At 67.2% G+C, this 56,497-nt stretch carries 48 protein-coding genes and 1 pseudogene (1 of these 49 cut by a window edge); 25 read left to right on the forward strand and 24 right to left on the reverse strand.

The genetic code is table 11. From position 1 onward, the window contains the following. The 8 genes and pseudogenes from glyA to HMPREF2914_RS12340 form a co-directional block, all read left to right on the forward strand. A pseudogene (gene glyA, locus HMPREF2914_RS12305) lies at nucleotides 1-317 on the forward strand (serine hydroxymethyltransferase); the annotation flags it as partial. A gap of 85 nt (nucleotides 318-402) precedes the next feature. Beyond that, a complete protein-coding gene (locus HMPREF2914_RS12310) occupies nucleotides 403-1,653 on the forward strand; it encodes a sarcosine oxidase subunit beta (protein WP_003096779.1) in 1,251 nt (416 codons plus the stop codon). 93 nt (nucleotides 1,654-1,746) lie between these two features. After that, nucleotides 1,747-2,067, forward strand: a complete 321-nt coding sequence (locus tag HMPREF2914_RS12315; protein WP_003096781.1) for a sarcosine oxidase subunit delta — start codon at nucleotides 1,747-1,749, stop codon at nucleotides 2,065-2,067. Further along, nucleotides 2,064-5,081 carry a sarcosine oxidase subunit alpha gene (locus tag HMPREF2914_RS12320; protein ID WP_023092778.1) on the forward strand — a complete coding sequence of 1,006 codons (3,018 nt, stop codon included), beginning with the start codon at nucleotides 2,064-2,066 and terminating at the stop codon, nucleotides 5,079-5,081. Before HMPREF2914_RS12315 ends, HMPREF2914_RS12320 begins: the two co-directional genes overlap by 4 nt. A gap of 93 nt (nucleotides 5,082-5,174) precedes the next feature. Continuing rightward, nucleotides 5,175-5,810, forward strand: a complete 636-nt coding sequence (soxG, locus tag HMPREF2914_RS12325; RefSeq protein ID WP_003096784.1) for a sarcosine oxidase subunit gamma — start codon at nucleotides 5,175-5,177, stop codon at nucleotides 5,808-5,810. Between the two features lie 49 nt (nucleotides 5,811-5,859). Further along, complete coding sequence (gene purU, locus HMPREF2914_RS12330) at nucleotides 5,860-6,717, forward strand: formyltetrahydrofolate deformylase (RefSeq protein WP_023092779.1); 858 nt, start codon at nucleotides 5,860-5,862, stop codon at nucleotides 6,715-6,717. Between the two features lie 206 nt (nucleotides 6,718-6,923). Continuing rightward, a complete protein-coding gene (fdhA, locus tag HMPREF2914_RS12335; RefSeq protein ID WP_003096788.1) occupies nucleotides 6,924-8,123 on the forward strand; it encodes a formaldehyde dehydrogenase, glutathione-independent in 1,200 nt (399 codons plus the stop codon). An 83-nt stretch (nucleotides 8,124-8,206) separates the two neighbouring features. Further along, nucleotides 8,207-9,163, forward strand: a complete 957-nt coding sequence (locus tag HMPREF2914_RS12340) for a D-hexose-6-phosphate mutarotase (RefSeq protein WP_003142078.1) — start codon at nucleotides 8,207-8,209, stop codon at nucleotides 9,161-9,163. Nucleotides 9,164-9,227: 64 nt separating this feature from the next. Here the strand turns inward: HMPREF2914_RS12340 and HMPREF2914_RS12345 are convergent, their stop codons facing one another. From HMPREF2914_RS12345 to purE, 4 genes are all read right to left on the reverse strand, one after another. Next, nucleotides 9,228-9,776 (reverse strand): DUF3299 domain-containing protein, encoded by a 549-nt coding sequence (locus HMPREF2914_RS12345; protein ID WP_003142080.1) that lies wholly within the window; start codon nucleotides 9,774-9,776, stop codon nucleotides 9,228-9,230. Between the two features lie 61 nt (nucleotides 9,777-9,837). Next, nucleotides 9,838-10,083 carry a GlsB/YeaQ/YmgE family stress response membrane protein gene (locus tag HMPREF2914_RS12350; protein WP_003096795.1) on the reverse strand — a complete coding sequence of 82 codons (246 nt, stop codon included), beginning with the start codon at nucleotides 10,081-10,083 and terminating at the stop codon, nucleotides 9,838-9,840. A 114-nt stretch (nucleotides 10,084-10,197) separates the two neighbouring features. Then, on the reverse strand, nucleotides 10,198-11,280 hold the full coding sequence (locus tag HMPREF2914_RS12355) for a 5-(carboxyamino)imidazole ribonucleotide synthase (RefSeq protein WP_003142082.1): 1,083 nt from the start codon (nucleotides 11,278-11,280) through the stop codon (nucleotides 10,198-10,200). Nucleotides 11,281-11,310: 30 nt separating this feature from the next. Continuing rightward, entirely contained in the window at nucleotides 11,311-11,802 is a 492-nt protein-coding gene (purE, locus tag HMPREF2914_RS12360) for a 5-(carboxyamino)imidazole ribonucleotide mutase (protein WP_003106314.1), read from the reverse strand. Nucleotides 11,803-12,149: 347 nt separating this feature from the next. Between purE and adhP the strand changes: the two genes are divergently transcribed. After that, nucleotides 12,150-13,178 (forward strand): alcohol dehydrogenase AdhP, encoded by a 1,029-nt coding sequence (gene adhP / locus HMPREF2914_RS12365; RefSeq protein ID WP_003111449.1) that lies wholly within the window; start codon nucleotides 12,150-12,152, stop codon nucleotides 13,176-13,178. Between the two features lie 36 nt (nucleotides 13,179-13,214). Here the strand turns inward: adhP and HMPREF2914_RS12370 are convergent, their stop codons facing one another. Further along, nucleotides 13,215-14,123, reverse strand: a complete 909-nt coding sequence (locus HMPREF2914_RS12370) for a LysR substrate-binding domain-containing protein (protein WP_003122350.1) — start codon at nucleotides 14,121-14,123, stop codon at nucleotides 13,215-13,217. Nucleotides 14,124-14,298: 175 nt separating this feature from the next. Here HMPREF2914_RS12370 and aspA point away from each other — a divergent pair, with 175 nt between their 5' ends. After that, the gene (aspA, locus tag HMPREF2914_RS12375) at nucleotides 14,299-15,723 is read left to right on the forward strand and encodes an aspartate ammonia-lyase (protein ID WP_003096822.1); all 1,425 of its coding nucleotides are present in this window, start codon (nucleotides 14,299-14,301) and stop codon (nucleotides 15,721-15,723) included. 364 nt (nucleotides 15,724-16,087) lie between these two features. On the opposite strand, the gene HMPREF2914_RS12380 is transcribed toward aspA, so the two are convergent. Continuing rightward, nucleotides 16,088-17,302 (reverse strand): YeeE/YedE family protein, encoded by a 1,215-nt coding sequence (locus HMPREF2914_RS12380; protein ID WP_023980366.1) that lies wholly within the window; start codon nucleotides 17,300-17,302, stop codon nucleotides 16,088-16,090. Nucleotides 17,303-17,338: 36 nt separating this feature from the next. Then, a complete protein-coding gene (locus HMPREF2914_RS12385; protein WP_023092781.1) occupies nucleotides 17,339-18,814 on the reverse strand; it encodes a MocR-like pyridoxine biosynthesis transcription factor PdxR in 1,476 nt (491 codons plus the stop codon). A 127-nt stretch (nucleotides 18,815-18,941) separates the two neighbouring features. Between HMPREF2914_RS12385 and HMPREF2914_RS12390 the strand changes: the two genes are divergently transcribed. After that, nucleotides 18,942-19,391, forward strand: a complete 450-nt coding sequence (locus HMPREF2914_RS12390; protein ID WP_003142089.1) for a GNAT family N-acetyltransferase — start codon at nucleotides 18,942-18,944, stop codon at nucleotides 19,389-19,391. 8 nt (nucleotides 19,392-19,399) lie between these two features. Next, nucleotides 19,400-20,074, forward strand: coding sequence for a GNAT family N-acetyltransferase (locus HMPREF2914_RS12395; protein ID WP_023092782.1), 675 nt, complete (start codon nucleotides 19,400-19,402; stop codon nucleotides 20,072-20,074). A gap of 24 nt (nucleotides 20,075-20,098) precedes the next feature. On the opposite strand, the gene mtr is transcribed toward HMPREF2914_RS12395, so the two are convergent. From mtr to HMPREF2914_RS12410, 3 genes are all read right to left on the reverse strand, one after another. Then, complete coding sequence (mtr, locus tag HMPREF2914_RS12400; protein WP_003146817.1) at nucleotides 20,099-21,352, reverse strand: tryptophan permease; 1,254 nt, start codon at nucleotides 21,350-21,352, stop codon at nucleotides 20,099-20,101. A 180-nt stretch (nucleotides 21,353-21,532) separates the two neighbouring features. After that, entirely contained in the window at nucleotides 21,533-23,356 is a 1,824-nt protein-coding gene (oadA, locus tag HMPREF2914_RS12405; protein WP_003105555.1) for a sodium-extruding oxaloacetate decarboxylase subunit alpha, read from the reverse strand. Nucleotides 23,357-23,371: 15 nt separating this feature from the next. After that, complete coding sequence (locus HMPREF2914_RS12410; RefSeq protein WP_003096848.1) at nucleotides 23,372-24,787, reverse strand: acetyl-CoA carboxylase biotin carboxylase subunit; 1,416 nt, start codon at nucleotides 24,785-24,787, stop codon at nucleotides 23,372-23,374. 213 nt (nucleotides 24,788-25,000) lie between these two features. Between HMPREF2914_RS12410 and pycR the strand changes: the two genes are divergently transcribed. Beyond that, nucleotides 25,001-25,936: a LysR family transcriptional regulator PycR gene (gene pycR / locus HMPREF2914_RS12415; protein ID WP_003121355.1), complete on the forward strand. Its 936-nt coding sequence runs from the start codon at nucleotides 25,001-25,003 to the stop codon at nucleotides 25,934-25,936. Here pycR and HMPREF2914_RS12420 read toward each other — a convergent pair. After that, nucleotides 25,890-26,105, reverse strand: a complete 216-nt coding sequence (locus tag HMPREF2914_RS12420; RefSeq protein ID WP_003105559.1) for a PA3496 family putative envelope integrity protein — start codon at nucleotides 26,103-26,105, stop codon at nucleotides 25,890-25,892. The two genes, pycR and HMPREF2914_RS12420, sit on opposite strands and share 47 nt — an antisense overlap. 106 nt (nucleotides 26,106-26,211) lie before the next feature. Beyond that, the gene (gene hexR, locus HMPREF2914_RS12425; RefSeq protein WP_003096857.1) at nucleotides 26,212-27,093 is read right to left on the reverse strand and encodes a transcriptional regulator HexR; all 882 of its coding nucleotides are present in this window, start codon (nucleotides 27,091-27,093) and stop codon (nucleotides 26,212-26,214) included. A gap of 85 nt (nucleotides 27,094-27,178) precedes the next feature. Between hexR and zwf the strand changes: the two genes are divergently transcribed. Beyond that, nucleotides 27,179-28,645 carry a glucose-6-phosphate dehydrogenase gene (zwf, locus tag HMPREF2914_RS12430; RefSeq protein WP_003096859.1) on the forward strand — a complete coding sequence of 489 codons (1,467 nt, stop codon included), beginning with the start codon at nucleotides 27,179-27,181 and terminating at the stop codon, nucleotides 28,643-28,645. 80 nt (nucleotides 28,646-28,725) lie between these two features. Then, complete coding sequence (gene yegQ, locus HMPREF2914_RS12435; RefSeq protein ID WP_003142098.1) at nucleotides 28,726-30,120, forward strand: prephenate-dependent tRNA uridine(34) hydroxylase TrhP; 1,395 nt, start codon at nucleotides 28,726-28,728, stop codon at nucleotides 30,118-30,120. Here the strand turns inward: yegQ and HMPREF2914_RS12440 are convergent. From HMPREF2914_RS12440 to HMPREF2914_RS12450, 3 genes are read right to left on the reverse strand one after another with little or no spacing between them, the layout of a single operon-like run. Beyond that, on the reverse strand, nucleotides 30,114-30,839 hold the full coding sequence (locus tag HMPREF2914_RS12440; protein WP_023092783.1) for a DUF3142 domain-containing protein: 726 nt from the start codon (nucleotides 30,837-30,839) through the stop codon (nucleotides 30,114-30,116). The two genes, yegQ and HMPREF2914_RS12440, sit on opposite strands and share 7 nt — an antisense overlap. Then, nucleotides 30,836-33,034, reverse strand: a complete 2,199-nt coding sequence (locus HMPREF2914_RS12445; protein ID WP_023092784.1) for a PA5441 family protein — start codon at nucleotides 33,032-33,034, stop codon at nucleotides 30,836-30,838. Before HMPREF2914_RS12445 ends, HMPREF2914_RS12440 begins: the two co-directional genes overlap by 4 nt. 58 nt (nucleotides 33,035-33,092) lie before the next feature. Beyond that, nucleotides 33,093-35,948 carry a putative bifunctional diguanylate cyclase/phosphodiesterase gene (locus HMPREF2914_RS12450; protein WP_023092785.1) on the reverse strand — a complete coding sequence of 952 codons (2,856 nt, stop codon included), beginning with the start codon at nucleotides 35,946-35,948 and terminating at the stop codon, nucleotides 33,093-33,095. 176 nt (nucleotides 35,949-36,124) lie between these two features. Between HMPREF2914_RS12450 and uvrD the strand changes: the two genes are divergently transcribed. The 4 genes from uvrD (at nucleotide 36,125) to HMPREF2914_RS12470 (ending at nucleotide 40,949) form a co-directional block, all read left to right on the forward strand. After that, entirely contained in the window at nucleotides 36,125-38,311 is a 2,187-nt protein-coding gene (gene uvrD, locus HMPREF2914_RS12455; RefSeq protein WP_003096872.1) for a DNA helicase II, read from the forward strand. Nucleotides 38,312-38,348: 37 nt separating this feature from the next. Then, nucleotides 38,349-38,777: an EamA family transporter gene (locus HMPREF2914_RS12460; protein WP_023092786.1), complete on the forward strand. Its 429-nt coding sequence runs from the start codon at nucleotides 38,349-38,351 to the stop codon at nucleotides 38,775-38,777. 97 nt (nucleotides 38,778-38,874) lie between these two features. Continuing rightward, on the forward strand, nucleotides 38,875-40,368 hold the full coding sequence (locus tag HMPREF2914_RS12465) for an acetyl-CoA hydrolase/transferase family protein (RefSeq protein ID WP_003096875.1): 1,494 nt from the start codon (nucleotides 38,875-38,877) through the stop codon (nucleotides 40,366-40,368). A 377-nt stretch (nucleotides 40,369-40,745) separates the two neighbouring features. Continuing rightward, nucleotides 40,746-40,949, forward strand: a complete 204-nt coding sequence (locus HMPREF2914_RS12470) for a DUF1127 domain-containing protein (protein WP_003096877.1) — start codon at nucleotides 40,746-40,748, stop codon at nucleotides 40,947-40,949. A gap of 55 nt (nucleotides 40,950-41,004) precedes the next feature. On the opposite strand, the gene wbpZ is transcribed toward HMPREF2914_RS12470, so the two are convergent. The 9 genes from wbpZ to HMPREF2914_RS32360 form a co-directional block, all read right to left on the reverse strand. Next, complete coding sequence (gene wbpZ / locus HMPREF2914_RS12475) at nucleotides 41,005-42,150, reverse strand: D-rhamnosyltransferase WbpZ (RefSeq protein WP_003458263.1); 1,146 nt, start codon at nucleotides 42,148-42,150, stop codon at nucleotides 41,005-41,007. Further along, nucleotides 42,151-43,278, reverse strand: a complete 1,128-nt coding sequence (locus HMPREF2914_RS12480) for a glycosyltransferase family 4 protein (RefSeq protein WP_023092787.1) — start codon at nucleotides 43,276-43,278, stop codon at nucleotides 42,151-42,153. Beyond that, nucleotides 43,262-44,644, reverse strand: coding sequence for a glycosyltransferase family 4 protein (locus tag HMPREF2914_RS12485; protein ID WP_003110353.1), 1,383 nt, complete (start codon nucleotides 44,642-44,644; stop codon nucleotides 43,262-43,264). The genes HMPREF2914_RS12480 and HMPREF2914_RS12485 overlap by 17 nt, the downstream gene beginning before the upstream one ends. Then, nucleotides 44,641-45,906 (reverse strand): ABC transporter ATP-binding protein, encoded by a 1,266-nt coding sequence (locus HMPREF2914_RS12490; RefSeq protein ID WP_023092788.1) that lies wholly within the window; start codon nucleotides 45,904-45,906, stop codon nucleotides 44,641-44,643. The genes HMPREF2914_RS12485 and HMPREF2914_RS12490 overlap by 4 nt, the downstream gene beginning before the upstream one ends. Then, the gene (locus HMPREF2914_RS12495) at nucleotides 45,906-46,703 is read right to left on the reverse strand and encodes an ABC transporter permease (protein ID WP_003096887.1); all 798 of its coding nucleotides are present in this window, start codon (nucleotides 46,701-46,703) and stop codon (nucleotides 45,906-45,908) included. Before HMPREF2914_RS12495 ends, HMPREF2914_RS12490 begins: the two co-directional genes overlap by 1 nt. Beyond that, nucleotides 46,703-48,142, reverse strand: coding sequence for a mannose-1-phosphate guanylyltransferase/mannose-6-phosphate isomerase (locus HMPREF2914_RS12500; protein ID WP_003096889.1), 1,440 nt, complete (start codon nucleotides 48,140-48,142; stop codon nucleotides 46,703-46,705). The genes HMPREF2914_RS12495 and HMPREF2914_RS12500 overlap by 1 nt, the downstream gene beginning before the upstream one ends. Before the next feature lie 3 nt (nucleotides 48,143-48,145). Continuing rightward, nucleotides 48,146-49,117: a GDP-mannose 4,6-dehydratase gene (gene gmd, locus HMPREF2914_RS12505; protein WP_003096890.1), complete on the reverse strand. Its 972-nt coding sequence runs from the start codon at nucleotides 49,115-49,117 to the stop codon at nucleotides 48,146-48,148. Next, nucleotides 49,114-50,028: a GDP-6-deoxy-D-mannose reductase gene (gene rmd / locus HMPREF2914_RS12510; protein WP_003096892.1), complete on the reverse strand. Its 915-nt coding sequence runs from the start codon at nucleotides 50,026-50,028 to the stop codon at nucleotides 49,114-49,116. The genes gmd and rmd overlap by 4 nt, the downstream gene beginning before the upstream one ends. Before the next feature lie 159 nt (nucleotides 50,029-50,187). Next, on the reverse strand, nucleotides 50,188-50,424 hold the full coding sequence (locus HMPREF2914_RS32360; protein WP_003096896.1) for a hypothetical protein: 237 nt from the start codon (nucleotides 50,422-50,424) through the stop codon (nucleotides 50,188-50,190). An 11-nt stretch (nucleotides 50,425-50,435) separates the two neighbouring features. Between HMPREF2914_RS32360 and HMPREF2914_RS12515 the strand changes: the two genes are divergently transcribed. The 6 genes from HMPREF2914_RS12515 to HMPREF2914_RS12540 all read left to right on the forward strand — a co-directional run. Continuing rightward, the gene (locus HMPREF2914_RS12515; RefSeq protein WP_023092789.1) at nucleotides 50,436-52,064 is read left to right on the forward strand and encodes a glycosyltransferase; all 1,629 of its coding nucleotides are present in this window, start codon (nucleotides 50,436-50,438) and stop codon (nucleotides 52,062-52,064) included. After that, complete coding sequence (locus HMPREF2914_RS12520) at nucleotides 52,058-53,359, forward strand: glycosyltransferase (RefSeq protein ID WP_023092790.1); 1,302 nt, start codon at nucleotides 52,058-52,060, stop codon at nucleotides 53,357-53,359. Before HMPREF2914_RS12515 ends, HMPREF2914_RS12520 begins: the two co-directional genes overlap by 7 nt. Next, entirely contained in the window at nucleotides 53,356-54,219 is an 864-nt protein-coding gene (locus HMPREF2914_RS12525; RefSeq protein WP_009316023.1) for a class I SAM-dependent methyltransferase, read from the forward strand. Before HMPREF2914_RS12520 ends, HMPREF2914_RS12525 begins: the two co-directional genes overlap by 4 nt. After that, nucleotides 54,216-55,358 (forward strand): acyltransferase family protein, encoded by a 1,143-nt coding sequence (locus HMPREF2914_RS12530; protein ID WP_004351842.1) that lies wholly within the window; start codon nucleotides 54,216-54,218, stop codon nucleotides 55,356-55,358. Before HMPREF2914_RS12525 ends, HMPREF2914_RS12530 begins: the two co-directional genes overlap by 4 nt. Further along, nucleotides 55,352-56,188 carry a class I SAM-dependent methyltransferase gene (locus HMPREF2914_RS12535; RefSeq protein WP_023092791.1) on the forward strand — a complete coding sequence of 279 codons (837 nt, stop codon included), beginning with the start codon at nucleotides 55,352-55,354 and terminating at the stop codon, nucleotides 56,186-56,188. The genes HMPREF2914_RS12530 and HMPREF2914_RS12535 overlap by 7 nt, the downstream gene beginning before the upstream one ends. Before the next feature lie 162 nt (nucleotides 56,189-56,350). Further along, nucleotides 56,351-56,497, forward strand: the 5' portion of a protein-coding gene (locus tag HMPREF2914_RS12540; RefSeq protein WP_003096905.1) for a DUF1127 domain-containing protein. Its footprint extends 66 nt past the window's final position; 147 of the gene's 213 nt are visible here — the first part of the coding sequence; it begins with the start codon at nucleotides 56,351-56,353; its stop codon lies beyond the right edge, outside the window.

A 56,497-nucleotide genomic window follows, 5' to 3' on the forward strand; every position in this document is an offset into this window, starting at 1 on the left:
GCACCGACAACCACCTGATGCTGATCAGCCTGGTTCGCCAGGGCCTGACCGGCAAGGAAGCCGACGCCGCCCTCGGCCGGGTCGGCATCACGGTGAACAAGAACGCCGTGCCGAACGATCCGCAGAGCCCGTTCGTCACCTCCGGCATCCGCATCGGCACCCCGGCCATCACCACCCGCGGGCTGCAGGAAGCGCAAAGCCGCGAGCTGGCCGGCTGGATCTGCGACATCCTCGACCACCTCGGCGATGCCGACGTGGAAGCCAAGGTCGCCACCCAGGTCGCCGGTCTCTGCGCGGACTTCCCGGTCTATCGCTGAGCCCCCCGAAGACGGTCGGGGAGCCCGACGCGCCCCGGCCCAACCCTCTCCGCGGGAGAGGGAGCAACAGTTCAGGAGCATCCACATGCAACGCTACTCCGGCTTCGGCCTGTTAAAGCATTCACTGAGCCATCACGAGAACTGGCAACGCATGTGGCGCACGCCCACGCCGAAGCCGGTCTACGACGTGGTCATCGTCGGCGGCGGCGGGCACGGCCTGGCCACCGCCTACTACCTGGCCAAGGAACACGGCATCAGCAACGTGGCGGTGGTCGAGAAAGGTTGGCTGGGCGGCGGCAACACCGCGCGCAACACCACCATCGTGCGCTCCAACTACCTGTGGGACGAGTCCGCGCTGCTCTACGAACACGCGATGAAGCTGTGGGAGGGCCTGTCCCAGGACCTCAACTACAACGTGATGTTCTCCCAGCGCGGGGTCTACAACCTCTGCCACACCCTCCAGGACATGCGCGACGGCGAGCGCCGGGTCAGCGCCAACCGCCTCAACGGCGTCGACGGCGAACTGTTGAACGCGCAGCAGGTGGCGGAGGAGATTCCCTACCTGGACTGCAGCAAGAACACCCGCTACCCGATCATGGGCGCGACCATCCAGCGTCGCGGCGGCGTCGCCCGCCATGATGCGGTGGCCTGGGGCTTCGCCCGCGCCGCCGATGCCCTCGGCGTGGACCTGATCCAGCAGACCGAAGTCACCGGCTTCCGCAAGCAGGACGGCGCGGTGATCGGCGTCGAGACCAACCGCGGCTTCATCGGCGCGCGCCGTGTCGGCGTGGTCACCGCCGGCAACTCCGGGCACATGGCCAGGCTCGCCGGCTTCCGCCTGCCGCTGGAGTCGCACCCGTTGCAGGCGCTGGTCTCCGAGCCGCTGAAGCCGATCATCGACAGCGTGATCATGTCCAACGCCGTGCATGGCTACATCAGCCAGTCGGACAAAGGCGACCTGGTCATCGGCGCCGGCATCGACGGCTACAACGGCTACGGCCAGCGCGGTTCTTACCCGGTGATCGAGCACACCCTGCAAGCCATCGTCGAGATGTTCCCGGTGCTCTCGCGGGTACGCATGAACCGCCAGTGGGGCGGCATCGTCGACACCACCCCGGACGCCTGCCCGATCATCGGCAAGACTCCGGTGCAGAACCTGTTCTTCAACTGCGGCTGGGGCACCGGCGGCTTCAAGGCCACTCCCGGCTCCGGAAACGTCTTCGCCGCCACTCTGGCCAAGGGCGAACCGCATCCGCTGGCCGCGCCCTTCTCCATCGAACGCTTCCACAGCGGTGCGCTGATCGACGAGCACGGCGCGGCGGCAGTGGCGCACTGACAAAAGCCGCCCGAAGGGCGAAATCCGCTGCCCCTCGCCCTTCAGGGAGAGGGTGCCGGTCAACCGGCAAGAACAGTTTCCGGAGGCTACAAAATGCTGAATATCTTCTGCCCCCACTGCGGCGAACTGCGTTCCGAAGAGGAATTCCACGCCAAGGGTCAGGCCCACATCCCGCGCCCGCTCGACCCGAACGCCTGCAGCGACGAGGAATGGGGCGACTACATGTTCTTCCGCGACAACCCGCGCGGCCTCCATCACGAGCTGTGGGTGCACGCCGCCGGCTGCCGCAAGTACTTCAACGTCACCCGCCATACGGTGACCTACGAGATCCTCGAGACCTACCTGATCGGCGAGCAGCCCAGCGTCGTCGCCGACGGTGAGAAGAAACCCGCCGTACAAGGGGAACCGGCATGAGCCAGATCAATCGCCTGTCCAGCGGCGGCCGCATCGACCGCAACCGCCCGCTGACCTTCAGCTTCAACGGCCAGCACTACCAGGGCTATGCCGGCGACACCCTGGCCGCCGCGCTGCTGGCCAACGGCGTCGACATCGTCGGCCGCAGCTTCAAGTACTCGCGGGCACGCGGCATCGTCGCCGCCGGCGCCGAGGAGCCCAACGCGATCCTGCAGATCGGCTCCCGCGAAGCCACCCAGATCCCCAACGTACGCGCCACCCAGCAGGCCCTCTACGGCGGCCTGGTGGCCACCAGTACCAACGGCTGGCCGAACGTGCAGAACGACCTGATGGGAATCTTCGGCAAGGTCGGCGGCAAGCTGATGCCGCCCGGTTTCTACTACAAGACCTTCATGTACCCGCAGTCGATGTGGATGACCTACGAGAAGTACATCCGCAAGGCCGCCGGCCTGGGCCGCGCGCCGACCGAGGTCGATCCGGACAGCTACGACTGGATGAACCACCACTGCGACGTGCTGGTGGTCGGCGCCGGCCCGGCCGGCCTGGCCGCCGCCCTCGCCGCCGCTCGCAGCGGCGCGCGGGTGATTCTCGCCGACGAGCAGGAAGAGTTCGGCGGCAGCCTGCTGGACACCCGCGAGACCCTCGACGGCAAGCCCGCCGCCGAGTGGGTCGCGGACGCCGTGGCCGAGCTGCAAGGCCTGCCGGAAGTCATCCTGCTACCGCGCTCCACGGTCAACGGCTACCACGACCACAACTTCCTCACCATCCACGAGCGGCGCACCGACCACCTCGGCGAGGTCGCCCCGCTCGGCCAGGTCCGCCAGCGCGTGCACCGCGTGCGCGCCAAGCGCGTGGTACTGGCCGCCGGCGCCCATGAGCGGCCGCTGGTCTACGGCAACAACGACCTGCCCGGCAACATGCTCGCCGGCGCGGTTTCCACCTATGTACGGCGCTACGGCGTGGCACCGGGCAAGAAACTGGTGCTGGCCACCAACAACGACTACGCCTACCGCGTCGCCCTCGACTGGCAGGAAGCCGGCCTGCAAGTGGTGGCCATCGCCGACGCCAGGGCCAATCCGCGCGGCGAGTGGGTCGAGGAAGCACGCCAACGCGGTATGCGGGTGATCACCGGCAGTTCGGTGATCGAGGCTCGCGGCGGCAAGCGGGTCAGCGGCGCCAAGGTCGCCCGGATCGACCTGCAGGCCATGCGCGCCAGCGGCGGCGAATGGCTGGACTGCGACCTGATCGCCAGCTCCGGCGGCTACAGCCCGGTCGTGCACCTGGCCTCGCACCTGGGCGGCAAGCCGGAATGGCGCGAGGAAATCCTCGCCTTCGTCCCCGGCGAAGGCCTGCAGAAACGCATCTGCGCCGGCGCCGTGAACGGCGTGTTCGGGCTCGCCGAGGTGCTCGCCGACGGCTACCAGGCCGGGAGCCGCGCCGCCCTCGACGCCGGCTACAAGACCGCCGCCGGCAGCCTGCCGAAGGTCCAGCCGCGCCGCGAGGAAGCACCCGTCGCGCTGTTCCAGGTGCCCCACGAGAAGCCCACGGCACGCGCACCGAAGCAGTTCGTCGATCCGCAGAACGACGTCACCGCCGCCGCCATCGAACTGGCCTGCCGCGAGGGCTTCGAGTCCATCGAGCACGTCAAGCGCTACACCGCGCTGGGCTTCGGCACCGACCAGGGCAAGCTGGGCAACATCAACGGCCTGGCGATCGCCGCGCGGGCCCAGGGCAAGAGCATCGCCGACACCGGCACCACCATGTTCCGCCCGAACTACACCCCGGTGACCTTCGGCGCCGTCGCCGGCCGCCACTGCGGGCACCTGTTCGAACCGGTGCGTTTCACCGCCCTGCACGCCTGGCACGTGAAGAACGGCGCCGAGTTCGAGGACGTCGGCCAGTGGAAGCGGCCGTGGTACTTCCCGCGCCGCGGCGAGGACATGCACGCCGCAGTGGCCCGCGAATGCCGCGCGGTGCGCGAGGCGGTCGGCCTGCTCGACGCCTCGACCCTGGGCAAGATCGACATCCAGGGCCCGGACGCGCGGGAGTTCCTCAACCGGGTCTACACCAACGCCTGGACCAAGCTCGACGTCGGCAAGGCGCGCTACGGCCTGATGTGCAAGGAAGACGGGATGGTCTTCGACGACGGCGTGACCGCCTGCCTGGCCGACAACCACTTCGTCATGACCACCACCACCGGCGGCGCCGCCCGCGTACTGGAGTGGCTGGAGCTGTACCACCAGACCGAATGGCCGGAGCTGAAGGTGTACTTCACCTCGGTCACCGACCACTACGCGACCCTCACCCTGTCCGGCCCGAACAGCCGCAAGCTGCTCGCCGAAGTCACCGACATCGACCTGGGCAAGGATGCCTTCCCCTTCATGACCTGGAAGGAAGGCAAGGTCGCCGGGGTGCCGGCGCGGGTGTTCCGCATCTCCTTCACCGGCGAGCTGAGCTACGAGGTGAACGTCCAGGCCGACTACGCCATGGGCGTGCTCGAAGCGCTCGCCGAGCACGGTGCGAAGTACGGCCTGACGCCCTACGGCACCGAGACCATGCACGTCCTGCGCGCCGAGAAGGGCTTCATCATCGTCGGCCAGGACACCGATGCCTCGGTCACCCCGGACGATCTCAACATGGGCTGGGCGGTGGGCCGCAGCAAGCCGTTCTCCTGGATCGGCTGGCGCGGCATGAACCGCGCCGACTGCCTGCGCGAGGATCGCAAGCAACTGGTCGGACTCAGGCCGAGCAACCCGCAGGAGGTACTGCCCGAAGGCGCGCAACTGGTGTTCGACACCCAGCAGGCGATCCCGATGAAGATGGTCGGCCACGTCACCTCCAGCTACATGAGCGCCAGCCTCGGCCACGGCTTCGCCCTGGCGGTGGTGAAAGGCGGCCTCAAGCGCATGGGCCAGAAGGTCTACGCGCCGCTGGCGGACGGCCGCTTCATCGAGGCGGAGATCTGTTCCTCGGTGTTCTACGACCCGAAAGGGGAACGGCAGAACGTGGATTGACCGGAGAGGGGCTCGCCCCTCTCCCCGGCCCTCTCCCCGAAGGGAGAAGGCAGACAGGCTACCAGGGCGCGCGGCGCCCCAAGGTGAAAACGAATGAGCAAGGCAAACGTCTACCAGCAACGCCCCGAACCCGGCGTCCACGCCGAATCGCCGCTGCACCATGCCGAGCTGCACAAGCTCGCCGGCAAGACCGCCGCGAAGGCCGGTATCGTCCTGCGCGAGAAGAAGCTGCTCGGCCACCTGGTGCTGCGCGGCGATGCCGCCGACCCGGCCTTCGCCGCCGCCGTGCACCAGGCCCTCGGCCTGGAACTGCCGGTGGCCCTGACCCTGGTCGCCAGCGGCGAGACCTCGCTGCAATGGCTGGCCCCGGACGAATGGTTGCTGATCGTCCCCGGCGGCGAGGAATATGCCGTCGAACAGCGCCTGCGCCAGGCCCTGGGCGAGGAGCTGCACTACGCGGTGGTCAACGTCAGCGGCGGGCAGACGCTGCTCGAACTGAGCGGAGCGAACGTCCGCGAACTGCTGATGAAATCCACCAGCTACGACGTGCATCCGAGCAACTTCCCGGTGGGCAAGGCGGTCGGCAGCATCTTCGCCAAGTCGCAATGCGTGATCCGCCATACCGGCGAGGACACCTGGGAGCTGGTCGTGCGCCGCAGCTTCGCCGACTACTTCTGGCTCTGGTTGCAGGACGCCAGCGCCGAATACGGCCTGCAGGTAGCGGCATGAGCAGCCTTACCCGCTCCCCGGGAGGGGATACCGGACCCGGAGCCTCGCGATGAGCCGTACCCCCGACACCTGGATCCTCACCGCCGACAGTCCCAGCCTGCTGGGCACCGTCGACGTGGTGACGCGCTACCTCTTCGAGCAGCGCTGCTACGTCACCGAGCACCACTCGTTCGACGACCGCCTGGCGCAACGCTTCTTCATCCGCGTGGAGTTCCGCGCCGGCGACGGCTTCGACGAAGCCTCCTTCCGCGCCGGACTGGCCGAACGGGTGGCACCGTTCGGCATGCGTACCGAGCTGACCGCGCCGGGCTACCGCAGCCAGGTGGCGATCATGGTTTCCAAGGCCGACCACTGCCTGAACGACCTGCTCTACCGCCAGCGCATCGGCCAGTTGCCGATGGACGTGGTGGCGGTGATTTCCAATCACCCGGACCTGGAGCCGCTGGCGCGCTGGCACGGCATTCCCTACCACCACTTCCCGCTCGACCCGAACGACAAGTCGGCCCAGGAAGCCAGGGTCTGGCAGGTGCTCGAAGAGAGTAGCGCCGAGCTGGTGATCCTCGCTCGCTACATGCAGGTGCTGTCGCCGGAACTGTGCCGGCGCCTGGACGGCTGGGCGATCAACATCCATCACTCCCTGCTGCCCGGCTTCAAGGGCGCCAAGCCGTACCACCAGGCCTACCAGAAGGGCGTGAAGCTGGTCGGCGCCACCGCCCACTACATCAACAACGACCTCGACGAAGGGCCGATCATCGCCCAGGGCGTCGAGACGGTCGACCACGCCCACTACCCCGAGGACCTGATCGCCAAGGGCCGCGACATCGAGTGCCTGACCCTGGCGCGGGCGGTGGGCTACCACATCGAGCGGAGGGTATTCCTCAACGCCAATCGGACCGTGGTGCTGTAAGCGCGCCCTCTCTCCCCAACCCTCGCTGAAGGAAGAGCGCCAGGGAGAGGGGCGCTTCCCACGGCCTCGCGTCCCGAGCAACACCGACAGCCCGCCGGCTGCCAGCATTCTCCGGCCCTGTCGCGCAACAGACGACTTTCCAGTGCAAAGCCGCGCGGCCGTGGACGCCGCGCATTTGTACCCACAACGACAAAGAGGAAACGCGTATGTCTGGCAATCGTGGTGTGGTCTATCTCGGCCCGGGCAAGGTCGAGGTGCAGAACATTCCCTATCCGAAGATGCAGGACCCGCAGGGCCGGCAGATCGACCACGGGGTGATCCTGCGGGTGGTCTCCACCAACATCTGCGGCTCCGACCAGCACATGGTGCGCGGCCGCACCACCGCGCCGGAAGGCCTGGTGCTGGGCCACGAGATCACCGGCGAGGTGGTGGAGATCGGGCGTGGCGTGGAAACCATGAAGATCGGCGACCTGGTCTCGGTACCGTTCAACGTCGCCTGCGGCCATTGCCGTACCTGCAAGGAACAGCACACCGGCGTCTGCCTGACGGTCAATCCGGCGCGGGCCGGCGGCGCCTACGGCTACGTCGACATGGGCGGCTGGGTCGGCGGCCAGGCCGAATATGTGCTGGTGCCCTACGCCGACTTCAACCTGCTGAAACTGCCCAACCGCGAAGCGGCGATGGAGAAGATCCGCGACCTGACCTGCCTTTCGGACATCCTCCCCACCGGCTACCACGGCGCGGTCACCGCCGGCGTCGGCCCGGGCAGCACGGTCTACATCGCCGGTGCCGGTCCGGTCGGCCTGGCCGCGGCGGCCTCGGCACGCCTGCTCGGCGCGGCGGTGGTGATCGTCGGCGACGTCAACCCGACCCGCCTGGCCCACGCCAAGAAACAGGGCTTCGAGATCGCCGACCTGTCCAAGGACACCCCGCTGCACGAACAGATCGCCGCTCTGTTGGGCGAGCCGGAGGTCGACTGCGCGGTCGACGCGGTCGGTTTCGAGGCGCGCGGCCACGGCCATTCGGGCTCGCAGCAGGAAGCCCCGGCCACCGTGCTCAACTCGCTGATGGGCATCACCCGGGTCGCCGGCAAGATCGGCATCCCCGGCCTGTACGTCACCGAAGACCCGGGCGCGGTGGACGCGGCCGCCAAGCACGGCGCCCTGAGCATCCGCTTCGGCCTGGGCTGGGCCAAGTCGCACAGCTTCCATACCGGCCAGACCCCGGTGATGAAGTACAACCGCCAGCTGATGCAGGCGATCATGTGGGACCGGATCAAGATCGCCGACATCGTCGGGGTGGAAGTCATCACCCTCGACGATGCGCCGAAAGGCTACGGCGAGTTCGACGCCGGGGTGCCGAAGAAATTCGTCATCGACCCGCACAACCTGTTCCGCGCGGCCTGAACCACCGGCAACAACCGACGCGGCCTACGGGCCGCGTCTTCGTTGGCGCTATCCGGGGGAACTGCCGGCGATAAAATGGATCGGTGATACTGCTGCCATCCATTCGCCTCCCGGAGACCGCCATGAGCACCGATAGCCCGATCAACCGCGTCGAACAGGTACAGGTCGACGACCTGGCCTGCTGGCGCATCCACACCGCCCATGGCGAGGCGCTGATCGCCCAGCAGGGCGCGCAACTGCTCAGCTACCAGCCCCACGAACAGCCGCCGCTGGTCTGGCTCAGCGACGAGGCCGGCTACCGGCGCGGGCAGTCGGTACGCGGCGGGGTGCCGGTGTGCTGGCCGTGGTTCGGTCCGCTGGAGCGCAACCCGCAGGAAGTCCGCGGCCAGGTGGAAGATGGCCTGAAGGCGCCCGCCCACGGGCTGGTCCGGGCGGTCGACTGGGAAATCGACGACATCGCCGAGGAGGACGGCGACCTCTGCGTCAGCTTCCGCCTCGACGCCCCCGATGGCCTCCCCGGCTGGCCGCACCCGGCGGCGCTGCGCATGCTGTTCCGCTTCGGCGAGCGCCTGACCTTGCGACTCACCAGCGAGAACCTCGGCAGCAAGCCGCTGGTGCTCAGCCAGGCACTGCACACCTACTTCGCGGTCAGCGACAGCCGCGAGATCGCCATCGAGGGCCTGGAAGGCGCGCGCTACATCGAGACCCTGGAGAACTGGGAAGAACGCACTCAGCACGGCGCGGTACGGGTCAAAGGCGAACTGGACCGCATCTACCTCGGTCTCGAACGCGACCTGCTGATCAAGGACCCGCGCTGGGAACGCAGCATCCACCTGCACGCCCTCGACTCGCGCTCGGCGGTGGTCTGGAACCCCTGGGTGGACAAGTCCCGGCGTCTCTCGCAGTTCGCCGACGACGCCTGGCAGCAGATGCTCTGCATCGAGACCGGGCGGGTCTGGGACGACCTCATGGTGGTCGCCCCCGGGCGCAGCGAAAGCTTTGGCGTGCAGATCTGGAGCGAGCCGCTGAAACGACCCTGAGCGGGTCGGCGAGCGGACGGAGCGGCTCGCGTCGTCCGCCATGGGCCGTTGCGCAGGTGCGGCCCTACAGGTCCGCTTCCTCCACTACCTTCACCTGCGCCTTGTCGATGGCGTAGGCGGCATCGGCCAGGTCATTGCTCACCTGCTCGATCTTCAGCGTGCCGCTGACCCACAGCGGGGTGTAGATATCGGCCAGCTTCAGCCCCTGTGGATAACGCACCAGGACGATCTGGTTCGGCGGCGGCGGCGGCACGTGGATGCAGGCGCCCGGATAGGGCACCAGGAAGAATTCGGTGACGCGGCCCTTGGCGTCGTTCTCCAGCGGCACCGGGTAGCCGCCGAGGCGGATCGCCTTGCCATCCAGGCTGGCGACGGTCTTGGCCGAATACATCACCGCCGGCATCTTTCGGTCCGACTGCTTCAGGCCACCCTTGCTGGTGAAGGTGCCGGCGGCCTCCGGGGTGTCGTGAATGATGTCGGGCATTTCTTCCAGCGCCTTGCGGTCGGCCGGCGGCATCAGTTCCAGCCAGTCGGTCTCGGGCAGTTCGGCGTGGGCCAGGGGTGAGGACAACAGGGCGAGCAGCAACAGGCGGGCGAACGGGAAGCGGCGCATGATGGCGGGAATACCGGCGAAGTGAGGAAACGCCGGCCCCCGCGGGGGCCGGCCAGAGCCATCAATTCTTCTTGATCAGGCCGTAAATGACCAGCAGTACGACGGCGCCGACCACCGCGCCGATGAAACCGGCCGCCTGGCCGGCCTGGTAGAAGCCGATCGCCTGGCCGCCGTAGGTGGCCAGCAGCGAACCGCCGATGCCGAGCAGGATGGTCATGATCCAGCCCATGCTGTCGTCACCTGGCTTCAGAAAGCGTGCAACGAGACCAACGATCAGTCCGACGATGATGGTTCCGATTAATCCCATGACAGTCCCTCCTTACGGGTGTATGCGCATGTATTGCGCCTGCCATGGGACAGTGTAGAAAAGCCTTGGGTTCAGTGCCGCCCGCCAAGCCAAGGATGGGCGGACGGCAATCGCTCACGCCTCGATCAGCGCCTCGACCTCGGCGATGCGCGCCTGCAGCGTCGCCCGGTCGGCACAGCGCAGGGTGGCGTGGCCGACCTTGCGGCCGTTCTTGAAGGCCTTGCCGTAGTGATGCAGGTGGCAATCGGCGACGGCGACCACCTGATCCACCGGGGGCACCGCGCCAATGAAATTGAGCATCGCGCTCTCGCCGACCTTGGCGGTCGAGCCCAGCGGCAGGCCGGCGACGGCGCGCAGGTGGTTCTCGAACTGGCTGCACTCGGCGCCTTCGATGGTCCAGTGCCCGGAGTTGTGCACGCGCGGGGCGATCTCGTTGGCCTTCAGGCCGCCGTCCACCTCGAAGAACTCGAAGGCCAGCACGCCGACGTAGTCGAGCCGTGCCAGCACGCGGCCGACGTAGTCCTCGGCCAGCGCCTGCAACGGATGCCCGCTGCTGGCCACGGAGAGCTTGAGGATGCCGCTGTCGTGGGTGTTGTGCACCAGCGGGTAGAAACGCGTCTCGCCATCGCGGGCGCGCACCGCCACCAGCGAGACTTCCCCGGTGAACGGCACGAAGCCCTCGAGGATGCACGGCACGCTGCCCAGTTCGGCGAACGCGCCCTGCACGTCGGCCGGCTGGCGCAGGACCTTCTGGCCCTTGCCGTCGTAGCCCAGGGTGCGGGTCTTGAGCACCGCCGGCAGGCCGATGGCGGCCGCGGCGGCATCGAGGTCGGCCTGGGACTGGACGTCGGCGAAGTCCGGGGTGGGAATGCCGAGGTCCTTGAACATCGACTTCTCGAACCAGCGGTCGCGGGCGATGCGCAGCGACTCGGCGTTCGGGTAGACCGGCACGAACTGGGAGAGGAAGGCCACGGTTTCCGCCGGCACGCTCTCGAACTCGAAGGTCACCAGGTCGACCTCGTCGGCCAGTTGCCGCAGGTGCTCCTGGTCGCCGTAGTCGGCGCGGATGTGCTCGCCCAGGGAGGCCGCGCAGGCGTCCGGCGCCGGGTCGAGGAAAGCGAAGTTCATGCCCAGCGGGGTTCCCGCCAGGGCCAGCATGCGGCCCAGCTGGCCGCCACCGATGACACCGATTTTCATGGTTCGAGCCTTACCTTCTCAGAGCCTGTCTCACGCATCGCGCGGGTCGGGATTGTCCAGCACGGTTTCGGTCTGGTTGGCGCGGAACTGCTTCAGCGCCTCGTGGTACTGCGGGTGCTTGGCGCCGAGGATACTCGCCGAGAGCAGCGCCGCGTTGACCGCGCCGGCCTTGCCGATGGCCAGGGTGGCGACCGGTACGCCGGCGGGCATCTGCACGATGGAGAGCAGCGAGTCGACACCCGACAGCATCGACGACTGTACCGGCACGCCGAGTACCGGCAGGTGGGTCTTGGCCGCGCACATGCCCGGCAGGTGGGCGGCGCCGCCAGCGCCGGCGATGATCACTTCGAGGCCGCGGCCTTCGGCTTCCTCGGCGTACTGGAAGAGCAGGTCCGGGGTGCGGTGGGCGGAAACCACCTTCACTTCGTAGGGGATGCCCAGCTTGTCCAGCATGTCCGCGGTGTGACTGAGGGTGCTCCAGTCCGATTTGGAACCCATGATCACGCCAACCAGTGCGCTCATCGTCGTGCCTCTCTCAAATGCGCCGTCCGGCGCGTCAGAAACCAACAAGCCACGCTTCGTCGAGGGGCGTGGCTTGTACTGGGCCGAGCCGGCGGGCAGTGCCGGTTCGAAGGCGGCGCAGTATACCGCAAAGGCAGGCCGGGCGCGCGCCGGGGGCTACCGTCCGTCCCGTTTTTTCGCGCCATGGCGGGAAACTTGCCGCAACTCAATGCGCGCCTGCCACGAGCGGCCAGACTGGTTGTCGCGGCGCGCTCCGAGGGAGCGGCGGCCGCGCCGGTTCCGCAGCCTGTCGCGGTGCCCGTCAAAGGCACCGCGACAGGCGCTCAGCCCCGTCCAAGGAGATGACCATGACCCTGCCACAGACCATGAAAGCCGCGGTCGTGCACGCCTACGGCGCGCCGCTGCGGATCGAGGAAGTCAAGGTTCCGCTGCCCGGCCCCGGGCAGGTACTGGTGAAGATCGAAGCCTCCGGCGTCTGCCACACCGACCTGCACGCCGCCGAGGGCGACTGGCCGGTGAAGCCGCCGTTGCCGTTCATTCCCGGTCACGAAGGCGTCGGCTACGTCGCCGCGGTGGGCAGCGGAGTGACCCGGGTGAAGGAAGGCGACCGGGTCGGCATCCCCTGGCTGTACACCGCCTGCGGCTGCTGCGAGCACTGCCTGACCGGCTGGGAGACCCTCTGCGAGAGCCAGCAGAACACCGGCTACTCGGTGAACGGCGGCTATGCCGAATACGTATTGGCCGACCCGAACTACGTCGGAATTCTGCCGAAAAACGTCGAATTCGCTGAAATCGCGCCGATCCTCTGCGCCGGCGTCACCGTCTACAAGGGGCTCAAGCAGACCAACGCGCGCCCCGGCCAGTGGGTGGCGATCTCCGGCATCGGCGGCCTCGGCCACGTCGCCGTGCAGTACGCCAGGGCCATGGGCCTGCACGTCGCCGCCATCGACATCGACGACGCCAAGCTGGAACTGGCGCGCAAGCTCGGTGCCAGCCTGACGGTCAACGCCCGGCAGGAAGACCCGGTGGAGGCGATCCAGCGCGACATCGGCGGCGCCCACGGGGTGCTGGTCACAGCGGTATCCAACAGCGCCTTCGGCCAGGCCATCGGCATGGCCCGCCGCGGCGGCACCATCGCCCTGGTCGGCCTGCCGCCGGGCGACTTCCCGACGCCGATCTTCGACGTGGTGCTCAAGGGCCTGCACATCGCCGGCTCCATCGTCGGCACCCGCGCGGACCTGCAGGAAGCCCTCGACTTTGCCGGCGAAGGCCTGGTCAAGGCGACCATCCATCCGGGCAAGCTGGACGACATCAACCAGATCCTCGACCAGATGCGCGCCGGGCAGATCGAGGGGCGCATCGTCCTCGAGATGTGACCTGCGGGGCGGCGCCCCGACGCCGCCCTTGCCTGTCTACTCGACGCTGCCCAGCCCGCCTTCCAGCTTGCGCCAGAGCAGGCGGATCGCCGCCTTGCGTACCAGCGCGCAGCGGTACAGGCGGATTTCCTGCGGCACGAACCATTGCGGCCCGCCACAGATCGCCAGCTCGCCGCGCTCCAGTTCGTTGACCACGCTCAGCCGTGGCACCCAGGCCACGCCCATGCCTTGCAGCGCCATGCTCTTCAGGCTGTCGGCCATCGCCGTCTCGTAGACCGTGGTGTAACGCAGGTTGCGCTGGCGCAGCAGCAGGTTGACCCCGCGGCCGAGGAAGGCGCTGGCGCTGTAGGCGAGCAGCGGCACGCTCTGGCCGTTCTCCAGGTCGAACAGCGGCAGGCCCTCGGCGTTCACCGCGCAGACCGGCAGCATCTCGGTGCGCCCCAGGTGCAGCGAGGGGAAGATCTCCGGATCCATCTGCAACGCGGCGTCAGGGTCGTAGAACGCCAGCATCAGGTCGCAGCTACCCTCGCGCAGGGAATGCACCGCCTCGCCGACGTTGGTGGCGATCAGCCGGCTGGCGATGTTCAGCCCCTCGTTGCGCAGCCGCGCGATCCACTGCGGGAAGAAGCCCAGCGCCAGCGAGTGGGCGGCGGCGAACTGCAGCACCTCGCCCTGCCCGCCTTCCAGGTGGTGCAGGTGGCGCACCACCTGGCCGAGCTGCTCGACCACGCTGCGCGCGGTGACCAGGAACAGCTGCCCGGCCTCGGTCAGTTCCACCGGCGTGCGCTGGCGATTCACCAGGGTCAGGCCGAGGGCGTCCTCCAGGCTGCGGATGCGCCGGCTGAAGGCCGGCTGGGTGACGAAGCGCTTCTCCGCCGCCTGGGAAAAGCTGCGGGTGCCGGCCAGGGCGATGAAATCCTCCAGCCACTTCAGTTCGAGGTTCACGACGGGAAAGGCTCCGGTAATGCAACGACACGTCCGCCATCATACCAGCGTCACATCCAACATTATGCCGTTTGTGCATGAGGCAGCGTTTAACAGCATTGGCCACGAAATCGTCACATCCTTAGTCTAGTGGGCATCGCGGCACTGGCCGTGTCCCTCTGAGACAAATCCCGTCATGTCCCCCGTTGCATCTTCCCGTATCGAGAAAGACCTGCTCGGCACCCTCGAAGTGCCCGCTGACGCCTACTACGGCATCCAGACCCTGCGCGCCGTGAACAACTTCCGCCTCTCCGGGGTGCCGCTGTCGCACTACCCGAAGCTGGTCGTTGCCCTGGCCATGGTCAAGCAGGCCGCCGCCGACGCCAACCGTCAGCTCGGCCATCTCCCGGAAGACAAGCACGCCGCCATCAGCGAGGCCTGCGCCCGCCTGATCCGCGGCGATTTCCACGAGCAGTTCGTGGTGGACATGATCCAGGGCGGCGCCGGTACCTCCACCAACATGAACGCGAACGAAGTGATCGCGAACATCGCGCTGGAAGCCATGGGCCATACCAAGGGTGAGTACAAGTACCTGCACCCGAACAACGATGTGAACATGGCGCAGTCGACCAACGACGCCTACCCGACCGCCATCCGCCTGGGCCTGCTGCTCGGCCACGACACCCTGCTGGCCAGCCTCGACAGCCTGATCCAGGCCTTCGCCGCCAAGGGCGTCGAATTCGCCGGCGTACTGAAGATGGGCCGCACCCAATTGCAGGACGCCGTGCCGATGACCCTCGGCCAGGAATTCCACGCTTTCGCCACCACCCTCGGCGAAGACCTCGATCGCCTGCGTCGCCTGGCGCCGGAGCTGCTCACCGAAGTGAACCTCGGCGGCACCGCCATCGGCACCGGCATCAACGCCGACCCCGGCTACCAGAAGCTCGCCGTCGAGCGCCTGGCCGCCATCAGCGGGCAGCCGCTGAAACCGGCCGCCGACCTGATCGAAGCCACCTCCGACATGGGCGCCTTCGTGCTGTTCTCCGGCATGCTCAAGCGCACCGCGGTCAAGCTGTCGAAGATCTGCAACGACCTGCGCCTGCTCTCCAGCGGCCCGCGCACCGGCATCAACGAGATCAACCTGCCGCCGCGCCAGCCGGGCAGTTCGATCATGCCGGGCAAGGTCAACCCGGTGATCCCGGAAGCGGTCAACCAGGTCGCCTTCGAAGTGATCGGCAACGACCTCGCCCTGACCCTGGCGGCCGAAGGCGGCCAGTTGCAACTGAACGTGATGGAGCCGCTGATCGCCTACAAGATCTTCGACTCGATCCGCCTGCTGCAACGCGCCATGGACATGCTCCGCGAGCACTGCATCACCGGCATCACCGCCAACGTCGAGCGCTGCCACGAACTGGTCGAGCACAGCATCGGCCTGGTCACCGCGCTGAACCCGTACATCGGCTACGAGAACTCCACGCGGATTGCCAAGACCGCCCTGGAGAGCGGCCGCGGCGTACTGGAACTGGTACGCGAGGAAAAGCTGCTGGACGAGGCCACCCTGGCCGACATCCTGCTGCCGGAAAACATGATCGCGCCGCGCCTGATTCCGCTGCGCGCCTGATCCGATACGAGATCGAGCGCGCCCAGGTCTGGCTGTCGACGCAGCCGGGCCGCAGCACAGCTGATCGAAGAAGGCTCACCGGTAGAGGGGGAGTACTACCCCCTCGACCTTTAGGGATGGATACCCTTCATCCCTTCTTTTATACCCGGCGCCCCGGCCCAGCCACGGCGCCACGCTCACCGGTCGAGAGGGATACCAACTTTCCCTCTCTACACTCTGAGGGACACGGCGACCTGCGGTGTCCCTTCTTTTTTTCACCATCCACTAACGGCCCGCAGATCTTCCCCGTTGCCAAGGTGTTGTGTGGCTGCGCTCACCTGTGGATAACGTCCGCGTCATACGTCCTACGAAGGCATATCCCCTCTCAACACCCCGTCAACCCTTGCTCCCGCCGCTCCTCCGGGAAGAAATAAGGCCTCAATACCCGTACCCCGACGCTGTTGCCGGCAAACGCCGCCACCAACCACAACCAGCCATGCAGGCTGCCGGAAGCGATCCCGCTGAAATACGCGCCGATGTTGCAGCCATAGGCCAGGCGCGCGCCGTAGCCGAGCAGCAGCCCGCCGATCACCGCCGCCGCCAGCGAACGGCGCGGGATGTCCAGGTTCGGCGCGAAGCGTCCGGCCAGGCCGGCGGCGAGCAGCGCGCCGAGGACGATGCCGATGTCCATCACGCTGGTGATGTCTTCCCACAGCGGCGCGGCCAGCGCCTTGGCGTTCGCCGGCGTCTGCCAGAAGGCCCAGGCGCCGACGTCCAGGCCCACGCCCTGGGCGATCTTCGCGCCCCACAGGGCGAAGGCCGATGTGATGCCCCAGGGGCGTCCGGCGAGGTACAGGGTGAGGAAGTTGAGCAGCGCCAGCGCCAGCGCCCCCCAGACCAGCGGCCAGGGGCCGCGGAGGAAGCGCCGCCAGCCGCGCCATTCGGCGCTCGGCGGGGTTTCCAGGGTGCCGTGGCGGGCCTTCTCCATGCGTACCGTGACCCCGGCGATGCCGATGAACACCGCCAGGCTCAACACCAGCGCCGGTGCCAGGCCCAGTTCGGCGACCAGCGAGATCGGCGGCAGCGACGGCAGGGCGAACCACCAGCCGACATGCTGGGTGGCGATCAGCGAGCCGAGGATGAAGAACAGCAGGGTCACCAGCATCCGCGCGTTGCCGCCGCCGACGGTGAACAGGGTGCCGGAGGCGCAGCCGCCGCCCAGTTGCATGCCGATGCCGAAAATGAAGGCGCCGACGATCACCGAAGTGCCGACCGGCGAGACGAAACCGCTCACCGGCTGGCCGAACAGGCTGCCCGCCGCCAGCGCCGGGAAGAACAGCAGCACCGCCAGCGCCAGCATCACCATCTGCGCGCGCAGCCCGGCGCCACGCCGTTCGCGGATGAATACCCGCCAGGCGGAGGTGAAGCCGAAGGCGGCCTGGTAGAGGGTCAGGCCCAGGGCGCCGCCGACGATGAAGAGGATGGCCTGGCGCGCGCTGACCGCGTTGAACAGGAACAGCCCGCCGAGCACCAGCAGGGCGAAGGCGATCAGGGGGGCGGCGAGCTTGCGCTCGGGCGCGGCGGAAAGGGCGACACTCATGGCTACTCCTGGGCGCGAGGGTGATCCGGGGGCATTCTAGTCAGTCGCGACGACGGGTCCAACCAGGGCCTCCCGCCGCCAGGCCTTGCGCAACGCCCGCAGCGCCTCGTCGATACGCGCCTCGGGTACTGCCGCGAAGCCCAGCACCAGGCCCGCGCGGTCGTCTGGCGCAACGCTGGAGTCGTCCATCCAGTAGTCGCTCAAGGCGCTGACTTCCACCCCGGCGGCTGCCGCCGCGGCGATCAGGGCCCGCTCCCGCGCCAGGCTGTCGACCCGCACGCACAGGTGCAGCCCCGCCTCCACCGCCGGCAACGGCTGGCAACCCGGCGCCTCTGGCCAGCCCCGCAGCAAGGCGTCGCGGCGGGCGCGGGCGGCGCGGCGCATGCGGCGGACGTGGCGCTGGAAATGCCCCTCGGCGATGAAGTCGGCCATGACCCGCTGGGTGCCCACCTCCGAATGGCGTACCTCGATGGCCCGCCGCTGGCGGAAGCGCTCGACCAGCGCCGGCGGGACCACCAGGTAGCCCAGGCGCAACGCCGGGAAGGCGATCTTGCAGAAGGTCCCGACGTAGAGCACCCGGCCCTGTCGGTCCAGCGCGGCCAGCGGCGCCAGCGGCGTACCGCTGTAGCGATACTCGCCGTCGTAGTCGTCCTCGACGATCCAGCCGTCGGCGCGCTCGGCCCACTCCAGCAGCTCCAGGCGCCGCGCCAGCGACAGGGTGACGCCGGTGGGGTACTGGTGTGACGGCGTGACATAGGCCAGGCGGCAGCCGGCGATGCCCGCGAGCCGGTCGCTGCGCAGGCCCTCGGCGTCGATGTCGATCCCGTGCGGTACCGCGCCGGTCGCGGCGAAGGCCAGGCGCGCCGCGCGGTAGCCGGGGTTTTCCACAGCCACCGGATCGCCGTTCTCGAGCAACACCTGGGCGCACAGGCGGATGGCCTGCTGCGCGCCATGGGTGACGATCACCTGTTCCGCCTCGCAGCGCAGGCCGCGCGCGCTGCGCAGGTAGGCGGCGATCAGCTCGCGCAGGCGCGCCTCGCCGGCCGGGTCGCCGTAGCCCAGGCAGTCCGCCGGCGGGTTGCGCCAGAAGCGCGCCTGTAGCCGCGCCCAGGTGTCGAAGGGGAACAGGTCGAAGGCCGGCACGCCGACGCGGAACGCTCGCGGCGCGCCTTCCGGAGGCGGCGCCAGGGCCGCCGGGCCGCGTGGCGCGGGAGCGCTCGGGGCGACGGCAGGGGCCCTGCCTGGGATTTCCTGCAACTCGGCAACGTAGGTGCCGTCGCCTGTGCGCCCGTCGATATAGCCCTCGGCGTGCAACTGTTCATAGGCCCGCACCACGGTGTTGCGCGAGACCTTCAGGGCCTGGGCCAGCTCGCGGCTGGCGGGCATCCGCGTGCGGCTGCCGAGGCGGCCGTCGAGGATCCGTTCGCGCAGCGCGGCGTAGAGCTGGCGCGCCAGGCCCTGGGCGGGGTCGAGGTGGATGCCGGCGGCGTCGAAGGGCAGTACGGTGGCCATGGCGGTCTCGGAGGGAAGAAAGCGCCAGTGTGGATTGGACCTGTGGAATTGACCAGCAATGGATCTTCTAGCGGACCATTTCCCGGCCTAGTCTGGAGGCACCTTTACCCGGACATGGAACCGAGCCATGAGCACGTCCCTGCAGATTCGTCCCGTCGGCGCCGCCGACCACGCCGCCTGGCTGCCGCTGTGGGAGGGCTACCAGCGCTTCTACAAGACCGAGATCGCCGCCGCTACCAGCGACGCCACCTGGCAGCGCTTCCTCGATGCCGACGAACCGATGAACGCCGCCCTCGCCTGGCTCGACGAGCGCGCCGTGGGCCTGGTGCACTGGATCTACCACCGCTCCTGCTGGACCGTCGGCGACTACTGCTACCTGCAGGACCTGTTCGTCGCCGAGGGCCTGCGCGGCGAAGGCATAGGGCGCCGGCTGATCGAGCATGTCTACGCCGAGGCCGGCGCCGCTGGCTGTTCGCGGGTGCACTGGCTGACCCACGAGAGCAACAGCGACGCGATGAAGCTGTACGAGCGCATCGCCGACAAGTCCGGTTTCCTTCAGTACCGCAGGATTCTCTGAGGCCCAGCATGCGCGAACCCTTGAACTGGCGCCCCGTCGCCACTCCACCCCACGCCCCGCTCGACGGCCGCTTCGTCAAGCTCGAACCGCTCGATCCGCAACGCCACGGCGACGACCTGTGGGACGCCCTGCAAGGGCCTGGCGCCGACCCGCTCCTGTGGGAATACCTGGCCTACGGCCCGTTCGCCGAGCGCCCGGCGTTCGACGCCTGGCTGGCCAGCCAGGCGGCCAGCCGCGACCCGCTGTTCTTCGCCGTGCGCGAGCGGCGCACGCAGCGCGCCGTCGGCCTGCTCAGCTACCTGCGGATCACGCCGAAGGATGGCGTCATCGAAATCGGCCATATCGCCTTCGGCGCGCCGATGCAGCGCACACCGGGGTCTACCGAGGCGGTCTACCTGCTCGCCGAACTCGCCCTCGGCCGCCTCGGCTACCGCCGCCTGGAGTGGAAGTGCAATGCCGGCAACGCCCGTTCGATGCGCGCCGCCGAGCGCCTGGGCTTCACCTACGAAGGCACCTTCCGCCAGCACATGGTGGTCAAGCAGCGCAACCGCGACACCGCCTGGTTCTCCCTGCTCGACAGCGAATGGCCGGCGCGACAGGCGGCGTTCGAGCGCTGGCTCGATCCTTCCAACTTCGACGCCGAAGGCCGCCAGCGGCAGACGCTGGAGGCGCTGCGCGACTAGCCCCTGGCAGGGACTGCCGGTCGCTCAACGGTACTCCGGCAGCCAGTGCAGGCTGGCCAGGATGTGCGCGACCGCGTTGGCCACGCCGAACAGCAGCACCAGCACGATCGCCGGCGTGCCGCCCCAGGCGCGGAACAGCGGGCTGCCGAAGCGCTTGCGCGAGGCCCGCGCCATCAGCGCCGGAACGATCACCGCCCAGAACGCCGCGGCCAGCCCGGCGAAACCGATGGCGTAGATGAAGCCGTTGGGGAACAGCAGCCCGCCGATGGTCGGTGGGACGAAGGTCAGCAACGCGGTCTTGAAGCGCCCGAAGTGGCTGTCGTCGAACTTGCACAGGTCGGCCAGGTAGTCGAACAGGCCGAGGGTCACGCCGAGGAAGGAGCTGGCCACCGCCAGGTTGGAGAAGGTGGTGAGCAACGCGTTCAGCGAATCCGACGCGGTGATCCGGTGCAGGTATTCCACCAGGGTGCCGACGTTGCTGCCGCCGGCGATGATGCCCTTGAACTGCTCGCGCGGGATGGTGCCCAGGGTGCTGGCCTGCCACAGCAGGTAGATGGCCAGGGCGATCAGGGTGCCGATCCACAACGAACGGCTGATCCGCTGCGGGTCCTTGCCGTAGTACTTCATCAGGCTCGGCACGTTGCCGTGGTAACCGAAGGAAGTCAGGCAGAACGGCAGGGTCGCCAGCAGGTAGGGCCAGTAGACCGCGTCCGGCTCGCCGCTGTTGAACAGGATCGCCGGCTGGATGCGCCCGAGCAGGCCGCTGATGGAGAGGCCGAAGGTAATGATCATGCCGCCGAGCATCAGCGTGGTGATGCGGTCCACCGCGCGGGTGCTCCACCACACCACCAGCGCCACCGCCAGGGCGAACAGCAGCCCGGCGAGCTTTTCCGGCAGGGTCACGCCGAGGCCGCTGGACAGGGTGTAGCCGATGATCGAGCCGCCGCCGGAGATATAGGCATAGGTGAGGATATAGAGGACGAAGGCGATGCTCAGCCCGTTGACCACATTCCAGCCCTGGCCGAGCAGGTCGCGGGTGATGGTCGAGAAGCTCGAGCCCACCGGGTAGTTGAGGTTGGCCTCGAGGATCATCATCCCCGACAGCAGCATGCAGAACCAGGTGAGCAGGAACACCGCCACCGACCAGCCGAACCAGATGCCGGACATGGCGATGGGCAGGGAGAACATTCCGGCGCCGACGGCGGTGCCGGCGATGATCATCGAACCGCCGAGCAGCGAGGGCCGGCGGCTGGGCGTTTGAGCTGGAGAGGACGACACCTGGACTTCCCGATAGTCAGCGCCTGCGGCGCGACGCGCCGTTGGGCAGAGGCGGCATTCTAGGCGGCGCGCGCGCCGGGCGCACCCTGGCAGGGCGAACAGCCAGCCGACGCGGCAACCGATGCCGATAAAAAAAGGGGAGCATCATGCTCCCCCAGGGACTTTAACCGTCTGTCGCGGTCAGCCCGCAATCTCGATCAGGATCTCGCCCGGGTTGACCCGGTCGCCCTTGGCCACGTGGATCGCCTTGACCGTACCGGCGATGCCGGCCTGGACCTCGGTTTCCATCTTCATCGCCTCGGTGATCAACACCGCCTGGCCGGCCTTGACGCTATCGCCTTCCTTCACCAGCACGTCGACGATGTTGCCCGGCATGGTGGTGCTGACGTGGCCCGGCTCGCTGGCATGCTTGCGGCCGCTGGCGGAGCCGGCGACATATTCGTTGAGCGGCTCGAACACCACTTCTTCCGGCATGCCGTCGATGGACAGGTAGAAGTGCCGCTTGTTGTCGCTCTTCACGCCGACCCCGGTGATGTCGACGCGGTAGGTCTCGCCGTGCACGTCGATGACGAACTCGGTCGGGGTGCCTTCCGCGCCGGCGGCGGCGACGCCCTTGCCGGTGGGAATCGGCAGCAGTTCCTCGGGCTTCAGGGTGCCGGCCTCACGCTCTTCGAGGAACTTGCGCCCGATGTCCGGGAACATCGCGTAGGTGAGTACGTCTTCCTCGGACTTGGCCAGGTTGCCGATCTCGCTGCGCAGCTTGTTCAGCTCCGGCTTGATCAGGTCGGCCGGGCGCACGTCGATGACTTCCTCGCTGCCGATGGCCTGGCGCCGCAGTTGCTCGTTGACCTCGCCGGGGGCCTTGCCATAACGGCCCTGCAGGTACAGCTTCACTTCGTTGGTGATGGTCTTGTAGCGCTCGCCGGCGAGCACGTTGAAGAACGCCTGGGTGCCGACGATCTGCGAAGTCGGCGTCACCAGCGGCGGGAAACCGAGGTCGGCGCGGACCCGCGGGATTTCCTCGAGCACCTCGCCCATACGGTTCAGCGCGCCCTGCTCCTTGAGCTGGTTGGCCAGGTTGGAAATCATCCCGCCCGGCACCTGGTTGACCTGCACGCGGGTATCCACGCCGGTGAATTCGCTCTCGAACTGGTGGTACTTCTTGCGCACCGCGTGGAAGTACATGCCGATCTCCTGGATCAGCTCCAGGTCCAGGCCGGTGTCGTAGGGGGTGCCACGCAGCGCCGCGACCATCGACTCGGTGCCCGGGTGGCTGGTGCCCCAGGCCATGCTGGAGATCGCCGTGTCGATACGGTCGGCGCCGTTTTCCACGGCCTTCAGCTGGCACATGCTGGCGACACCGGCGGTGTCATGGGAATGCACCACCACGTCCAGCGGCAGGGCGTCCTTCAGGGCCTTGACCAGGTCGCCGGTGGCATAGGGGGTGAGCAGGCCGGCCATGTCCTTGATGGCGATGGAGTCGACGCCCATGTCGGCCATCGCCTTGCCCTGGGCGACGAAGGCCTCGATGGTGTGCACCGGGCTGGTGGTGTAGCAGATGGTGCCCTGGGCGTGCTTGCCGGCGGCCTTCACCGCCTCGATGGAGACGCGCAGGTTACGCACGTCGTTCATCGCGTCGAAGATGCGGAACACGTCGATGCCGTTGACCGCCGCCTTGGCCACGAAGGCGCGCACCACATCGTCGCTGTAGTGGCGGTAGCCGAGCAGGTTCTGCCCGCGCAGGAGCATCTGCAGGCGGGTGTTGGGCAGCGCTGCCTTGAGCTTGCGCAGGCGTTCCCACGGGTCTTCCTTGAGGAAGCGCACGCAGGCGTCGAAGGTGGCGCCGCCCCAGACTTCCAGCGACCAGTAGCCGACGCGGTCGAGCTTGTCGCAGATCGGCAGCATGTCCTCGGTGCGCATGCGGGTCGCCAGCAGCGACTGGTGGGCATCGCGCAGGATGGTATCGGTGACGCCGGTCTTCTTCGCTTGGATGGTGTTGCTCATGTTCTGCTCCTTCCCTTACAGGCCGGCGTGGGCCGCGATGGCGGTGGCGATGGCGATGGCCAGGTGCGACGGGTTGCGCTTGATCGAGTACTGGGTCAGTTCCGGGTGGCTTTCGACGAAGCTGGTGTTGAACTGGCCGCTGCGGAATTCCGGGTTGCGGAGGATTTCCTGGTAGTACGGCGCGGTGGTCTTGACCCCTTGCACGCGCATGTCGTCAAGGGCGCGCAGTCCGCGATCGAGGGCCTCTTCCCAGGTCAGCGCCCAGACGATCAGCTTCAGGCACATCGAGTCGTAGTACGGCGGGATGGTGTAGCCGGTGTAGATCGCCGTGTCGGTACGCACGCCGGGGCCGCCGGGGGCGTAGTAGCGGGTGATCTTGCCGAACGAGGGCAGGAAGTTGTTCTTCGGATCCTCGGCGTTGATGCGGAACTGCAGGGCGTAGCCGCGATGGACGATGTCGTCCTGCTTGACCGACAGCTCCAGCCCGGAAGCGATGCGGATCTGCTCGCGGACCACGTCGATGCCGGTGATTTCCTCGGTGATGGTGTGCTCCACCTGGACCCGGGTGTTCATCTCCATGAAGTACACCTCGCCGTCGGCGAGCAGGAACTCCACGGTGCCGGCGTTCTCGTAGCCCACCGCCTTGGCCGCGCGCACCGCCAGGTCGCCGATGTAGGCGCGCTGCTCGGGGGTGAGCTGCGGGCTCGGGGCGATCTCGATGAGCTTCTGGTTGCGGCGCTGGATCGAGCAGTCGCGCTCGAACAGGTGCACGGTGTTGCCGAAGGAATCGGCGAGGATCTGCGCCTCGATGTGCTTGGGATTGACGATGCACTTCTCGAGGAATACTTCGGCGCTGCCGAAGGCCTTGGTCGCCTCGGAGATCACCCGCGGGAACGCCTGCTCCAGTTCCTCGCGGCTGTTGCAGCGACGGATGCCGCGACCGCCGCCGCCGGAGGTGGCCTTGAGCATCACCGGGTAGCCGATCCGCTCGGCTTCGCGCAGGGCCTCGGCGAGGTCGGCGACGTTACCTTCGGTGCCGGGGGTGCAGGGCACGCCGGCGGCGATCATGCTGCGGCGGGCTTCGGTCTTGTCGCCCATGCGGCGGATCACTTGCGCCGACGGGCCGATGAACTTGATACCGCGCTCGGCGCAGATTTCCGCCAGCTCGGCATTTTCCGAGAGGAAGCCATAGCCGGGGTGCAGGGCGTCGCAGCCGCTTTCCACCGCCAGGTTCACCAGGGCGCGCGGGTTGAGGTAGCCGGCCAGCGGGTCCGCGCCGATGCTGTGGGCTTCGTCGGCGCGCTTGACGTGCAGCGCGTGGCGATCGGCCTCGGAGTAGACGGCCACCGAGCGGATGCCCATCTCGGCGCAGGCGCGCACGATGCGGACGGCGATCTCGCCGCGGTTGGCGATCAGGATCTTCTTGATCACGGAGGTCTCCCTCTTCGGGGTTGGGAACCTGGTACGGTCGATCCGGATATTCCGGTCGCTGCATGACCGGCAGGCAGCTCCCGGTCGCGCTTTTACCCTACCCCCGTGAGGGTGATTAACAAAAATCAATAATTATTGGGATAGCCATTAGAAAAGCTTTATAGTCGCCCGACCGATCTCGGTCAGAGTGTGACTGGAATGCGTAAGTCGTTGATGCGTATGACATTACGGCAGCTTCAGGTTTTTCGTGCCGTATGCGAGAGCCGCTCCTACAGCCGGGCGGCGGAGGAAATGGCCCTGACCCAGCCGGCGGTCAGCCTGCAGATCCGCCAACTGGAAGAGCTGGTCGGCCAGCCGCTGTTCGAGTACGTCGGCAAGAAGCTCTACCTGACCGATGCCGCCGAAGCCCTGCTGAAGACCAGCACCGACCTGTTTCAGCGCCTGGAAAGCCTGGACATGCAGCTCTCGGACCTGAAGGGCTCGCTGCAGGGCCAGTTGCGCCTGGCGGTGGAGTCCAGCGCCAAGTACATCACCCCGCACCTGTTCAAGGCGTTCCAGAACCTGCATCCGGAAGTCAGCCTGAGCCTGACGGTGGTCAACCGCACCCAGGTGATCAAGCGCCTGGCCGACAACCGCGACGACCTGGTGATCATGTCCCTGGTACCGCAGGACATGGCCCTGGAGTTCCTGCCCTTCCTGAACAACCCGATCATCGCCGTGGCGCCGCCGGACCATCCGCTGTGCAACGCCGCGAAGCTGGCCCTGAAGGACCTGGAGCCCTTCCCGCTACTGGTCCGCGAACCGGGCTCGGGCACCCGCAAGGCTTGCGAGGAGTTCTTCCAGCAACGCCGCGCGCACTTCTCGCAGATCCAGGAGATCGCCTCGCTGGAGTCCCTGCGCGAAGGGGTGATCGCCGGCCTCGGCCTGGCCCTGCTGCCGCGCCATGCGGCGCACCAGGAACTGGCCAACGGCCTGCTGCGCGAACTACCGGTGGAGGAATTGCCGCTCTATCGCAGCTGGTGCCTGGTGCACGCCAAGGGCAAGCGCCTGAGCCCGGTGGCCCAGGCGTTCGTCGCCTTCGTCCGCGAGGAGCGGGCGCTGATCAGCCAGCTCGCTGGGCGCTTCGCCGGCCCTGGCGGTTCGAGCTGAGGTAGGCGGCGGCTACCAGCTCGGGGTAGTCGGCCAGTTCCTGGCGCAGGCGCAGTTCTTCGCAGTGGTCCTCGATCGCCCGGCGGAATTGCATGCGCCGCTGGTCTTCGAGCTTGCGGCGGGTTTTCGAATCCACGTGCTGGGCATTGGCATCGCTATGACGGGGCATCTCGCGTCTCCCATGGCCGACTGGCTGGAGTCGCGAGCATCGCGCAGCAATGTGACGGTTTGGCGGCAGGCCGGTGAAGACTGCGTTATGCCTTCCCGGCGGCGCCTCAGGACGGCTCGCCGCGCTCTTCCTGGTTCTTCATCACCTTCGGCGACAGGCGCAGGCTGCGCAGGCTGCGCTTGACGCTCTTGAGGTGGTTGACCAGGTCCGGGCCGCGGGCCATGGCCACGCCCATCGCCAGCACGTCGATCACCACCAGGTGGGCGATGCGCGAGGTCAGCGGGGTGTAGATGTCGGTGTCCTCGTGCACGTCGATCGCCAGGTTGACCGTGGCCAGGTCGGCCAGCGGGGTCTGGCTCGGGCACAGGGTGATCAGCGTGGCGCCGGCCTCGCGGACCAGGTTGGCGGTGATCAGCAGGTCCTTCGAGCGACCCGACTGGGAAATGCAGATGGCCACGTCGCTGGGCTTGAGGGTCACCGCCGACATCGCCTGCATGTGCGGGTCGGAGTAGGCCGCCGCCGACAGCAGCAGGCGGAAGAACTTGTGCTGGGCATCCGAGGCCACCGCGCCGGAAGCGCCGAAGCCGTAGAACTCCACGCGCTGGGCGTGGGCGATGGCGGCGATGGCGCGCTCCAGGGCGTGGGTGTCCAGGTGCTCGCGGACTTCCATCAGGCTGTGCAGCGTGGTGTCGAAGATCTTCAGGCTGAAGTCGGCCACCGAGTCGCTCTCGTGGATCGAGAACTGGCCGAAGCTGGCGCCGGCCGCCAGGCTCTGCGCCAGCTTCAGCTTGAGGTCCTGGAAGCCGCTGCAGCCGATGGCGCGGCAGAAACGCACGATGGTCGGCTCGCTGACCCCGACCCCATGGGCCAGTTCGGCCATGGAGCTGTGCATGACCGACGCCGGATCGTTGAGAACGTGATCGGCGACCTTGAGTTCCGACTTACGGAGCTGTTGGCGGGACTGGGCTATGTGCTGCAGCAGGTTCACAGGCTGGGCTCGATTCTCTGTAGTAACCTTGTAGTTATACTACAAACAGTCAGCCACGCCCAGCCAACGCCGTCGGGAGCTTGCCTTGAGTACACCAGCCACTCCAACGTCCTGCGACATCCTGGTCTTCGGCGGTACCGGCGACCTGGCCCTGCACAAGCTGCTGCCGGCGCTCTATCGCCTGCACCGGGAGGATCGCCTGCCGGCCGATACGCGGATCTTCGCCCTCGCCCGCAGCGCGCTGGACAACGCCGCCTTCCTCGCCCTCGCCGAGCGCAACGTCCGCGCGGTGGTGGCGCGCAGCGAGTTCGCCGCCGAACAATGGAAAGGCTTCGCCGCGCGCCTCGACTACCTGGCCATGGACGCCTCGCAGAGCGCCGACTTCGGCCGTCTCGCGCGGCACCTGAAGAGCAGCGAGGGCCGGGTGCTGGTGCACTACCTGGCGACCTCGCCGAGCCTGTTCGCGCCGATCGCGCAGAACCTGTCCATCGCCGGCCTCGCCGGGCCGCAAGCGCGCATCGTGCTGGAAAAACCGCTGGGCCATTCGCTGGACTCGGCGCGGGCGATCAACCAGTCCATCGGTCGGGTGTTCGACGAGTCGCGGGTGTTCCGCATCGACCACTACCTGGGCAAGGAAACCGTGCAGAACCTGATGGCCCTGCGCTTCGCCAATGCGTTGTTCGAGCCGGTCTGGCGCGCGGCGCACATCGACCATGTGCAGATCAGCGTCAACGAGACCCTTGGCGTGGAGAACCGCGGCGGCTACTACGACCACGCCGGGGCGATGCGCGACATGGTGCAGAACCATCTGCTCCAGTTGCTCTGCCTGGTGGCGATGGAGGCGCCGGTGCGTTTCGACGCCGAGGCGGTGCGCAACGAGAAGCTCAAGGTGCTGCAGGCGCTGAAACCGATCTCCGGGCTCGACGTGCAGGACAAGACGGTACGCGGCCAGTACGCCGCCGGCAGGATCGGCGGCCAGGAGGTGCCGGCGTACTACTTCGAGAAGAACGTCGACAACGACAGCGATACCGAGACCTTCGTCGCGCTCCAGGCCGAGGTCGAGAACTGGCGCTGGGCCGGGGTGCCGTTCTACCTGCGCACCGGCAAGCGCATGGCGCGCAAGTGCTCGGAAATCGTCATCCAGTTCAAGCCGGTGCCACACAGCCTGATCGACGGCGGCGGCGGGCCGGCCAACCGCCTGTGGATAAGGTTGCAGCCGGAGGAGCGGATCAGCGTGCAACTGATGGCCAAGACCCCGGGCAAGGGCATGCAACTGGAACCGGTGGAGCTGGACCTCAACCTGGCCGAGGCCCTCAGCCGCAACAAGCGGCGCTGGGACGCCTACGAGCGCCTGCTGCTGGACGTGATCGAGGGCGACTCGACGCTGTTCATGCGCCGCGACGAGGTAGAGGCCGCCTGGGGCTGGGTCGACCCGATCCTCGCCGGCTGGCGCGAGCACTACCAGAGCCCGCGGCCCTACCCGGCCGGCAGCAACGGCCCGGAACAGGCGCAACTGCTGCTGGAACTGCAGGGTCGACGCTGGCTGGAATGACGCGGACATTGATCCGGCTCAGGATCGCCCGGCGCGCGCTCGGCTAAAGTCGCGCGCCCACGTCGTTGCGAGCCCGAACCATGACCGCCACCGCCCTCCGCCCCGAACTGCTGTGCCCCGCCGGCACCCTGAAAAGCATGCGCTATGCCTTCGCCTACGGCGCCGATGCCGTCTACGCCGGGCAGCCGCGCTACAGCCTGCGGGTGCGCAACAACGATTTCGACCACGCCCAACTGGCCGAAGGCATCGCCGAGGCCCACGCGCTCGGCAAGCGCTTCTACGTGGTGGTCAACATCGCCCCGCACAACGCCAAGCTGAAGACCTTCCTGCGCGACCTGGAGCCAGTGGTCGCCATGGGTCCGGATGCGCTGATCATGTCCGATCCCGGCCTGATCATGCTGGTTCGCCAGCATTTCCCGCAGATGCCCATCCACCTGTCGGTGCAGGCCAACGCGGTGAACTGGGCCGCGGTGCAATTCTGGCGGCAGCAGGGCCTGACCCGGGTGATCCTTTCCCGCGAGCTGTCGCTGGAGGAGATCGAGGAAATCCGCCAGCAGGTGCCGGACATGGAGCTGGAAGTGTTCGTCCACGGCGCCTTGTGCATGGCCTATTCCGGGCGCTGCCTGCTGTCCGGCTACATCAACCGCCGCGACCCCAACCAGGGCACCTGCACCAATGCCTGCCGCTGGGAATACAAGGCGGTGGAGGGCCGCGAGGACGAGCTGGGCAACGTGGTGGCGCGGGAGCCGACCCTGGGACGCGGCGCGCCGACCGAGCAGGTGTTCCTCCTCGAGGAAGGCAACCGTCCCGGCGAACCGATGGCCGCCTTCGAGGACGAACACGGCACCTACATCATGAATTCCAAGGACCTCCGCGCCGTACAGCACGTCGAGCGGCTGGCGCGGATCGGCGTGCACTCGCTGAAGATCGAGGGCCGCACCAAGTCCCACTACTACGTGGCGCGCACCGCCCAGGTCTACCGCCAGGCGATCGACGACGCGGCGGCCGGCAAGCCGTTCGACCGCGGTCTGATGGACACCCTGGAGTCCCTCGCCCACCGCGGCTACACCGAGGGCTTCCTGCGCCGCCACGTGCACGACGAGTACCAGAACTACCAGCACGGCCATTCGCTGTCCGAGCGCCAGCAGTTCGTCGGCGAACTCACCGGCGAACGCCGCGACGGCCTGGCCGAGGTGGAGGTGAAGAACCGCTTCCAGCGCGGCGACAGCGTCGAACTGATGACTCCGCGAGGCAACCTGAGCCTGCGCGTGGAGGACCTGCGCAACGCCGCCGGCGAAGCCATCGAGGTGGCGCCGGGCAATGGCCACGTGGTCTACCTGGCGCTGCCGGAAGGCCTGGACCTGCGCTACGCGTTACTGATGCGCGATCTCCAGCCCGGCCAGGACACCCGCCAGCCGCAGGCCGAACGCAGCGGCGGGTGTGCCGGCAAGGGCGCTTGCGGCTGCGCTCACTGAGGGTTGAGCAGGAACACCACGTAGCCCCTGAACCAGGGGCTCTTTTCCAGGTAGTCGGGGGCTTGCCAGTCGCCGCCCTGGACCAGGCCGATCCGGTACGGCAGTTGCAGGCGGCTGACCCGCGGGAGGTAGGCGGCGTGGTTGGGAATGCTGTGGCGCCCCTGGTAGGTCTGCACCACCACTTCGTCGACCACGCCCTTGAGCCGGTTGATCGCCGCCGGCTCGGCGTTGCTGCCCCAGTCGAGCAACCCGGTGATGCTCAAGCGGTATTCGCGGGGCAGGCGCCGGCGCAGGTCGCGGAGGAAATCGACGTACTCGTCGAGGTAGCGGGTACGCGCATCGAAGTCGATCTGGATGCCGACCACCGGGTTGCCGGCACGCTTCCAGCGCTGCACCTGGTTCAGCACGGCCTGGTAGATCTGCGGCGTCCAGCGCAGGGTATGGGCGCGGTACACCACCCAGATCTCGCCCCGCGCCAGGCGCGGCACCGAGATGCCCTGGGCGATCAGCCGCACGCCCTCGCCGGGGCGCCGGCGCGACTGGCTGATCTGTCCCTGCAGGATGTACAGCGTCTCGGCCCGCGCCAGCACCGGCTGCGGCGCGACGCCGCTCCACAGCCAGAAAGCGCCGTAGTCCTCGGCGCGCACCGCGGCCTCGACGGACGGCAACAGCGGCAGGCCCAGCAGCAGGCCCGCCAGCCAGGCTCGCCAGCGCCTCACCAGTAGTACTTCAGTTCCTTGGCCCAGGAGCTGTCGGCGTAGGTCGACTTGAGCGTACGGAACCATTGCTTGCGCTCGGCCTGCGGGATGTCCTGCTGGCCGCAGGTGTTGTAGCCGGCCGGGGCGAAGCAGTTGATCGCGCGGAACAGCGCGTAGGCCTTGTCTTCGCGCGGTGCCTTGGGGTTGTCCATGACCAGGCGATAGCCATCCAGCCGGGAGTACACCGCGCCCTTGAAGCCGCTCGGGGTGCCGCCCAGCTCGTTGGCCTCGGGCTGGCTGTCCAGCGGCATGCCGTCAAGACCGTTGCGCAGGATGAATTCGCCCAGGCAGTTCAGGCCCTTCGGGTCCTTGTCATCGGCGGCCAGCGCCGCGGCCGACTCGGCGATGGCCGGGCAAACGTAGCCGGACTCGGCCTTGTCGCCCTTCCAGCGGAACAGCTCCAGGCTGTTGCCGGCGCCGTAGACATAGCCGAGGCTGGTGCCCAGCTTGGTCTGCGAGGGGGTTTCGCCGAGCAGCGCGAAGTCCTTGCCGAAGTCGGCGAAGCGGCTGCGGCGCAGGTCCTTGTAAAGGAGAGTGAACAGCGCGCTGTCGCGCTCTTCCGCCGTCGCCCCCTGCTTGGCCTGGCGGCGCAACAGCGCGGCGTCGGCGACGTTGCGCAGGAGGATGCTGCGCAGCAGCGGCTCCTGGACCGGCGAACCTTCGGCGAAGACCTTTTCCAACTGGCCGCTGCGCTCGTAGTTGAGCGCCAGGGCCAACTGCAACTGGCCCTTCTGGTACGGCTGCGCGGCCTGCGGCAACAGTTCCAGCCAGAGCGCCTCGGCGGCTTTCCAGTCCTTCTGTTGCTCCAGCGCCAGCCCACGCAGGGTCTGCTGGCTGAAGCCGACGTAGTCGAGGCTGCCGACCTTTTGCGGCAGCGCTTCGAGGGTCTTCGCCGGGTCCTGGTCGACATAGAAGCGATAGGCCGCCTGCAGGTAGGCGAACAGTTCGGGATGCGCGGCGAAGCTGGCCTGTTGGGCCTGCAGTGTTTCCCAGGTGAAGCTGCGCGGGGTCGACGGATCGTGGGCGCGCATCTGCACCAGGTCGGCCACCGCCAGCAGCAGCGGGGTCTGGATGTCGCCGAGCTGGATACCGGTCAGGAGCTTGTTGTCGACCTCCTGGACCAGGTCTTCCAGGGCCATGTTGCGCTGCCCTTGCTCGGCTTCGGCGAATTGCGCGGCATAGTCCTGGGCCAGCAGCTTCTGGTCGCCGGCCAGCCAATGCACGCGCCGCTGCAAGCCCTTGGCAGAGGCGGCGTAGAGCCCCTTCGGATACGCCTGCAGGTAGGCATCGAGGGCGCTGCGGGTCTGTTCCAGGCGAGCCTTGTCGACATTCTGCAACTCGGGGAAGCCCATGTCGTCGAAGGCGTTCTGCTGGGCGGCGTTGAGCAGGGTGCGCGCCTGCAGGTACAGGGCGGTTTCCTTCAGCCAGGGCTGCGACACGTCCTGCAACGCCTTGAAGCCCTGTTCGGCTTCGTCGAAGCGGCCGCTGTAGAAGTTGGCCGCAGCCTCCAGGTACGTGGCGAAGGCCTTGCCTGCGGCCGACTCGACGCCTTGCGCGAGCACACCGCCCAGTTCCTCTTGTTCCCAGCCGCAGGCACCGAGCAGCTCCAGGCGGCTGTTGGCCAGTGCCTTGGTCTCCGCCTCGCCCAGCCCGGCGTCACGCACCTGGCGAAGAAACGCCAGCGCGCTGTCCTGGTCGTTGCTGCGGCAGCGGCTGCCCTCGCCCTCGAAGAATTCGGCGCCGGCGATCTTTTCCGGTAGCGCTGCGGCGCCCATCTGCCGGGCCAGTTCGGCGAGCGGCGAGGGCGCTGGCGCAGGCGGCGGTGTCTCCGCCTCGCTCGCCGCCGGCGCAGGCGGCTGGCTGCCGTCGCCGGGCAGCAGGCGGAACAGGCCGAACGGCACCAGGCCGTAGCCTTCGAGCTTCTCTTCCTCCGACGGCGGCGCCTCCACCAGCCGCCAGTGGCCGGCGTCGGCCAGCAGCAGACGCAGGTTGGCGCGGGTGTCGTTGCCCGGGGCGAGGAACGGCAGGGTATCGCAGACACCGCCGCCGACCAGCGACCAATCGGGATAGCAGGAGTCGTCGCTGCTGGCCTGGGCCAGCGGGGAGAGACCGGCGCCCACCAGCAGGAGGGCAGGAAGAAGCGGCTTCGAGCGCATGAATCGTCCTTAATTCGTGGGAGTCGAAAGTGCTACAGCATACTCCGCCGGATCGCGTTCAACGAGCCTGGCGCAAACCTTCCTCCAGGGCATGGGCCGGCAACGGCCGGCCGATCAGGTAGCCCTGCAGCTCGTCGCAACGTTGGGCCACCAGGAAGTCCCGCTGCTCGATGGTTTCCACGCCTTCGGCGACCACCTTCAGGTCGAGGCTGTGGGCCATGGCGATGATCGCCCGGATGATCGCCGCATCCTCGCTGTTCTGGGTCAGGTCGCGGACGAACGACTGGTCGATCTTCAGGTAGTCCAGCGGCAGGCGCTTCAGGTAGCTGAGCGAGGAATAGCCGGTGCCGAAGTCGTCGACCGACAGCTTCACCCCCATCTCGCGCAACTGGCGGAAGGTCGCCAGGACACTGTCGAGGGCGTCCAGCCACTGGCTTTCGGTCAACTCCAGCTCCAGTTGCGCCGCCGGCAGGCCGCTGTCGGCCAGCGCCGAGCGCACTACGTCGAGCAGGTCGCCCTGGCGCAACTGGTGGACCGAGAGGTTCACCGAGACCCGCAGGTTCAGGCCCCGCTGGCTCCACTCGGCGGCCTGCAGGCAGGCCCGGCGCAGGACGAATTCGCCGATCTCGCCGATCAACCCGCACTCCTCGGCGAGGCCGATGAAGGTCGACGGCGGGATCATGCCCTCCTCCGGATGGTGCCAGCGCACCAGCGCCTCGACCGAGTCCGCGCAGCCGCTGGCCAGGCACAGCTTGGGCTGGTAATGCACGTCCAGCTGGCCCTCCTCGACCGCCTTGCGCAACCGGGTTTCCAGGCGCAGGCGTTCGAGGGTGCTGTCCTGCAGGTTGTCACGGAAGAACTGGAAGGTGTTGCCGCCGAGTTGCTTGGCATGTTGCATCGCCAGGTTCGCCTGGCTCATCAGCACGGAGATTTCCCGCGCCTGCTCGGAAAACAGGCTGATCCCCAGCGAGGCGCCGAGGATCAGCTCGTGGCCCAGCACGCTCACCGGCTGGCGCAACTGGACCAGCAGGCGTTCGGCCAGGCGCGACAGGGCCGCGGCGCCGGTGCCGCCATCGAGGAGGATGGCGAACTCGTCGCCGGCCAGACGCGCCAGGGTGTTGGCTTCCGGCGCGGTGCGCCGCAGGCGCTGGGCCATCTCCCTGAGCAACTGGTCGGCGACCTCGTGGCCGAGGCTGTCGTTGAGCAGCTTGAAGCGGTCCAGGTCGATCAGCAGCAGGGCCAGCCCGCCTTCCTCCTGGCGCGCCCGCTGGGCCGCCTCGTGCAGCCGCTCGCGGAACAACCGGCGGTTGGCCAGGCCGGTCAGTTCGTCGTAGTGCAGCAGGTGACGCAGGCGCTCCTCGACGTCGCGGCGGGCGCTGAGATCGGTGAAGAAACCGACGATGTGGGTCGCCTCGCCGTTGCCATCGCGCAGCAGGTTGAGCTGCAGCCATTGGGGATAGGGATCGCCATTCTTCCGCGTATCCACCAGTTCGCCCTGCCACTGCCCATGCTGGCGCAGCTCGGCGCGGATCTGCCGGTAGTGGCGCTGGGCCTCGGGGGTATTCACCAGCAGGCTGGCGTTGCGCCCGACCACGTCCTCGCGGCGATAGCCGGTGATGCGACTGAAGGCCTGGTTGACCGCCAGCAGGTTGTAGGCCGGATCGAGGATCACGATGCTCTCGCTGGCCGCCTCGAACACTGTCGCGGCCAGTTGCTGCTGCTCTTCCAGGCGCTTGCGCGCGCTGATGTCGCTGCGCGTGCCGAGCATCCGCGTCACCCGTCCCCGCGGGTCGCGAGCCATGGCCCGGCCACGATCCTCCAGCCAGCGCCAGCCGCCCTCCCGGTCGCGCACGCGGTACTCCACCCGGTACAGCTCGCTGCGCCCCTTGAGATGTTCGGCGAGGGCGCGACGGATACGCGGCAGGTCGCCGGGGTGGATGCTTTCGATCAGCCTGCGATAGTCCTCGGGACCGTCCCCGGCGTCGCTGAAGACCGCCTCGAGATAGGAATGCTGGACCCGGCCGCTCTCCAGGTTCCAGTCCCACAACCCCAGCTCACTGGCCTCCAGGGCCATGGCCAGGCGCGCCTCGCTCTGGCTGAGCGCCTGGCTGGTCACGCCAAGCTCCTCGGTGCGCGCCTCCACCCGGCGCTGCAAGGCATCGCGGGCGGCGCGCAGCTCGCGTTCGACCAGGCGTCGCTGGCCGACCTCCTGGGCGAGCTTGCGATTGAGCGCTTCGGCCTCGGCGTTGACGCGTTCCAGGTGCAGGTTCAGCGCCTGGGTCTGGAAGCGTCGCAACAGCGCGCCCTGCACCAGCCGGTGGATCTGCCCGGCGACCACCAGCAGCGCCACCAGCAGGATCAGGCCGAGCACGCCCCAGCCCTGCAACAGGCTATGCGGCTGCAACAGCAGGAAAACGATGGATGGCAGCAGGCCCGGCAAGGCGAAGGTGAGGAAGGCCGGCAGGCTCACCGCATAGGCGACGCTGGCGGAGAGGATCGCCGCCGCCACCAGGCCGAACACCAGCACCTGCTGGAGGAAGGCATCGGCCGGGACCAGCATGATCACCGCGAACGCCAGGGTCAGGCCCGAGGCGCCGGCGCCGCACAGGAAGGTCCGCCGCCAGTGGCGGCTGGCCTGGCGACGGCTGTCGGCCTGCTGGAAGGCGGCGACCTGCAGCAGGCGCAGGACGGCGAGCAACACCAGCCAGACCAGCCAGCCACCGAGCAGCCAGCTGCTGACCTTGCCCCACACCAGGCAGGCGCTGGTCACGCCGCCGAGCAGCATGAGCAGGGTCGGCGTGCGCGAGCCGAGATAAAGGAGCCGGGTACGCTCGATGGCAATTTCGCGGGCGTAGAGCCGCAGTACATCGGTGCTGCCGCCCGGCAGCGCCAAGGGCTCGACATGGACGGTCATAGGCGCTTGTTCTTGTAGTGGTTTGCCTTGAAGTGGCCGGAGCATAACCGAGCAGGGGCAGGCTGCCCAAGGCCGGGACAGAGCATTTTTCCGCAGCCAGGCCCGACGCTGCGCCGGTCTGCGCCGAATGGCGGCCCGGTTTGCCCGGCTTTTCCCCGCCCCGGTAGAATGCCGCGATGAACGACGACCTCTCCCTCCTGCTGAACTCCCTCAACGACCCGCAGCGCCAGGCCGTGGCCGCGCCGCTGGGCCGCCAACTGGTCCTCGCCGGCGCCGGCTCGGGCAAGACCCGCGTGCTGGTGCACCGGATCGCCTGGCTGATCCAGGTCGAGCACGCCTCGCCCTACAGCATCCTGTCGGTGACCTTCACCAACAAGGCGGCGGCGGAGATGCGCCACCGCATCGAGCAGTTGCTCGGGATCAATCCGGCGGGCATGTGGGTCGGCACCTTCCACGGCCTCGCCCATCGCCTGCTGCGCGCGCACTGGCGCGAGGCCGGGCTGAGCGAGAACTTCCAGATCCTCGACAGCGACGACCAGCAACGCCTGGTCAAGCGGGTGATCCGCGAACTCGGCCTCGACGAGCAGCGCTGGCCGGCGCGCCAGGCCCAGTGGTTCATCAACGGGCAGAAGGACGAGGGCCTGCGGCCGCAACACATCCAGCCCGGCGGCGACCTGTTCCTCGCCACCATGCTGAAGATCTACGAAGCCTACGAGGCGGCCTGCGCCCGCGCCGGGGTGATCGACTTCTCCGAGCTGCTGCTGCGCGCCCTGGACCTCTGGCGCGACCATCCCGGCGTGCTCGAGCACTACCAGCGGCGCTTCCGCCATATCCTGGTGGACGAGTTCCAGGACACCAACGCCGTGCAGTACGCCTGGCTACGGATTCTCGCCAAGGGCGGCGACAGCCTGATGGTGGTCGGCGACGACGACCAGTCGATCTACGGCTGGCGTGGCGCACGGATCGAGAACATCCAGCAGTTCAGCGACGACTTCGCCGACGCCGAGGTGATCCGCCTGGAGCAGAACTACCGTTCCACCGCGTCGATCCTCAAGGCCGCCAACGCCCTGATCGCCAACAACCAGGGACGCCTGGGCAAGGAGTTGTGGACCGACGGCGAGGACGGCGAGTCGCTGAGCCTGTACGCCGCGTTCAACGAGCACGACGAGGCGCGCTACGTGGTCGAATCGATCGAGAGCGCGCTCAAGGGCGGCCTGGCGCGCAGCGAGATCGCCATCCTCTACCGCTCCAACGCCCAGTCGCGGGTGCTGGAGGAAGCCCTGCTGCGGGAGAAGATTCCCTACCGCATCTACGGCGGCCAGCGCTTCTTCGAGCGTGCCGAGATCAAGAACGCCATGGCCTACCTGCGCCTGCTCGACGGCCGCGGCAACGACGCGGCGCTGGAACGGGTGGTCAACGTGCCGGCACGCGGCATCGGCGAGAAGACCGTGGAGAGCATCCGCGAATTCGCCCGCGGCAACGATGTGTCGATGTGGGAGGCGATCCGCCTGATGATCGCCAACAAGGTCCTGCCCGGCCGCGCCGCCAGCGCCCTGACCGGCTTCGTCGAGCTGATCGAGAATCTTTCGGCGAAGGTCATGGACATGCCGCTGCACCTGATGACCCAGACGGTGATCGAGCAGTCCGGACTGATCAGCTACCACAAGGAAGAAAAAGGCGAGAAAGGCCAGGCCCGGGTGGAGAACCTCGAGGAACTGGTCAGCGCCGCCCGCGCCTTCGAGAACAGCGAGGAAGAGGAAGACCTCACCCCGCTGCAGGCCTTCCTCAGCCACGCCTCCCTGGAGGCCGGGGAAACCCAGGCCGACGCCCACGAGGACAGTGTCCAGCTGATGACCCTGCACAGCGCCAAGGGCCTGGAGTTCCCGCTGGTGTTCCTGGTCGGCATGGAGGAAGGGCTGTTCCCGCACAAGATGAGCCTGGAGGAATCCGGCCGCCTGGAAGAGGAACGCCGCCTGGCCTACGTCGGCGTCACCCGCGCCATGCAGCGACTGGTCCTGACCTACGCGGAGACCCGCCGGCTCTACGGTAGCGAGACCTACAACAAGGTTTCGCGCTTCATCCGCGAGATCCCGCCGGCGCTGATCCAGGAAGTGCGCCTGTCCAATACCGTCAGCCGCCCCTACGGCGGCACCTCGCGCAGTGCCGGCGGCAACCTCTTCAGCGGCGCCGGGGTGCCGGAGACGCCCTTCTCCCTCGGCCAGCGGGTGCGCCACGCGCTGTTCGGCGAAGGGACTATCCTCAACTTCGAAGGCGCCGGCGCCCAGGCCCGGGTGCAGGTGAATTTCGAGAGCGAAGGCAGCAAGTGGCTGATGCTCGGCTACGCCAAGCTGGAAGCCCTGTAGCGGCGCAGCCCGTGGAGAAGGCCCGGAGGAGGACGACATGCTGGCATCCTGGGCCTTCTGGGCACTGCTTTCGGCGCTGTTCGCCGCGCTGACCGCGATCTTCGCCAAGATCGGCCTCGACCGGGTCGATTCGGACTTCGCCACCTTCATCCGCACCCTGGTGATCCTCGTCACCCTCGGCGGCATCCTCGCGGTCCTGGGCAAGTTCCAGGCCCCGGGCAGCATCCTGCCGCGCAGCTGGCTGTTCCTGGTGCTCTCCGGGCTGGCCACCGGTGCCTCCTGGACCTGCTATTTCCGCGCCCTCAAGCTCGGCCCGGCGTCGCTGGTGGCGCCGCTGGACAAGTTCAGCGTGGTGCTGGTGGCACTGCTCGGCGTGGCCTTCCTCGGCGAACGCCTGGACCTGCGCCAATGGCTCGGCGTAGCCCTGGTGACAGCGGGCGTGGTGGTCCTGGCAATCCGCCCATAAGCCCGCTGAATGGCGCTTCGACCTTGGTATAAAGGCGAAAAATCGCGGAAACCCTAGACTGGCGGCCTCTAATAATTCGTCGTCTGAGGTTCGTTCCATGTACCGTGATCGCGTGCGCCTGCCCTCCCTGCTCGACAAGGTGATGAGTGCGGCCGAAGCCGCCGACCTGATCCAGGACGGCATGACCGTCGGCATGAGCGGTTTCACCCGCGCCGGCGAGGCCAAGGCCGTACCCCAGGCGCTGGCCATGCGCGCCAAGGAACGTCCGCTGCGTATCAGCCTGATGACCGGCGCCAGCCTCGGCAACGACCTCGACAAGCAGCTCACCGAGGCCGGCGTGCTCGCCCGGCGCATGCCGTTCCAGGTCGACAGCACCCTGCGCAAGGCGATCAACGCCGGCGAAGTGATGTTCATCGACCAGCATCTCTCGGAAACCGTCGAGCAGTTGCGCAACCACCAGCTGAAGCTGCCGGACATCGCCGTCATCGAAGCCGCCGCGATCACCGAGCAGGGCCACATCGTGCCGACCACCTCGGTGGGCAACTCGGCGAGCTTCGCGATCTTCGCCAAGCAGGTCATCGTCGAGATCAACCTGGCCCACAGCACCAACCTGGAAGGCCTGCACGACATCTATATCCCGACCTACCGGCCGACCCGCACGCCGATCCCGCTGACCCGCGTCGACGACCGCATCGGCAGCACGGCGATCCCGATCCCGCCGGAGAAGATCGTCGCCATCGTCATCAACGACCAGCCGGACTCGCCATCCACCGTGCTGCCGCCGGACGGCGAGACCCAGGCCATCGCCAACCACCTGATCGATTTCTTCAAGCGCGAGGTCGACGCCGGGCGCATGAGCAACAGCCTCGGCCCGCTGCAGGCCGGTATCGGCAGCATCGCCAACGCGGTGATGTGCGGCCTGATCGAGTCGCCGTTCGAGAACCTGACCATGTACTCCGAAGTGCTGCAGGACTCGACCTTCGACCTGATCGACGCCGGCAAGCTGCGCTTCGCCTCGGGCAGCTCGATCACCCTGTCGCCGCGGCGTAACGCCGACGTGTTCGGTAACCTGGAGCGCTACAAGGACAAGCTGGTGCTGCGCCCGCAGGAAATCTCCAACCACCCCGAGGTGGTCCGTCGCCTGGGCATCATCGGCATCAATACGGCGCTGGAGTTCGACATCTACGGCAACGTCAACTCGACCCACGTCGGCGGCACCAAGATGATGAACGGTATCGGCGGCTCCGGCGACTTCGCCCGCAACGCGCACCTGGCGATCTTCGTCACCAAGTCGATCGCCAAGGGCGGCAACATTTCCAGCGTGGTGCCGATGGTCAGCCATGTCGACCACACCGAGCACGACGTCGACATCCTCGTCACCGAGCAGGGCCTCGCCGACCTGCGCGGCCTGGCGCCTCGCGAACGGGCCCGGGTGATCATCGAGAACTGTGTCCACCCGTCCTACCAGGCACCGCTGCTGGACTACTTCGAGGCGGCTTGCGCGAAAGGCGGCCACACGCCGCATCTGTTGCGCGAGGCGCTGGCCTGGCACCTGAACCTGGAAGAACGTGGACACATGCTGGCCGGCTGAGGCTGAACCGTTTCATCCGCAACTATTTCCAGCGCCCGGACGATTAATTCTTCCGGGCGTCTGGACAGGGCAGAAAAAACCACGTAAAAACATATTTCGGCGGCCTTTTCTCTTGCCGCCATCGCAACACGCCGACCCGGCCCTTCCGCTTTTCCTGCTGTAACACTTCGTTGTTTCTTTCGGTAACGCACCATGACGGTGCAGAGCGGTACAGTTACGCACCGAAACAACCCATACAGTTCGGAAACACACCCCGGTGATCCAACGCAATTCTCCGCAACTGTTCCTATTCTTGTTGACCTGTTAGTCAGATCATATTGCTCAGTTAATCACTAGCAACCTGACTACCCACCACAAGTGGGAAGGATCGACACATCATGGAACGTACCCTCGGTTCCAACACTTTCGACATCGCTCGCTCCAACCGCCGCAGCAGCAGCCTGCTGGGCACCATGAAACTGTGGCAGCGCCGCATCCAGAGCCGTCGCCAGCTGGCCCGTCTGGACTCCCGCCTGCTCGCCGACGCCGGCATCAGCGAAGCCCAGCGCTACGCCGAGCTGAACAAGCCGTTCTGGCGCTAAGCGATACTGTAACGCCCCGGTTCGGCCCAGCCTGAACTGTACCGTAGGCCGCTCCTTACCGAGCGGCCTTCACGTATCTGGAAGAAGCCTTTTCCTCCAGCAGTTCACGGTACAGCTCGCTCCAGCGACGCCCCATCTCTTCGGCGGTGAACAGTTGCCGATAGCGGGCCTCCGCGTTCCTGCCCATATCCTCCGCCTGCTGCGGATGCTCCCAGAGCCAGCGCATCGCTTGGCGAAACGCGGCCGGCTGGCTGGGCGGCACGACCAGGCCGGTCTCGCCATGGATATTGATGTAGCTGGTGCCGGTGCCGATCTCGCTGGAGATCATCGGCTTGCCGTACATCGCGCCCTCCAGCAGGGAGATGCCGAACGCCTCGGAACGCAGGTGCGACGGAAAGACCATGGCGTAGCTGAGTTGCAGCAGGGCGACCTTGTCCTCGTCGTCCACCCGCCCGAGGAAGTGCACGTTGCGCAACCCCAGCGCCGCGGCCTGGGCATACAGCTCGGCCTGCAACGGCCCGGCACCGACGATCACCACCGGGTAATCGGTGCCCTGCAACGCATCCAGCAGGATATGCAGGCCCTTGTAGTAACGCATCACCCCGACGAACAGGAAGAACCGCGGCCCGAGTTTCTCTCGCCAGTGCTCCAGACGCTGTGCCGCAGGCTTCGGGTAGCAAGCCTTGTCCAGGCCGTAGGTGATCACCCGGGTCTTTTCCCGGTACTGGCGGAGCACGTCGCTGGTGCTGAAGTAGTTGGGCGACGCCACCGCGATCCGATCGACGCTATGAAGGAAGCGCCCCATAAGCGGCCGGTACAGTTTCAACAGGACGCGCTGGCGGATGATGTCCGAATGGTAGGTGACCACGCTCGGCTTGTTCATACCGGTGAGGAAATGCACCAGGTCCATGAACGGCCAGGGGAAGTGGTAGTTGACCACGTCCGCCTCCGCCGCCAGCTCGCGGAACTGCTTGAACACGCTCAGGGAAAAACCGGTGGAGGCGAGCTGCAGGTCGAGCCTGGCGCGATGCACCACATGTCCGCCGAAGGGCACGACAGGCGGATGCGGGTCGCTGCTCAGGGTCAGGACGTGGTTGTCGATCCCCCACGACCCGCTGCTCTCGCAAAGCTGGAAGATCACCTGTTCGATCCCGCCTACCGTCTCGCTCAGGTAGGTCTTGTAGAAGTGCAGTACCCGCATTCAGCCCTCCACGGCACGACGATAGGCTGCAGCGGTGAGATTCGCGCAACGCTTCCAGGAAAACTGCTCCGCCCGTCGCAGGCCGGCTTCCCGGCAGCACTCCCAGTAGACGGTATCCTCGGTCATGCGGACCAGCATGTCAGATAGCCCATTGGCATCATCCGGGTCAATATAGCTGCCCGCCTCGCCGGCCACCTCCGGCATTGCGGAGAGTCGCGTGAGCAATACCGGCGTGCCGCTGGCCATGGCTTCCAGCACAGGCAGGCCGAAGCCTTCGTAGATCGAGGGGAAGACCAGCGCCCGAGCGCCCGACATCAACTCGGCGACCCGCTCGTCCGGCAGGTAGCCGAGCAGCCGCACCGTCCCAGAAGCCAGCGCCTGGCGCAGTTCGTCGTCAAGCGAGCGACTTTCCCATCCCGGCATGCCGACGATCATCAGCGGAAAACGCTGGCGGACCGGCGCCGGCAGTTGCCCATGGGCGCGCAGGGCCAGCGACAGGTTCTTGCGCGGTTCGAGGGTTCCTACGCAGAGGAAATACCCGCGCGGCACCAGGCCATGCGCGCGCAAGGGCTCGCGCAGGGACTCCCGGTCCCGCGGACGGAACCGCGCGGCATGGCCGAGGGGCGCCACCACGAAGCGCTCGCGCGGCAGGCCGAAATACGCCTGCGCCTCGTCGGCGATCGCCTGCGAGTCGGTCAGGATCAACCGCGCCTTTTCCATCCCGCGCGCCAGCCGGCGTTCTATTTCGCGCAAGCGGGCGGCGGGTTGCGTCGCCGGATAATGCAGGTGGGTCAGGTCGTGCAGGGTCATCAGCATCGGCCCGTCGAAGTCCAGCGGCCAGAGACTGGGCTCATGGTAGAGATCGACCGGCGGCCGACCGCTATCGAAACGCCGCTGCTCCAGCCAGCGTCGTGCCCGGTAGGCTCCGGGCAGGTTGCGCAGCCAGGGCGACAGACGCGAATAGCCGGGCAGCGCCGCCGCCGGCAGGTCGCCGCTCCAGCCCCAGCCATGGAACAGGGAAAACTCGAAGTCCGCGTGCGCCTGCAACGCGCCCAGCAACTCGACCAGGTAATGTCCGATGCCGGTCCGCGGCGCCTGGAGAATCCGCGCGTTAACCGCAATCCGCATGTACTGCCTCGCCATGCGTCGGGGCCTTGCCGAGGGCGAGCAGGATCCGCGCGATCAGTTGCCGACTCGCTTCGTGCCAGCCGATCCAGCGCCATTCGCCGACCGGTCGCTCGGCCGGGAACTCGCCCGTGGCTTCGAAGCGGGTGACCAGGTTCGCCAGGGTCTGCGGATCGGCAAGGTCGAAGTAGGCCATGAATTCGCCGCCGATCTCGCGGAACACCGGGATGTCGCTGCCCATCGCCGGCAGGCCGCGCTGCATGGCCTCCACCAGCGGCAGGCCGAAACCTTCCACATAGGACGGGAAGACCAGCGATGCGGCATGGGAGTATGCGTACTCCAGGCTCTTGTCGGAGAGGTCGTTGAACATGAACAGGCGCTTGTTCAGCTCCGGATGCTGCCGCACCCGTTCCACCAGCGCCTCGCACTTCCAGCCGATGCGTCCGGCGATGCACAACCGCACCTGCGAACCCTGGGCCCAGGCGCGCTCGAAGGCATCCAGCAGGTAACCGTGGTTCTTCCGCGGCTCGATGGTGCTGACCATCAGGAATACCGGCGCCTTGGCCTTGAACATGCGCAGCAGGTCGGGCTCGACGGAGGCGCCGTCCTCCACCAGGTCCAGCTCCGAACCCAGGTGGAAATAATCGAACCAGCGTTGCGCGACCTTCTCCGGGCCGATGCGCCGCAGCATCTCCGCGCGCACTTCGTCGCGAATGGTCTCGGAAATCGCGACGTAGCCGTCGGCGGTGGCCGCGATCCAGTCGAACCAGTGGTTGAACACCTTGACCAGGCCGGCATCGCAGAATTGCGGATGGGTCAGGGGAATCAGGTCGTAGATCACCGAGACGATGCCCACGCCCTCGCTCTTGAGGCGTTCCGCCAGCGGGAAGAAATCGGCGTGCCAGGAGGAGTCCAGCAAGACCAGTTGGTCGCCGGCCCGATGTTCGAGCGGGGTCGCGCGCACGGGTGCAGGCTGCTGCTTGCCGAGGATGCGGTCGAGCAGGCGCAGCGGAATGCTGAGGAAGGCGAAGGCGAACAGGCGGCAGGCTACATAGAGAAGGCGCCGGGCCCACGGCGAGGAACGGAACGGGCGGCGCTTTTCCAGGGTGCGCTGGCCCAGCCAGAAGTAGTTGGCGGCTCGCTCCACCAGGATGCGCAGGCGTACCAACGGCGAATGCGGCCGCGGGTCCAGCGGCGCCAGGCTGTGGACCTGATACAGGGTGCCGTCGAGCATTGCCACCGGGATGCACTCCACCGTCTCGTCGGCTTCCGGCAACTCGCGGATGACGTTGCGCACCACCCGCTGAATACCGGAATTGACCTTGGGATGCTCGAACACATAGGTGCATTCGACCAACAGACGCGTCATGGAGTGCTCTCCGCGGAAGTGGGGTCCAGAGCCGCCTCGCCGGAGCGGCTGATATGGGTTTCGGCGCCCAGCCAGGAGCAACCGACGAAGTCTTCCTGGCGGTTGTTGATGACATGGAAGACCAGGCCGTAGTCGCGCCATTCGAAGTTGCGGTCCAGGTGCGAGTCCAGCCGCGACAGGCTCAGCGCCACCGAGTAGTGCCCCTTGCCCAGACGCATGTCGAAAGCGAAGCGGTAGGTGATGCGCTCGCCGGCCTTCAGGTCGGTGAGGGCCTTGTCCAGGCGGTGGGTATTGATCCCGTACATCGGCTGGCCGAGGCGGTCCTTGATCATGAAGCCGAGGATCAGCCGCTCGATGTCCTGGCGAACTTCGACCTCGACTTCCAGCGTCACCGCCTGGCCTACCTCGACCACCTCCAGCGCGCGCTGCCGCTGGTCGACCATCCGTACGTCGAGGATCGCTGCCTCGCCAGTGCCGGAAATCGTCCGCACCTGGCCGTCGGCGAGCATTTCCTGGCGCACGGTCTGCCCCTCGCGCTCGGCGAGCAGGGCGTTGTAGTAGTCCATCACTTCTTCCGGCCGCCCGCGCATGGCCATCCGTCCCTGCTCCAGGAGGATCGCGGAGTCGCAGATGGACTGGATCGCCGAGCGGTCGTGGGAAACGATCAGCAGGGTGGTGCCGGCCTTGCGGAAACTGCGGATGCGCTCGAAGCTCTTGTGCTGGAAATAGGCATCGCCAACCGACAGGGCCTCGTCGACGATCAGGATGTCCGGCCGCCGGGCAGTCGCCACGCTGAACGCCAGGCGCATCTGCATGCCGCTGGAGTAGGTGCGCACCGGTTGCTCGATGGCCTCGCCGATTTCGGCGAAGGCCTCGATCTCCGGCATCAGCGCCTGGATTTCCTCGACCTGCATGCCCAGCAATTGCCCGGCCATGAAGACGTTCTGCCGGCCGGTGAAGTCCGGGTGGAAGCCCATGCCCAGCTCGAGCAGCGCGGCGACCCGGCCGGCCACGCGGATCTCGCCGCAGGTCGGCTGGGTGGTGCCGGCGATCATCTTCAGCAAGGTGCTCTTGCCGGCGCCGTTGACCCCGACGATGCCGACCGCTTCGCCCGGCTCGATGGTGAACTCGACCTCGCGCAGGATCCAGTGCAGGTGGTGGCGCGGAGGGCTGAAAGGCACCAGCCATTCGAACAACCGGCTCCAGCGATTGGGATACTGCTTGTAGGCCTTGCCGAGGCCGGATACGTGTATCTGTCCCATCAGAGTTCATCCACCATTTCGCCGACCCGCTGGCGGAACAGACGCAGGCCGAGCGCGCACAGCAGCAGCGCCAGCAGGGTGATCGGCAGCAATGAAGGCCAGTCCGGCCATTGCCCGTGGAGGAACAGCTGCTGGTAGCTGCGCATCAGCGCGGTCATCGGGTTGAGTTCGATCAGCGAGCGGATACCCTCGGGCAGGATGCCGATCGGATAGACGATCGGCGTCAGCCAGAACCAGAACTGCAGACAGATGCCGAACAACTGGCCGACGTCGCGGAAGAACACGTTGAGCACCCCGAGGATCATCCCCAGTCCCGCCGCGAACAGCACCTGGATCGCCAGCAGCGGCACCAGCGCGAGCAATGCCGCGCCCGGCAGGCGCCCGCTGAGGGCAAGAAAGCCGAGGAACAAGGCGAGGATGATGGCGAAATTGACCCCGGCGTTGAGCAGTACGATGACCGGCAGGCAGATGCGCGGGAAGCTGATCTTCTTCAGCAGGTTGGCGTTCTCGATGAACATGCTCTGGCTGCGCGAGGTGATTTCCGCGAACAGGCCCCAGGTCAGCAGCCCGGCGCAGAGATAGACGCTGTAGGCCAGGCCGTCGTCGACGCCCGGCAGGCGCGCGCGCATCACCTGGGAGAAGATCACCGTGTAGACGACGATCATCGACAGCGGATTGAGCACCGTCCACAGCGCGCCGAACAGCGACCCGCGGTAGCGCGACTGGAACTCGCGCTTGACGCTGCCGAGAACGAAGCCACGATAGCCCCACAAGGAACGAGACAAGCCAAGAAGCATCAGACCACCCTGCCGTACTGGTCCTCGAAGCGGACGATGTCGTCCTCTCCCAGGTATTCGCCGCTCTGCACCTCGATCATCACCAGGTCGATGACCCCCGGGTTTTCCAGGCGATGCCGGTGGCCCGCGGGAATGTAGGTCGACTCGTTGCTGTTGACCAGCCGCGCGCCATCGCCATTGGTGACCCTGGCCATGCCTTGCACCACGATCCAGTGCTCGCTGCGGTGATGGTGCATCTGCAGCGACAAGCGCTCTCCCGGCCTGACCACGATTCGCTTGATCTTGAAGCGCGGCCCTTCCTCGAGGACGGTATAGCTGCCCCAGGGACGGTTGACGGTCCGATGCAGCCGATAGGCCTCGTGCCGCTCGTCCTTCAACCGCTGCACCACCCTGCGCACCTCCTGGACCCGGTCGGCGCGGGCGATCAGCAGCGCATCGGAAGTATCCACCACGACCAGGTCGTCGACCCCGACCGTGGCGACCAGGCGCCCGTCGCTCTGCACGAAGGTGTTACGGGTGTCGACGAACAGGGTGTCGCCGCTGCCGCGATTGCCCTCTGCGTCCGCGTCGAGCAGCGCGCTCATCGCGCCCCAGGAACCGATATCGCTCCAGTCGAAGGCCGCCGGCACCACGGCGACCCGCGCGGAGCGCTCCATCAGCGCATAGTCGATGGAAATGTCCGGCAGCGCGGCGAAGGCTTCGCCCGCCAGCTCATGCTGGATGCCATCGGCCATCTTCACCGCCGCACTGGCGGCCAGGCAGGCCCTGGCCTGCTCCAGCAGGGCCGGGGCATGCTGCGCCAGCTCGTCGACCAGGGTCGAGGCCGTGAAACAGAACATCCCGGAGTTCCACAGGAAACCGCCACTTTCCACGTAGCGACGGGCGGTTTCCTCATCGGGTTTCTCGACGAAGCGGCGCACCTTGGCCGCCCCCTGCTCGTCCAGCCGGTCGCCCAGCTCGATATAGCCGAAACCGGTTTCCGCTGCGTCCGGCACCACGCCGAAGGTAACCAGGTGCCCGGCGACGGCGAGACGCGCGGCATGCCCCACCGCCTCGCGGAAGGCCTCCTCGTTGCGGATCAGGTGATCCGCCGGCATCACCACCAGTACCGCCGCGTCGCCATGTTCGGCTTGCAGCGCCAGGGCGGCGACGGCAATCGCCGGGGCGGTGTTGCGCCCGGTCGGTTCGAGGATGAAATGTCCCCGGTGCCGCCCCAGGCGGGCCGCCTGGAACTGGTCCTTGCTCTGGAAGTAATGCTCGCGGTTGGTCACCGTGACGATTTCGCCATGCCCGGCCAGGAGCCCGGCGGCACGTCGGTAGGTCTTGCCCAGCAGGGTCTGGCCATCGGGCAGGCGCATGAACGGCTTCGGCTGTCCTTCACGCGACACCGGCCACAGGCGGGTACCGGCGCCGCCGGAAAGCACCACGGGAATCAGCATGGCTTACTCCCGGGAAACGCGTCGCAGGTCCGCCTCGACCATCATCCGGATCAGCTCGTCCAGGCTGGTCCTGGGCTTCCAGCCGAGCACACGCTGGGCCTTGGCCGGATTACCCAGCAGCACGTCGACCTCGGCGGGCCGGAAGAACGCCGGGTCGATCTTGAGGAAGTCGCGGTAGTCCAGGCCCACATGCTCGAAAGCGATCTGGCACATGTCGCGCACGGTGGTAGTGACACCGGTGGCCACCACGTAGTCGTCGGCCTTGTCCTGCTGCAACATCAGCCACATGGCTTCGACGTAGTCCCCGGCAAAGCCCCAGTCGCGCTTGGCGTCGACGTTGCCCAGGCGCAATTCCTGCTGCTTGCCGAGCTTGATGCGGGCCACCGCGTCGGTAACCTTGCGCGTGACGAACTCGATGCCGCGCAGCGGCGACTCGTGGTTGAACAGGATGCCGCTGGAGGCGTGCAGGCCGAAGCTCTCGCGATAGTTGACGGTGATCCAGTGGCCATAGAGCTTGGCCACGCCGTAGGGGCTGCGCGGGTAGAACGGCGTGTTCTCGTCCTGGCGCTCGGCCTGGATCAGGCCGAACATCTCGCTGGTGGAGGCCTGGTAGAAGCGCGTTTCCGGGCTGAACTGGCGGATCGCCTCGAGCAGGTGGGTCACGCCCAGGCCGTCGACGACGCCGGTGGTCACCGGCTGGTTCCAGGAAGCCCCGACGAAGCTCTGTGCCGCCAGGTTGTAGACCTCCTGCGGCTGCGCCTTGATCACCGCGCGCTGCACCGAACAGGCATCGGCCATGTCGCCGTCCTCGTACTGGATATCGCCTTCGATCCCCAGTTCACGCAGGCGCCAGCGCGTGTCGCTGCTGCGCCGCGCCACCAGGCCGTGGACCCGGTAGCCCTTCTCCAGCAGCAGCTTGGCCAGGTACGCTCCGTCCTGACCGGTGATCCCAGTTACCAGTGCACTTCTTGTCATTCTTCTCGTACCCGTGACTCCCAGTCGGACAGGATCGCCCGCAGGGACTGTTTTATGGTTATTTCAGGCTTCCAGCCCGTGGCGTCATGCAGTCGCGCATGGCTGCCGCGAACCCGACGCTGTTCCGCCCGGCGCATCCGGGCAGGGTCCTGAACGATTTCCAGCTCGACCTGGGCGATGTCCGCCAGCAGTTCGATCAGCTCGCGAATCTTCTGCTCCTGCCCGGAACAGACGTTATAGACGGCGCCCGCCTCGCCGTGGGAGAGCAGGCGCAGATAGGCTGACAGCACGTCCTGGACATCGAGGAAATCACGGCTGACGTCGATGTCCCCCACTTCCAGCCGATTGGCCTGCAAGCCCTGCTTCATCCGGGCGATCTGCCGCGCGGCGCTGGCGATCACGAAGCTGTCCTTCTGCCCCGGCCCGATATGGTTGAACGGCCGCGCCACCAGCACCCGCCAGCCTTCGGTGATACCCCACTGCAGGCACAGCGACTCGGCCGCCAGCTTGCTGACCGCATAGGGATTGCGCGGGTGGGGGATGAGTTCCTCGTGGATCGGCAACGCCGCCTCGGCCACCTGGCCGTAGACGTCGCCGGAGCTGATGTACAGGAAGGTACCGGAGAAGCCCCGCGCCTTAAGCGCCTGGAGCAGGTTCAGGGTGCCAAGGAGGTTGATCTGCAGGGTCCGCGCAGGATCGCGGAAGGCCTCCGGCACATAGGTCTGCCCGGCCAGGTGGATGACCGCATCCGGCAGCTCCGGCCAGAGGTCGCCCAGCGAATCCGGCTCCAGCAGGTCGTAACGATGCGGTACGGGAAGGAGCGCCCACGGCGTGTGGGCCGCTGCCAGATAAGCTTGAAGATGCTTGCCTACGAAACCGGAGAGCCCGGTGACGAACAGACGCTGAGTCAAGGAAGCGGGCCTTTTATCTGATGCTACGCTCGGCGACGCTCTTCCTAGGAATACGACGTTCCAGAGGTCATGCCGGATAGCGTGTTGTTCTGATTATCGCGCTCCAATCTGTGCCAAGAATGCGCCAATTTCAACCGCTTATTCGTGACCGGTAGGTTCTCACTCGAACGGCATGACGTTTTCTCCGTCAGCCTTCACGTTTTTGCGAAAGGTATGTTTAGAATGCCTCTCGATTTCGTGCTTGACTGCCTCCTGTTCTGTTGATCGAACAGGTCGCGGCTGCGATAACAGAACAAGAACACGATGGGTCGACCAGTCCGCCGGGAAGGCTTCCGGACAACGAAGCAGCGCCTGGCCTCGCTCATCACCACCAAGCTGTCGAACGGGCAGTTTCATCACGAGATGCCATGAATTTCATCCTTTACTCGGATATCAACGAGCGCTCGATCGGCCACAACCTCGGTCGCCCCGAATACAGCTACTACTTCGTCCTCAAGGCCTACCGGCCAATCCTCGAATCGCTGGGACAGGTCCACCTGGTACAGAGCACGGACGAAGTCGACCCGCTCTATCGGCAACTGCATGAACAGGGCGAAGACTGCCTGTTCCTCTCCTTCACCCCGCCGCACAAGGCGGCGCGGGGCCTGCAATGCCCGATGCTGTGCGTGGTCGCCTGGGAGTTCGAGTCGATTCCCGACGTGGCGTGGGACGGCGATCCGGCGCAGGACTGGAGCCAGGTCCTGGCCGGCCATGGCGCAGCCATCACCCTCTCCGAGCAGACTGCCCACGCGGTTCGCCGGGTGCTGGGCGAAGATTTTCCGGTGCTGGCGCTGCCTACGCCGATCTGGGAGGAGTTCGCCGCGATCCGCCAGCAAGGCGAACGGAATCCGGTCAAGTCCGGCGAGACCCTGCAACTCAAGGGCTGCGTCATCGACAGCCGCCTGCTGGGCCTTTCCGCCGACGGCCTCATCGCACCGATCAGGGAAGAGACCGAGGACGAGATCCTCGAGGTCCTCCCCGAGACGCCCGCCGAGCCCGAGCCCGAACCGGTCCCTGAGCCAGAACCAGAGCCAGAGCCGGTTCCTCTCGACTGGAGGCGCCGACTGGTCATCAGCAAGCACTACCTGCTGCTGTGGTACCGGGAAGCTGTCAGCGACCTGGTACCCATGCCGGTACGCCGCTGGCTGTTCCGTCACCTGCGCCAGCCGCTGCCGCACCCGCCAACGGCGCTGGAAACGCTGCCGGAGCCATTGCCCCAGGCCACCGAGCCGATGCCGCCCGCCGAGCCCGAGCATCCGCCGGCGCTGCTGCCGGACGTCGACCAGCACCAGCAGGTCGTCGTGGACGGGGTGGTCTACGTCTCGGTGTTCAATCCGCTGGACGGGCGCAAGAACTGGCATCACCTGATCACCGCCTTCTGCTGGGCATTCCGCGACACCAGCGATGCCACGCTGGTGCTGAAGATGACCCAGAGCGACCTGACGACCTACCACGTCGAACTGCTCACCCTGCTTTCCCAACTGTCGCCGTTCGCCTGCCGGGTCATCGCCCTGCACGGCTATCTCGACGCCGCGGAGTACGCCCGTCTGTACGGAGCCGCCAGCTACTACGTGAACGCCTCGCGCTGCGAGGGCCTGTGCCTGCCGCTGATGGAGTTCATGTCCTGCGGCACCCCGGCGATCGCTCCGGACCATTCGGCGATGGCCGACTACATGGACGCCCAGGTGGGCTTCGTGGTCCGCTCCAGCCAGGAGCCCGCGGCCTGGCCGCAGGATTCGCGCCGGTTGTACAGCACCCGGCGCTACCGGCCGAGCTGGGAGTCCCTGAAGGAGGCCTACCTGGAGAGCTACCGGGTGGCCCGGGAACAGCCGGAGCGCTATCGGCAGCTGTCCACCGCGGCCAACCAACGCATGCGCGGCTACTGCGCCGGCGACGTGGTCCGCCAGCGCCTGGAACCCTTCCTTTCCGCTCGCAAGGCAACCCCTGCGCCCGGCGTCGAACTGGCGGCCACCGCCACAGGCAACGTTCCATGCTGATCATCATCCACTCCGAGACCAACAAGACCACCATCCGGCAGAACCTCGGGCGCCCGGAGTACAGCTATTACTTCGTCCTCAAGGAATTCCGTCCGCTGCTGGAAGAGATCGGCCAGGTGGTCGAAGTCAGCGATCCCGACGAACTGGTGGACCGCCTCTACCACGACTGCCGCAAGCGCGGCGAACCCTGCGTCTTCCTCTCCTTCTCGCCGCCCCATCGCACGCCGATCCACCATGCCTGCCCAACCATCCCGGTGTTCGCCTGGGAGTTCAGCACCCTGCCCAGCGAAACCTGGCACGACGAACCGCGCCACGACTGGCGACACGTGCTGCGCCACAGCGGACGGGCCATCACCCATTCCAGCTTCACGGTCGACGTGGTGCGCGCCGCCATGGGTCGCGACTACCCGGTACTGAGCGTGCCGGCGCCGGTCTGGGATCGCTTCGCCAACCGCGCCTCGCAGCAGGCGGGCCGTCCCGAAGCCCGGGATGTGCGCCTGCACCTGGACGGCCTGCTGGTGGACAGCCGCCAGTTGGACCTGGCCGTCCATGCCGACCCCGAGCCGTCGGCGGAGATCCTGGCCCTGCCGGACCGCGCGGCGAAAAAGGTCGAGCTGAGCCTCGACGGGGTCATCTACACCTCGGTGTTCAACCCCTACGACGGGCGCAAGAACTGGCAGGACATGATCAGCGCGTTCTGCGCCACCTTCCGCGACGAGCCCGACGCCACCCTGGTGCTGAAACTGACCCACCACAACGTCGGCGAAGCGCTGGCCGACATGCTTCACCACCTGTACAAGAACCAGTCCTACCGCTGCCGCATCGTGCTGATCCACGGCTACCTCGCCGACCCGGACTACGAGCGGCTGGTCGAGGCCACCAGCTACGTGGTGAACACCTCCTACGGCGAAGGCCAATGCCTGCCGCTGATGGAATTCATGTCCAGCGGCAAGCCGGCCGTGGCTCCGCGCAATACCGCGATGATCGACTACATCGACGCCGACAACGCCTTCATCGTCGACTCCTCGGAAGAAGCCACCGCCTGGCCCCACGACCCGCGTGCGGCCTACCGCACGCTGCGCTACATCACCGACTGGGAGTCGCTGTGCCGGGCCTACCGGGCCAGTTTCGAGGTCGCTCGCCAGGAGCCGGAGCGCTACGCACGCATGTCCGCGCATGCCAGCGCCAGCCTCGAACGCTTCTGCAGCCGCAAGCTGGCCGTGGAGCGCCTGCGTCGCTTCCTCGACGAAGCGGCACAAGGCGACCCCGCCGCCTTGCAAAGCATCCCGGCATGATCCGCGCCCTGCTCCAACGCTGGCGTTCCCGTCCCGCTGCGGCGAGCGAACCGGTGTCGCCACGCATGTGCGGTCTGCGCGATGCGGTGCTGGATGGCTGGTTCCGCAGCGAAACCGGCGAACTGCTCGCCGGCTTCGCCATCGGCGCCCAGGACACCCTGCTCGATCTCGGCTGCGGCGAAGGCGTCGCCACCCTCTTCGCCGCCCGCCAGGGCGCTTCGGTGATCTTCACCGACAGCGAGGAAGACAAGGTGCGGAGCCTGGCGCAGCAGGTCGAGGCGGTGGCCCGGCGGCCCTTCACCGGCCTGGTCAGCGACAGCGATCCGCTGCCGCTGCGCGACGCCTGCGCCGACAAGCTGGTGTGCATGGAAGTGCTCGAACACGTGGCCAACCCAGCGCGGGTGATGGACGAACTCGTGCGTCTCGGACGCCCTGGCGCGCAGTACCTGCTGAGCGTGCCGGACCCGGTCGGCGAACACCTGCAGCAGGGCATCGCCCCGGCCGACTACTTCCGGGCGCCCAACCACATCCACATCTTCTCCCGCGACGACTTCGCGCGCCTGGTGCAGGACGCCGGGCTGGTCATCGAGCACCGCCAGGCCAGCGGCTTCTTCTGGGTGATGGGCATGATCTTCTTCTGGGCCAGCGAACGGGCCGCCGGCCGTGAGCTCGGCGGCGCCGTCCGCGACCGTATCCAGCCGCCCTACCCGGCGCTGATGGAAGACTGGGCACGGCTCTGGGAAAACCTCCTGGCCCGTCCCGACGGTCTGGAGATCAAGCACCTGCTCGACCATTTCATGCCCAAGAGCCAGGTGATCATCGCGCGCAAGCCGCTCGACCCCGGATCGTCGCGGACATGAGCGGCAAACGCATCCTCGACATCGAACTGTTGCGCGGGCTGGCCGTGCTCGGCGTGGTATTCCACCATCTGCACGGCAACCTGTTCAGCGGCTCCCCGGCACTGCTGGACGGCATCAACCAGCGCGTCCAGTTCTGGTGGGGCGTGGACCTGTTCTTCGCCATCTCCGGCTTCGTCATCGCCCGCACCCTCATCCCGCAACTGCGCGAGGCGCCCACACGCCAGGCATTCTGGGAACAGGCGCGGTACTTCTGGATCCGCCGCGCCTTCCGCCTGTTGCCCTCGGCCTGGCTGTGGCTGGCGCTGATCCTGGCCTGTTGCCTGCTGCTGAACCGCTCCGGAGCCTTCGGCAGCCTGTCGGCCAACCTCGCGGCGAGCCTCGCCGGTTTCCTCCAGGTCGCCAACTTCCGCTTCGCCGACAGTTTCTACCGCTACGAATACGGTGCCAGCTTCGTCTACTGGAGCCTTTCCCTGGAGGAACAGTTCTACCTCCTGCTGCCGCTGCTGATCCTCTGCCTGCGTCGCTACCTGGGCTGGGCCCTGCTGGCGCTGGTGCTGGTCCAGTTCTTCAGCCTGCGCACGCCGCTGCTGATGGTATTGCGCACTGACGCCCTGGCCATCGGCGTACTGCTCGCCCTCGCCTCCCTGCAGCCTGGCTATGCCCGCTGGAACCCCACCCTGCTGGGCCGCGCCTGGAGCGGGCCGTTGCTGCTGGTCGCCGTGGCCGCGGCCCTGGGCGTGCTGGCCAGCGAAGCGTACAGCCTGGTCGCCGTGCGGATCGGCGCCATCGCGCTATTGTGCGGACTGCTGGTGTGGATAGCCTCCTACGACCGCGACTACCTGCTCTCCAACGGGCCGCTGAAGCGCTTGCTGGTCTGGGTCGGCGCGCGCTCCTATGCGATCTACCTGATCCACATCCCGGCGTTCTATCTCAGTCGCGAACTCTGCTTCCGCCTGGGCTGGGACGCCGGCGAGCGGCCCCTGTCGCTGCTCGGCACCAGCCTGGTCCTGATCGTCGTACTCAGCGAGCTCAACTACCGCTTCGTCGAGAGCCCCTGCCGCGACCTGGGCTCCCGCCTGGTCAAGCGCCTGAGCGCCGCCCGCCGCGTCGCCACCACTTCCGGAGCCACCTCATGCTGAACTTCCTCAAGAAGATCGTCTCGCCGCCCAGCCCCGCCACCGAGCCCGTCGCCGCGCCACTCGCCCCTGCGCCGGTCGACCCGTACATGCTCGGGTTGCGCGACGCGGTGCTCAGCGGCTGGTTCAACCAGGAGACCGACGAGCTGTTCAGCGGCTTTCCGATTTCCGCCAAGGACACCGTGCTCGACGTGGGGTGCGGCGACGGCGGCAACGTTCATTTCTGCGCCATGCGCGGCGCTCGCATCATCATCGCCGACATCGACGCGGAAAAGATCGCCAGGACCCGCGAGCGCCTGGCCGATACCCCGGCCCGCGAACTGGAATGCCTGGTCAGCGACTGCGACCCGCTGCCCCTGGCTGACGCCACGGCCACCCGGGTGGTCTCCACCGAGGTCATCGAGCACGTCGACGATCCGCGGCAGTTCCTCGCCGAGCTGGTACGGGTCGGCCAGCCCGGCGCACTCTATCTGCTCAGCGTGCCGCATCCCACGTCGGAAGACCTGCAGAAAGACTTCGCCGCCGACGAATACTTCCGCAAGCCCAACCACATCCGCGTGCTCGGCGAGGAGCAGTTCGCCGCACTGGTGCGCGAAGCCGGGCTGGAAATCCTCAGCCACAGCCGCTACGGCTTCTACTGGTCGCTGTGGATGCTGCTGTTCTGGGAGGCCAAGGTCGATTTCGGCAATCCCGACCATCCTCTCCTCGAACACTGGGCCAGGACCTGGCAGGCGCTGCTCGACTCGCCGCGCGGCCCGGCCATCAAGCAGGCCCTGGACGCCGTGGTCGCCAAGAGCCAGGTGATCATCGCGCGCAAGCCCGCCCAGGCGTAGAGCCACCGGAACAGTTCCGCTACAGCCGGGCGGAACAGTTGCCGGGGCCACCGAACTGTTCCGTCCAACTCCCGCGTGGTTGCCCCTGAGCAAGCCAGCGGTCCCGGCGCATCATGAGGTTCCACACCCCGCCCCCATCCCCGGGATGGGAAGGAACGCACGATGAGGACATCCCCGCACCCGCACGCCGGGAGTTCCAGCGGTCTCCCGGCTGCCCATCCACATCTCGCCGCCCTGCTGGAAAAATTGAATTCCTGGCGACAAAACGCTCGATCGCGCAAGCATCTTGCGCAAATGTCCGAACACGAC

This window comes from Pseudomonas sp. HMSC067G02 (assembly GCF_001813485.1).
GTDB lineage: Bacteria > Pseudomonadota > Gammaproteobacteria > Pseudomonadales > Pseudomonadaceae > Pseudomonas > Pseudomonas aeruginosa.

Bases quoted from the DNA above. Each gene is read 5' to 3' on its own strand.
- HMPREF2914_RS12310 (WP_003096779.1), top strand. From the start codon at position 403: ATGCAACGCTACTCCGGCTTCGGCCTGTTAAAGCATTCACTGAGCCAT.
- HMPREF2914_RS12315 (WP_003096781.1), top strand. From the start codon at position 1,747: ATGCTGAATATCTTCTGCCCCCACTGCGGCGAACTGCGTTCCGAAGAG.
- HMPREF2914_RS12320 (WP_023092778.1), top strand. From the start codon at position 2,064: ATGAGCCAGATCAATCGCCTGTCCAGCGGCGGCCGCATCGACCGCAAC.
- soxG (WP_003096784.1), top strand. From the start codon at position 5,175: ATGAGCAAGGCAAACGTCTACCAGCAACGCCCCGAACCCGGCGTCCAC.
- purU (WP_023092779.1), top strand. From the start codon at position 5,860: ATGAGCCGTACCCCCGACACCTGGATCCTCACCGCCGACAGTCCCAGC.
- fdhA (WP_003096788.1), top strand. From the start codon at position 6,924: ATGTCTGGCAATCGTGGTGTGGTCTATCTCGGCCCGGGCAAGGTCGAG.
- HMPREF2914_RS12345 (WP_003142080.1), bottom strand. From the start codon at position 9,776: ATGCGCCGCTTCCCGTTCGCCCGCCTGTTGCTGCTCGCCCTGTTGTCC.
- HMPREF2914_RS12350 (WP_003096795.1), bottom strand. From the start codon at position 10,083: ATGGGATTAATCGGAACCATCATCGTCGGACTGATCGTTGGTCTCGTT.
- HMPREF2914_RS12355 (WP_003142082.1), bottom strand. From the start codon at position 11,280: ATGAAAATCGGTGTCATCGGTGGCGGCCAGCTGGGCCGCATGCTGGCC.
- purE (WP_003106314.1), bottom strand. From the start codon at position 11,802: ATGAGCGCACTGGTTGGCGTGATCATGGGTTCCAAATCGGACTGGAGC.
- adhP (WP_003111449.1), top strand. From the start codon at position 12,150: ATGACCCTGCCACAGACCATGAAAGCCGCGGTCGTGCACGCCTACGGC.
- aspA (WP_003096822.1), top strand. From the start codon at position 14,299: ATGTCCCCCGTTGCATCTTCCCGTATCGAGAAAGACCTGCTCGGCACC.
- HMPREF2914_RS12380 (WP_023980366.1), bottom strand. From the start codon at position 17,302: ATGAGTGTCGCCCTTTCCGCCGCGCCCGAGCGCAAGCTCGCCGCCCCC.
- HMPREF2914_RS12385 (WP_023092781.1), bottom strand. From the start codon at position 18,814: ATGGCCACCGTACTGCCCTTCGACGCCGCCGGCATCCACCTCGACCCC.
- HMPREF2914_RS12390 (WP_003142089.1), top strand. From the start codon at position 18,942: ATGAGCACGTCCCTGCAGATTCGTCCCGTCGGCGCCGCCGACCACGCC.
- HMPREF2914_RS12395 (WP_023092782.1), top strand. From the start codon at position 19,400: ATGCGCGAACCCTTGAACTGGCGCCCCGTCGCCACTCCACCCCACGCC.
- oadA (WP_003105555.1), bottom strand. From the start codon at position 23,356: ATGAGCAACACCATCCAAGCGAAGAAGACCGGCGTCACCGATACCATC.
- pycR (WP_003121355.1), top strand. From the start codon at position 25,001: ATGCGTATGACATTACGGCAGCTTCAGGTTTTTCGTGCCGTATGCGAG.
- HMPREF2914_RS12420 (WP_003105559.1), bottom strand. From the start codon at position 26,105: ATGCCCCGTCATAGCGATGCCAATGCCCAGCACGTGGATTCGAAAACC.
- yegQ (WP_003142098.1), top strand. From the start codon at position 28,726: ATGACCGCCACCGCCCTCCGCCCCGAACTGCTGTGCCCCGCCGGCACC.
- HMPREF2914_RS12445 (WP_023092784.1), bottom strand. From the start codon at position 33,034: ATGCGCTCGAAGCCGCTTCTTCCTGCCCTCCTGCTGGTGGGCGCCGGT.
- HMPREF2914_RS12450 (WP_023092785.1), bottom strand. From the start codon at position 35,948: ATGACCGTCCATGTCGAGCCCTTGGCGCTGCCGGGCGGCAGCACCGAT.
- uvrD (WP_003096872.1), top strand. From the start codon at position 36,125: ATGAACGACGACCTCTCCCTCCTGCTGAACTCCCTCAACGACCCGCAG.
- HMPREF2914_RS12460 (WP_023092786.1), top strand. From the start codon at position 38,349: ATGCTGGCATCCTGGGCCTTCTGGGCACTGCTTTCGGCGCTGTTCGCC.
- HMPREF2914_RS12465 (WP_003096875.1), top strand. From the start codon at position 38,875: ATGTACCGTGATCGCGTGCGCCTGCCCTCCCTGCTCGACAAGGTGATG.
- HMPREF2914_RS12470 (WP_003096877.1), top strand. From the start codon at position 40,746: ATGGAACGTACCCTCGGTTCCAACACTTTCGACATCGCTCGCTCCAAC.
- wbpZ (WP_003458263.1), bottom strand. From the start codon at position 42,150: ATGCGGGTACTGCACTTCTACAAGACCTACCTGAGCGAGACGGTAGGC.
- HMPREF2914_RS12480 (WP_023092787.1), bottom strand. From the start codon at position 43,278: ATGCGGATTGCGGTTAACGCGCGGATTCTCCAGGCGCCGCGGACCGGC.
- HMPREF2914_RS12485 (WP_003110353.1), bottom strand. From the start codon at position 44,644: ATGACGCGTCTGTTGGTCGAATGCACCTATGTGTTCGAGCATCCCAAG.
- HMPREF2914_RS12490 (WP_023092788.1), bottom strand. From the start codon at position 45,906: ATGGGACAGATACACGTATCCGGCCTCGGCAAGGCCTACAAGCAGTAT.
- HMPREF2914_RS12495 (WP_003096887.1), bottom strand. From the start codon at position 46,703: ATGCTTCTTGGCTTGTCTCGTTCCTTGTGGGGCTATCGTGGCTTCGTT.
- HMPREF2914_RS12500 (WP_003096889.1), bottom strand. From the start codon at position 48,142: ATGCTGATTCCCGTGGTGCTTTCCGGCGGCGCCGGTACCCGCCTGTGG.
- gmd (WP_003096890.1), bottom strand. From the start codon at position 49,117: ATGACAAGAAGTGCACTGGTAACTGGGATCACCGGTCAGGACGGAGCG.
- HMPREF2914_RS32360 (WP_003096896.1), bottom strand. From the start codon at position 50,424: ATGAAACTGCCCGTTCGACAGCTTGGTGGTGATGAGCGAGGCCAGGCG.
- HMPREF2914_RS12515 (WP_023092789.1), top strand. From the start codon at position 50,436: ATGAATTTCATCCTTTACTCGGATATCAACGAGCGCTCGATCGGCCAC.
- HMPREF2914_RS12520 (WP_023092790.1), top strand. From the start codon at position 52,058: ATGCTGATCATCATCCACTCCGAGACCAACAAGACCACCATCCGGCAG.
- HMPREF2914_RS12525 (WP_009316023.1), top strand. From the start codon at position 53,356: ATGATCCGCGCCCTGCTCCAACGCTGGCGTTCCCGTCCCGCTGCGGCG.
- HMPREF2914_RS12530 (WP_004351842.1), top strand. From the start codon at position 54,216: ATGAGCGGCAAACGCATCCTCGACATCGAACTGTTGCGCGGGCTGGCC.
- HMPREF2914_RS12535 (WP_023092791.1), top strand. From the start codon at position 55,352: ATGCTGAACTTCCTCAAGAAGATCGTCTCGCCGCCCAGCCCCGCCACC.